This window comes from Catenulispora subtropica (genome assembly GCF_039531675.1).
Classification (GTDB): Bacteria; Actinomycetota; Actinomycetes; order Streptomycetales; family Catenulisporaceae; genus Catenulispora; species Catenulispora subtropica.
On sequence record NZ_BAAAQM010000027.1, the window covers coordinates 56,886 to 114,556 of the forward strand.

The following is a 57,671-nucleotide window of genomic DNA, read 5'->3' on the forward strand; positions in this document are numbered from 1 at the left end:
ACCCTGCTCGGCGACACCTCCGACGCCGAGCCGGCCGACCGGTTCGTGGCCGCGGTCCGCGAGCGCGAGACGCTGCTGATCCTGGACAACTGCGAGCACGTGATCGAGGCCGCGGCGGTGTTCGCGCACCGGGTGCTCGGCGAGTGCCGGCGGCTGCGGATCCTGGCCACCAGCCGGGAGCCGCTGGGCATCACCGGCGAGGCGCTGTGGCCGGTCGAGCCGCTGGCGCTGCCCGGCGAGACCCCCGGCCCGGAGGAGATCGCGTCCTCGCCGGCGGTCCGCCTGTTCCGGGATCGGGCCCAGGCGGTGCGGCACGACCTGGCGGACGATCCCGCCACGCTGGCCACGATGGCCCGGATCTGCCGGGCCCTGGACGGTATGCCGCTGGCCATCGAACTGGCCGCGGCCCGGCTGCGCACCATGTCGGTGGACCAGCTCGCGGACCGCCTCGACGACCGGTTCCGCCTGCTCACCGGCGGCAGCCGGACCGCGCTGCCGCGGCACCGGACCCTGCGCGCGGTCGTCGACTGGAGCTGGGAGCTGCTCAGCGCCGCCGAACGCAGAGTACTGCGACGGCTCTCGGTGTTCTCCGGCGGCGCCGGCCTGGAGGCCGCCGAACAGGTCTGCGCCGGCGACGGAGTCGCCCCGGAGCAGGTCCTGGAACTGCTCACGGCGCTGACCGAGAAGTCGCTGCTGGTCGCCCGGGGCGAGGGCGCGCCGCGCTACCGGATGAGCGGCACCGTCAAGGAGTACGCCGCGCTGCGGCTCGCCGAGGCCGGCGAGACGGAGTCGGCGCGCCTGGCGCACCTGGCGTCGTTCACCGAGCTCACGGAGACCGCCGAGCCGCACCTGCGCCGCGCCGAGCAGCTGCGCTGGCTGGCGGTGCTCGAAGCCGAGCACGACAACATCGCCGCGGCCATGCGCGGCGCCCTGGCCTCCGGCGACGCGCAGGCGGCGATGCGGCTGGCGGCGGGCTCGGGCTGGTACTGGTGGCTCGGCGGGCACCGGGCCGAGGGCATCGAGCTGCTGACCGCCGCGGCGCGGATGCCCGGCGAGGTCTCCGACGTCGTCCGGGCCACGGTCTTCGCGATCATCGTGACGTTCGTGAGCGCCGGCCACGACCAGAACATCGCCACCGAGTGGATCCGCAAGGCCGAGCGGGCCGCCCGGGGCTGCCGCGCCGAACACCCCGGGATCGCGCTGGTGGGCCCGCTGGTCCGGCTGCTGGACGCGCCCGAGGAGGCGCTGTCCGCGTTCGAGCCGGCGCTGGAGGACCCGGATCCCTGGGTCCGGGCCGTGGCGCGGCTGCAGATGGGCAAGATGCGGATCATGTCCGGCTCCGGCAGCCACGATGGAGACGCCTATCTGGAGGCGGCGCTCGCCGAGTTCCGGGCGCTGGGAGAGCGGTTCGGGATCTCCTTCGCCCTGTCCGAGCTCGCCGAGCGGCTCGCCGTGCGCGGCGAGTTCGGGCGGGCGTGCGAGCTCTACGAGCAGGCCGTCGTGGTCGTCACCGAGGCCGGCGACGTGGAGGACGTCATCCGCATCCGGGCCCGGCAGGCGCTGCTGTTCTGGATGGCGGGCGACCGGGACGCCGCCCGGGCCGGCATCGCCGCCGCGGAACAAGGCGCGCGCCGGGTCACCTGGCCGAGCTCACTGGTCGAGCTGGCCCTGGCGAAGGCCGAGATCGCGCGGTGGAGCGGCGAGGTGGAGGAGTCCCGCCGCCAGGTCGGCATCGCGACGGACCTGCTGGGACCGCTGGCGCAGGAGCCGGGTTACCGCGCGCTGCTGCACAATCTGCTCGGCTACCTCGCCGAGGATCTCGGCCAGGCGCGCGCGCACCGGGCGGCGGCCTGGGAAGCGGTGCCCGAAGCCGGCCCCCTGTTGCTGAGCGCCAGTGTGCTCGTCGGGGTCGCGGACCTGGCGCTGCGCCTGGACCATCCCGAGCAGGCGGCCCGGCTGCTCGCGGCGGCGGCCGCCGTGCGCGGCCTGCCCGACCACCGCCACCCGGACGTGGCCCGCATCGAGGCGGAAGCTCGGAACCGCCTCGGCGACGCGGAGTACGCCGAGGCGGTTCGGGAGGGGGCGGCGGCCGACCGGCCGGGGCTGGTCGAGGTCACGCTCGCTTGGTGAACGTCGAGATCGCCCACACGTAGCCGAGGATCGCGAACCCGCCGCACCAGGCCAGCGCGGCGAACAGGTGGCCGTTCGAGGGGTGGTGCCCGGCCAGCAGGTCGCGCAGGGTCTCGATGATCGGCGTGAACGGCTGGTACTCGACGAACTGCCTCACCCCGGTCTTCATGGTGTCGGCCGGCACGAACGCGCTGCTCAGGAAGGGCAGCATGATCAGCGGCACGGTCCCCAGCGCCGCCGACTCCGGGGTCTTGGCGGCCAGCCCCATCGCGACGGTGAGCCAGCTGGTGGAGAACGCCATCAAGGCGATGACGCCGATCACCGCGAGCCACTGGCCGGCGTCCGCGCCGGAGCGGAAGCCGATGGCGAAGCCGACGCCGATGATCGCGCCGACGGCGATCAGGGCGCGCACCGTGGTGTTGACCACGTGGCCGGTCAGGACCGCGCCCCGGGAGACGTCCATGGTCTTGAACCGGTTGATGATGCCCTTGGTCATGTCGTCGTTGACGGCCGTCGCGGTGGGTCCGAGCCCGTAGGTGATGGCCATCACGATCAGGCCGGGCACCGCATAGTCGACATACTCGCCGGGGACCTTGAAGGCGCCGCCGAAGATGTAGACGAACATCAGCATCATGACGATGGGGAACAGGACGGCGTTGAAGACCGTGACCGGGTTCCGCAGCGTGTGCTTGAAGTTGCGGCGCAGCATGATCGCCGAGTCGCGCAGCGAAGTGGACGAGGTGCTCATTCTGCGTTCGCCTCCGTGGTGGCGTGTCCGGTCAGGGCGAGGAAGACGTCGTCGAGGTCGGGGGTGTGGACCGAGAACTCCTCGGCGTCCAGCGAGTGCTCGGCGAGGCGGTCCAGCAGGTCGCGCAGGGAGCGCGAGCCGCCGTCGCTGGGCACCCGCAGGCTCAGGTCCTGGTCGTCGCGCTTGGCGCCGGGCAGGATCCGCGCCGCGGCCTCCAGCCGCGGCTGGTCGGCGAAGCGCAGCCGCACGTGGGTGCCGGGGACCTGGCGCTTGAGCTGCTCCGGGGTGCCCTCGGCGACCAGGTGGCCCTGGTCCAGCACCACGATCCGGTCGGCGAGCTGGTCGGCCTCGTCGAGGTACTGGGTGGTGAGGAAGATGGTGGTGCCGTCGGCGACCAGTTCGCGGACGATCTGCCACATGGTGCGCCGGCTGCGCGGGTCCAGGCCGGTCGTGGGCTCGTCCAGGAAGATGATCTTCGGCGCGCCGACCAGCGTCATCGCCAGGTCCAGCTTGCGCCGCATGCCGCCGGAGTAGGTCGAGGCCATCTTCGGCGCGGCCTCGGTCAGTTCGAACCGCTCCAGCAGTCCGGACACGACCCGGTCCGCGTCCCCCACCCGCTTGAGGTCGGCCATCAGCTGCAGGTTCTCGCGCCCGGTCAGCAGCTCGTCGACGGCGGCGAACTGGCCGGTGACCCCGATGGCGGCGCGCACCTGCCTGGTCTGGGTGACCACGTCGTGGCCCGCGACCCGCACGGTGCCGGCGTCGGCGCCGAGCAGCGTCGTCAGGACGTTCACCGTGGTCGTCTTGCCGGCGCCGTTCGGACCGAGCATGGAGAAGACCGATCCCGAGGCGACCTCGAAGTCGATGCCGTCGAGCACGACCTTGTCGCCGTATGCCTTCCGCAGTCCCGCGACTGCGATCGCTGTGCTTTCCATGCTTCAACGGTGCCGAACTGCGCTGACGCGGCCCTGACACGGCGCTGACGCGGTGTCCGGGTGGTGTCGTCGCCCAGGCCCGGTCCGCGGGTCAGAACAGGCCGGCGACCGCCAGTATCAGCGCCGATACGCCGCCGCCGAAGATCATGGCCAACCCCGCCCGGCACACCGCTGTGGAGATGCGGAGCAGGCGGCCCTCCGGCCGCGCGAGCACCGCGCCGCCCAGGAACACCCCGATGCCGCCGACCGCTACGCCGACGAACAGGAACTCGGCCCAGGCGTCCAGGGCGTAGCCGGCACCGACCGGAGACACGGTGCCGTGGCCGTCGGAGGTGGCTTTCAGGACCTTGCCGATCCGGTAGGGCGAGGAAGAGGTGTCGTCCAGCCGCGACAGTCCCGGCACCGCGACACCGTTGTCGGCCGTGAACTCGCCGTAGCACTGATAGGTGGTGCCGCCACGCGAACCGCGGTGCGGATCGCACTCCGCCACGACGAGCCGCCCCGCCTGGCCCATCCATCCCGCGCGGCGTATGCCCTCCGTGGCGTGGGTGGCCGCGTAGACGAGGCCGATCGCCAGCATGACCGCCGCGGTGACGCCCAGCAGCACCCGGCGGCCGGGCGCCAGCGGCTTGCTTTCCACGCGCCGACGATACCCCGGCGGCGCGAAGTGCCCAGGCCGGTGAGAGCGCTGAGGGCGGCCGTGGCCCCGGTCCGCGTCGGATTGCGGACGGAGACGGGGCACCAGGTACAGCTGGATGACCTGGGCGTTCGCCGCAATCCCGACTGGGTTCGACCCGCCCCTGGTCCAGCCGTCGCCGAGTAAGCCCTCGGATATCAACGCGGGATGGTTAATAATGGAGCCTTTGTGTGCCGTCCAGCCGGGGTGGCGCCCGAACCGGCGGGAGGTGGCCGGCCCTGAAGGCTCTGGAGAAAGCAACGAGGAAGGCTGCCCGCCGCGCGTGGCGGATGCCCGGGGACGACGTGGACCGGATGTTCACCCTGGTTCGCGAGGTCGGGCACGTGGAACTGAAGTTCACGGTCGCCGAGCCGTCCCATGAAGCCCTGCGCGCGGCGCTCGGAGCCGGCTCCGAGCGGATCCGGAACGTGTACTACCTCGACACGCCCGACCTGACGCTGCGCCACCACGGGGTTCTGGTGCGCGTTCGGGGCGGCCAGCGGCCCAACGACTCGGTGGTCAAGCTGCGGCCGATCGACCCGGCTGGGGTTCCCGCCGCCATGCGCCGGTGCGCGGACTTCACTGTCGAGGTGGATGTGACGCCGGACAGCTTCATATGCTCCGGTGCCCTTAAGCGCCGGTTGGGGCGGAATGCCGTGGAGCGGGCGGTCAGCGGCAAGGAGAGTCTGCGGTCGTTGTTCTCTGAGCAGCAGCTGGCGCTGCTTCATGGGCGGGTCGACGGACGGGCTGCCAAAACGGTCGCGGTCGACGGATTGGAGGCGCTGGGTCCGGTCGAGGTGCATCGCACGCGGCCTCGGCCCGACGGTCCGGGCCGAGGACTCGAACTGCAGGAGTGGACGTATCCCGACGGCTCCCGGCTGCTGGAGGTGTCGACGCGGTGCACGGCCGAGCATCTGCTGCAGACGGCGGCGCATGCGCGGTCCTTCTTGGACCGGCATGACATCGCCTTGTCGGGGCCTTGTCCGACGAAGGCGGATGCGACGCTGGCTTACTTCACACGGCGGTGAAGGCTTGATACGGCCTTCGGCCACAGTGCCGAAGGTCCGCGGGGATTTGCCAGGTCAGCGCAGAACCGCGGCAAGCAGATCGGCGCCCAGCGTCGTCGTGGCGGACAAGTCCAGCCGGTAGTGCACGTAGCGGCCCCGCCGCTCCGTCGTCAGCAACCCGGCTCGCCGCAGCGCCGCCAGATGGCGCGATACCTCCGGTGGCGTCAGGTCCCAGGCGTGGGCCAGCTCGCCGGTGGTGTGCGGGCCCCGTGCCAGTGTCCGCACCAGGCGCAGCCGCACCGGATGGGCAAGCGCCTCCAGCCGCAGCTGCATCGTCTCCAGGGACACCGCTTGCGGCGCGGCGGTCCGCGCCACCGGGTACTGCACCACCGGACGCCATCCCACGGCGTGTACCGCGACCAGGTGCGGATGGCCGTACACGCTGGGCAGGAACGTGACCCCGGCCTCGCGTCCGGAGGTCGTGTTGTCCTGCAGCTTGTCCAGCACGATGGCGCTCCCGTCCGGATCCAGCCGGACCATCGCCGACACCGCCGCCAGGGCCGCCCCCAGGCCCTGCCGCTCGCGCAGGTCCACCTTGTGCCGGATGTCGGCGGTGAGCTGGGGCACGACGCCCGGCCACGCCGCGTCGAAGAAGGCCTGCGCGCACCACTCCAACGTCTGCCGCACCCGGGACCGTACCGCGGCGGGGTCGGCGAGGAGCCGCTCGGCGAACGCCTCCTGGGCCGCGCCTCGGGCCTGTGCCAGGTCGAGCGCGCGTTCGCGGGCGGCGGGATCGGCCAACGGGGAGCGTCCCGGGAACGTCAGCCGGCTGCTGCCGCAGGTGGTGATGAGCGCCGACGCCACGTAGGCCTCGTCGTCGAGGCGGTCCACGTCATCGAGCTCCTCGCCGAGGGTCCGCCGGGGGCGTGCGGGGACCAGGAAGTCGGCCCTCGACGAGCGCCACAGGAACTCCGCCTCTTGGAGCCGCTCGGTCAACTCGGCCGACAGCGTGGCGCGCACCCCGGCAGCCCACGCGGCGAGGTCCGGGTGGTGGTCCGTGGCGGCCAGCGCATGCAGCATCGAGGCCAGCTCCGCCAGGGGTGAGGCGGTGAACTGGACGCGGTCCGGCGCCAGGCCGGTGATGTCGATGCGCAGGCTCACAGCACCCATGATCGCCGCTTCACCGCCGGTCCGCGGCGTCGATTGACGCGAACCGTCAACCCGCGTGCCTGAACGGGGCGCGCGGGCGCACCGTTGCCGCCATGAGCGCACCCCCGATCGCCCGCATCCCGGCCGATTCGCCGAGCCCCGCCGAGCCGAGCCGGACCGGTTCGAAGACGAGTGTCACGAAGCCGGCCGCAGCCGTCCGCTCCCCTGAACCCGCCGCGCCCAACCTCAAGGTCGCGGACCTGGTGCGGGCCGGAGGCGGTCGCCGCTACGCCGTCGCTCTGGCGGTCGACGCGCTCGGCACCGGCCTGCTGCGTCCGTTCCTGCTGCTCTACGGCATCAAGGTCCTGGGGCTGTCGGGCCCCGCGACCGGGGCCGCCATGACCGGGGGCATCGTCGTCGGCCTGGCGGCGATGCCGGCTGTCGGCCGTTGGCTGGACCGGGGGGCGCGCTCGACCGTGGTGGCGGCGTCGATGCTGGTGCGGGTGGTCGGGACCGTCCTGCTGCTGGCCGTGCCGGCGGGGAGCCTGGGTCTGTTCGCCGCCGCCTGCCTGTTCCTCGGCATCGGCAACCAGGCTTGGCCCGCCGCGCACGCCGCGCTCGTGGCCACCGTCGCCGAGGGCCGTGCCCGGGACGCCGCGCTGGCCGCCGCCCGCTCGCTCCGGAACGCCGGCTTGGGAGTCGGCGCGCTCATCGCCATGGCCGCCCTGGCCGGCGGAGCCTCCACGCTCCGAGCCGTCGCCGCCGTGACCGGTGTCAGCTATCTGACCGCGGCGGCGCTGGCCTGGTCGGTCCACGTCCGTACCGAGCCCGCGGCGGCCACCGCTCACGGCGATGCCGGTGAGCCCGCGCCGCGCATGAGCGCCCTCTTGGCCGCCAACGTCGTCTATGTCTTCTGCCTCAACGTCCCCGAAATCGCGCTGCCGCTGGTGCTGGTCACGCGGCTTCACGCCTCGCCGGCCTGGTCGGCGGGCATCTTCGTGACCAACACCGTCCTGGTGGTCACCCTCCAGGTCGCCGTGACCGTCTGGATGGCCCGCTTCTCCCGCCGCACGGCCCTGTCCATCGCCGGAGTCATCCTCGCGGCGTCGTATCTCGGGTTCCTCGCCGCGACCCCGTTGGGTGGCGGCTGGGGCGCGCCGGCGATCGCCGCCGTGTCGGTGGTCTGCACGCTCGGCGAGATCGTGTACGCCGGCGCGGCCACCCCGCTCGTCGCCGCTGTCGCTCCGCCCCGGGTTCTCGGCCGCGCGCTGGCCCGGTTCCAGCTTTCCACCGGCTTCGGCCTGGCCGTGTCGCCGGCGGTCATCACGGGCCTGGCGGCTGCCGGACCGGTCGCCTTGTGGGGCGGCCTCGCCGCCGCGACGCTGGTCTCCGCCGCCGTGGTGGCGAGGTGAGCCCGGCCGGGCTAGGTCGCGGCGGGCGGGGTGGCCGCTGGAGGGCGTCCCCGCCGCCGAAAGGCGACGATCAGGGCCACGAACACCGCGATCGCCACCAGCGCGCCGATCAGTGTCGCGCCCCGGAACATCGGGGCTTGCACATCCATCGTGCGCTGCCCGGCGTGCGACCCGCTCCCGCTGCCGAGCGTCACGCCGAGCGTCATCAGGTTCGGGGCGGCCAGCAGCACCGCGACCGCGATCCAGAGCGCCATGATCTTCCAGCTCAGGTTCCGTCCCAGGGTGATCCACAGCAGGCCCAACGGCAGGATCGTGAACACCACCCCGAAGCAGAACCCCAACAGCGCCCCGGTCGCGAGCCGGCCGTTGACCGAGTGCCCGACATGGTTCGCCCACCAGCGCGGGATGAACGCCGCCGCGACGAAGTAGATGCCGACCAGCGCGACCAGAAGGACGGCCCCCGTGACCACCCGACGCTTCCAGTCCCGGCGGGATGGGGCCGGTGGCGGGGCGGCCGGAGCCGGGGCTGGAGCAGGGGCTGGAACCGGGGCCGGAGCAGATATCGGCTCGGCGGCGGCAGTACCCGGGACATCGCCGGTGTCGGACTCACCCATGGCACCGATGCTCGCAGCAGGCGGCCGCCACCGCCCTGCGCTGCTGAGCCGTCCCGCCGTCGGGCCGGTCAACCGGTTGCACTCCGGACCCGCTGGTCACACGCGTAACGCGTCGTCCCCGGGCCGTCCGGAGGGCCGGCTGAGCTCGTGGACGTCAGCCGGCAGGCGATGGACGACGCCGACCGTGCGGGTCCGGTCGGCGTCGTCGGCGACGGCACACGCGGCGCGGTGCCGCGGTGCCGGGGTGCCGCGCAGAGGCTCCTCAGCTCGCGGAGCCGGGCGGCGGGCCGGGCTTCGGCGTGGGCGGCCCGGGCTTCGGCGGAGGCGGTCCGGGCTTGGGGGCCGGCTTCGGCGGGGCGTCCGGAGCCGGCCCGCCCGCCGCCGCGCCCTTCGTCTCCTTCAGCCTGTCAGACGCCTTGTTCCACGCCTTCTCCGCGGCGTCGCCGAGGTCGTCCCACGCCGCCTTGGCGACGTCGCCGAGTTTGTCCGCGGCCTCCCCCAGCTTGGCCTTGAACTCCTCGTAGCTGGTGCTCATCCGGGTCCTTCCGTCGCAGGCTGCCCCCACCTGCGAGTCGATCACGCCCCCGGCCGGGTGTCGACTCGGACTCAGGCGAGCGTGTCGACCCAGTCCGCGAGGCGGCGTCCCTGCACGCTCATCACCTCGGGATCGCGCAGGACGTTGGTGAGCACGGCCATGCCCTGATAGGCGGCGACGAACGCGATGGCCAGGTCGTGGGCGTCGGCGCCCCGGCCCATCTGCTCGAACTGGCCCTCGACCCACGTGATCAGGGCCCGCATGACCTCGGCGGCGGCCCGGTCCAGGCCGTCCTCGCGCTTGTCGAGCTCGGTGGCCAGGGTGCCGAACGGGCAGCCGAAGCGCGCGGCGGTCTCCCGCTGGTCGATCCAGCCGCCGATCAGGGCCTTGAGCCGGTCGGCGGGCGCGGGCAGCCGGTCCAGTTCGCCGGTGGCGGCGCGCAGCCCGTCGAGATGGCTCCCGATCGCGGCCCCGACGAGCTGGTCCTTGGTCTTGAAGTAGTAGTAGACGTTGCCCAGCGGCACGTCGGCGGCCGTGGCGATGTCGCTCAGGGTCGTGCGTTCGACGCCCTGCTGGTGGAACACCCGCGCCGCCGCCGAGGCCAGGCGTTCGCGCTTGCCGCCGCGGGAGGGCCGGGCCGAGGCGCCCGCCGCCGGTTTTGAGTCAGTCACCTAACTGAGAATAGACAGGGCCGGCCGCGGTCCGCTACCGTTCAACTCAGTTAGCCAACTAACTCACTCGCTGTCGAGGCGGGATGAGCCGCATCTTCGCTGTCTTCATGAATGGGGAGAATCATGATCGTCGTCACGGGCGCCACGGGGAACGTCGGCCGGGCCCTGGTCCGCACACTGGTCGAGGCCGGGCAGGAGGTCACCGCCGTGGCCCGCCGGATCGAGCCGGGTGACGTGCCCGCCGGGGTGCGCGCGGTCGCCGCGGACCTCGGCGACCCGGCGAGTCTGGAGCCGGCGCTGGCGGGCGCCGACGCGCTGTTCCTGCTGGTCGCCGGGGAGGACCCGGCCGGCGTGCTGGACCGGGCCGAGGCCGCCGGGGTGTCCAAGGTGGTGCTGCTGTCCTCGCAGGGCGTGGGCACGCGCCCCGGCGTCTACGCGCACGCCGCGGGGTTCGAGCAGGCCGTGGCCGGGTCCGGGCTGCGTCACACGATCCTGCGCTCGGGCGGGATGGCCTCCAACACCATGGCGTGGATCGAGCCGATCCGCGCGCACCGCACCGCGGCCGCGCCGTTCGCCGACACCGGCCTGCCGTTCGTCGACCCCGACGACGTCGCCGCCGTGGCCGCCGCGGTGCTCACCGAAGAAGGCCACGACGGCGCCACCTATGTCCTCACCGGTCCGGAGGCGACCACCCCGCGCCAGCGCGCCGAGGCGATCGCGCGGGCGATCGGGGCGCCGGTGACGTTCGTGGAGCAGACCCGGGAGGAGGCCCGCGAGCAGATGTCCGCCTTCATGCCGGCACCGGTGGTCGAAGGCACGCTGGCGATCCTCGGCGAGCCCACCGCCGCCGAGCGGACGCCGAGCCCGGACGTCGAGAAGGTGCTCGGCCGGCCCGCCGCGCCGTTCGCCGCCTGGGCCGCCCGCCACGCCGCCCTGTTCGCCTGACGGCCGCGGCCGTCCGACGCGCTGGGCGGGCCCTCCGGCTACCGGCTCAGCGCGTCGGACACGTGGCGGCTGCCGATGGTCTCGTGCCCGATGACGGAGATCACCGGCGCGGCCGTCAGGACCACGAGACACCAGGCGATGCCGACCCCGGCCGCGGCGAGCAGGACGGCCAGCACCAGGACCGCGGCGGTCGCCGTCAGGAGCAGGGCGTGGACGGGGTCGGTCTTGCGGAGGAAGACCCAGCCGAAAGTGTAGACCGCGCCGACGAAGACGGCGATCGGGATCGCGACGGCCGTGACCGTGCCGGTCCGGCCGAGCGTGCTCCGGCCCTGCGACAGGGACGCGGCGGCGTGCAGCCCGGCACCGGTCGCGGAGGTCGAGGACAGCAGCAGGATGTGGTTCACGCTCCAGATCGCGGACCGCTCGCGGTGTCGCTCCAGCACCTCGCCCCACGGCGCCGCGAAGTACATCCACCACATGCCGAAGGTCAGCCCGATGCCGGCCACCGCCAGCAGCACCGCGTCGGCCGTCCAGCCGTGGTCGGCGTGCACGAGGGCGTTGAGGGCGGCGACGGTTCCGAAGACCCCCTCCCCCAATGTGACCAGGATGAGCAGCCCGTACCGTTCGGCGATGTGGCGGGCGTGCCACGGCGTCGGCTTCTTGTGCTCGGCGACCCAGGGCCCGACGACGTCCAGGAGCAGGAAGCCGGAGCCGGTGAGCACGAACGTCAGCAGCGGAAGCCCGGCGAAGGCCAGCACCGTCCACCCGATCTGCGCGATCCCGATGCTCAGTATGTGCGCGCGGGCCGCCGCCGCCTGCGGCGAGTCGCCGCGCGCCACCCGCCACCACAACGACACCATGGACAGCCGCATCACGATGTAGCCGAGTGCCATGACCCTGACGTCCACCGCCCCGCCGGCGGCGACCGAGACGAACATGTCCTGGATCCCCAGCGACACGACGACGACTCCGACCATCTGCACCATCGTGGCGACACGGAACACCCAGTCGTCGTTGTCGTAGGCCGAGGTGAACCACGAGTAGTCGCCCCACGCCACCACGATCGCCGTCACCGCCGTGGCGAACCCCGCGACCTCCGTCCCGACGCGCCCCTGCGCCAGATAGTGCGCCGCCTGTTCGGCCGCCGTGCCGAACGCGACGACGAAGACCAGGTCGTAGAGCAGTTCCAGCGGTGTGGAGGAACGGAACCGCTCCTGCGGATCGCGGCCGGACAGCGGGCGGAGGTGGTGGTCGGTCGGGCGACGCAGCTCCTGGGTGGTCATCACTGCTCCTCGGGATCGCGGTGTATCTCCAAGGTGGCGTGGCGGGGCGCCGGTCGAACCGGTGGCGGTCCCTGGCCCGGGCCCTGGGATCCGCGTGGGAAAATCCCGTGCCCCGGGTCCGGAGGCACTCCTATCCTTCGCGGGTGATCGAGACCCCGCAGCGCTTGGTCGACACCCGCTTCGCTCCAGGCGCCTTCCGTCCGTCCGTGCTGCGCGAGGTCGCGGCCGAGCGCGTCAGCCTGCTGCGTTTGCTGCGCCACGCCGGGACCGGCACGGTCGCTGCGCTGGTCGCGGTGGAGACGGCCGGCGTGGCGGCGGTCGCGTTCGGGGCGGTCGCGACCGGGTGGCTGGTCGGCGCGGTCGCCACGGCCCACGGGTTCCGGCCGGTGCCGGGGCCGCTGCTGGTGGTCGTGGGGATGGTGCTGGCCGACCGGTGCGCGCAGGTGGTCCGGTCCGTGCCCGGGGCGGTGGCGGCCCGGCGCGTGGACGGGGCGGTGCGGTCGCGGGTGCGGCGGATCGCCCTGGCGCCGGCCGAGATCGGCCATCTCGACGACGCGGAGTTCCGCGAAGACGTGGAACGGGCCGTCGACCTGGGGATCGGGTGGCGGACCCGGTCGCCGGGCAACGCCGCGGTCGGACAGCTGACCCTGACGTTCCGGGTGATCACCGCGATGGCGGCGGCCGCCGTGGTCGCGGTGCACTTCCCCCTGCTCGCGGTCGGGCTGTTCGCGCTGTCGCTGGGAATGCGGACGCTGACGCGCCGGCAGTGGATGTGGATGACCGCGATGGACGACTCCCGGATGGACGAGTACCGCAAAGGGCAGTATTTCGCGGAGCTGCTGAGCGGGGCCGGGGCGGCGAAGGACGTGCGGCTGTTCGGGCTGGCGGACTGGCTGCTGGCCCGGTTCCGCACCGCGCAGCTGGCGGCGCGGCAGCCGTCGTGGGAGGTCCGGTCGTTCGTGCTGCGGAGGCAGGGACCGGCGTTCGCGCTCGCGGCGGTCAGCGCCGCCGTGACGGTGGTCGTGCTCGGCGCCTCCGGACAGAGCCCGGCCACGGTGGCCCGCTGCCTGGTCGCCTCGTGGGCCGTCATGGAGTTGTGCTCGATCGGGCCGGAGGTGTTCGAGATCGACTACGGCGTGGCGACCGTGCGGGCCCTCGATCGGGTGGTCGCCCGCCACGCCACCGCCGCGCCCACCGCGACCGGATCCCCGCCCCCGCCCTCGACCGGCCGTCCGCCGCACATCCGCTTCGAGAACGTCACCTTCGCCTACCGCGGCGCCGACCGCCCGGTCCTCGACGGCCTCACACTGGACGTCCCGCCCGGCCGGACGCTGGCGGTCGTCGGCGTGAACGGCGCCGGCAAGACGACGCTGATGAAGCTGCTGGCCGGGCTCCACCACCCGGACTCCGGCCGCGTCACGGTCGACGGCGTCGATCTGCGCGAGCTCGACCCGACCGCCTGGCGCACCCGGATCAGCGCGCTGTTCCAGGACTTCGTCCACTACGGCACCACCGTCGGCGACAACGTCGCCTTGTCGGCGCCCGAGTTCCTGGACGACGCCGCGGGCGTCCGCGCCGCGCTCGAAGCCGCCGGGGCCGCCGACGTCGTCGCCGGGCTGCCCCACGGGATCGCCACCACGCTGTGGCGCGGCGGCGAACACGGCGTCGACTTGTCCGGCGGCCAGTGGCAGAAGCTGGCGATCGCCCGCGTCCTGTTCGCCGCCGCGCACGGCCGCGACCTGCTCGTCCTCGACGAGCCGACCGCGCACCTGGACGTGGAGGCCGAGCAGGAGTTCAACGACCGGGTGACCGCCGGCGCCCGCGGCGCCTCGGTGGTGCTGATCTCGCACCGGCTGTCGAACGTGCGCGGCGCCGACCGGATCGTCGTGCTGGACGGCGGCCGGATCGCCGAGTCCGGCACCCACGAGGAGCTGATGGCCGCGGACGGCGGGTACGCCGCGCTGTTCCGCTTGCAGGCGGCGCGATTCGCGAAGGCGGAGACATGACGCACCGTCTGCGACAGAACCTCGCGTTGCTCCGCCACCTGAGCACGCTGGCCTGGCGGGCGAGCCGCGGCGAGACGGCGGCCTCGGCGGCGATGCACATCGTCGTGATCTTCGGCAGCGCGGGCGTGGCGCAGAGCCAGCGCTGGGTGATCGACGGCCTGCGCACGCACGCCCGCGACCGAAGCCTGACCTGGCTCCTCCTGCCGGCCGCCGTCGCCGCGTTCGCGCAGGCGGCGTCGACCATCTCGACCCGCGTCGCCGCCAACGTCGCCGTGGGCCTCGTGCAGAAGGTCGACGTCGAGCTGTCCGAGGAGATCCTCGGCCACGCGGCCCGCGTCCCCACGATCGAGCACCTGGAGCGGGCCGACTACCTGGACCGTGTCTACTCGGCCGCCAAGGGCAGCGGGGCGCTGGCCGCGCTGGTCCGGTCGGTCACCGCGACCACGGTGTGCGCGCTCATGCTGGCCCTGAGCGTCTGGCTGCTCGCCCTCGTGCACCCGGCGCTGATCCTGCTCGGCGTGACCACGATGCCGGTCATCGTGCTGGCCCGCCGCGGCCAGGCCGCGCTGCGTCGCGTGCACGACGAGACCGCCGAGGCCACCCGGCTCGAATCGGACCTGAACGGCCTGCTCCTGGACCCCGCCGCCGCCAAGGAGATCCGGATCAGCGGTTCCGGGCCGGAGCTGTCTGCGCGCGCCGACCGCTTGTGGGCCGACGTGACCGGCGCCCAGCACAGAGTCCTGGTACGGAACGCCGTGTCGGAGGCTGTGGGCTGGTCGTGCTACGTCCTCGGCCTGGCCGGCGCGCTGGCCCTGGTCGCGCACGAGGTGATCGCGGGACGGATCGGGATGGGCGCCCTGGTGCTGGTGGTCTCGCTGTCCGCGCAGCTGCGCTGGCAACTCGGGGCGTTGCAGGAGAACTACCGGCAGGCCGCGGAGGCCGGCCGCGTCGCGGGGCACTACCGCTGGCTGCGGGACCACGCGCGCGGCACCGCGGACCCGGCTCCGGCGCCCGCGCCCGAGCGGCTCGCCGACGGCATCACCCTGGAGGGCGTCACCTTCGGCTACCCGGGGAGCGACGAGCCGGTGCTGCGGTCGGTCAGCGCGCACCTGCCCGCCGGATCGGTCGTCGGCCTGGTCGGGATCAACGGTGCGGGCAAGTCGACGCTGGTCAAGCTTCTGACCGGTCTGTATCGGCCGACGTCGGGGCGGATCCTGGTCGACGGGCGGCCGCTGGCCGCCGTCGATCCGAAGGCGTGGGCGGCGGCCTCGTGCGGGGTGTTCCAGGGTTTCGCGCGGCTTCAGCTCCTCGTGCGCGAGGCCGTCGGCGTCGGCGACTTGTCAGCCCTCGACGACACCGTCGCGGTCACCGGTGCGCTGGCCGCCGCGGGCGCCACACAGCTCGTCGCGGACCTGCCCGACGGCCCGGAGACGCAGCTCGGCACGCTGTTCGGCGGCGTCGACCTGTCCGGCGGCCAGTGGCAGCGGCTGGCCCTGGCCCGCGGCATGATGCGCACCGCGCCGCTGCTGCTGATCCTCGACGAGCCGACCGCGGCGCTGGATCCGCAGGCGGAGCACGACCTGTTCGAGAACTTCGCGCGGCACGCGCGCGCGGCGGCGGCGCGCACCGGCGCCGTCACGGTCCTGGTCTCGCACCGGTTCTCGACGGTGAGCATGGCCGACCACGTCATCGTCATCGCCGACGGCCGCGTCGCGGAGTCCGGCAGCCACCGCGATCTGCTGGCGTCCGGCGGCCGGTACGCGGAGCTGTACGCGACGCAGGCGAGGGCCTACGAAGCCTGATTTCAAAGCCCTTCACAGTTTTACCGCCCCACCTCTGTCCCGGTTGTGAATCCCCCTGTCGGGAAAGGCCTCCGAACCTCGACTCTCTGCTGCGGGCCATCAGCCCCCACCGCCCCCACGCGGTGTCCCCCCACGACAGGAGTGGCAGTGAGACGAGTAACAGGATCAGGTCTGGCGGTCGCCATGGCCCTCATGGGCTACGCGGTCTCGCCGGGGCCGGCGTCGGCGGCCGGCATGCCGACGCTGGTCGCGGCCGGCTGCGCCACCGCACCCGCGGGGCACGCGCACTGCGATGCCATCCAGTACGCGAACCCCGCCGCGAGCCCGGCGGCGCCCAGCGGCTACGGGCCGGCCGACATCCAGTCGGCTTACAAGCTCGGGTCGAACCCCGGCAGCGGACAGACCGTGGCGATCGTCGACGCCTACGACGACCCGAATGCCGAGGCGGATCTGAAAACCTACCGTTCGCAGTACGGGCTGAGCGCGTGCACCACCGCGAACGGATGCTTCACGAAGGTGGACCAGAACGGCGGGTCGAACTACCCGTCCGGGGACACCGGGTGGGCCACGGAGATCACGCTCGACCTGGACGCGGTCAGTGCGACCTGCCCGGGCTGCAAGATCCTGCTGGTCGAGGCGAACTCCAACGACGACAACGACCTGGCGGCGGCGGTCGACCGGGCGGTGCAGCTCGGCGCGAAGTTCGTGTCCAACAGCTACTCGGACTCCGAGAGCGACTTCACCACCGGGCTGGACACCCACTACAACCACGCCGGCGTGGTCATCACCGCGGCGACCGGCGACAAGGGCACCATGTCCGGGAGCAGCGCGCAGTTCCCGGCGACGTTCCCGACGGTGGTCGCCGTCGGCGGCACCTCGCTGAACAAGGCCTCGAACGCGCGGGGCTGGTCGGAGTCGGCATGGAGCAGCGGCGGCTCCGGCTGCTCCTCGCGCTTCGCCAAGCCTTCCTTCCAGCAGGGTCTGAGCACGTCCTGCTCGAACCGGGCGACCTCGGACGTGTCAGCGGTCGGCGATCCGAACACCGGCATCGCCGTCTACGGCACCTACGGCCTGTCCGGGTGGGCGCAGTACGGCGGCACGTCGCTGTCGACGCCGATCATCACCTCGATCTGGGCGCTGGCCGGCGCCGCCGGGGCGAGCGACGACCCGGTCACCTACCCCTACGGCAACACCGGTTCCTTCAACGACGTGACCTCCGGCAGCAACGGCTCCTGCGGCACGGTGGTCTGCAACGCGGGCACCGGCTGGGACGGCCCGACCGGGCTGGGCACGCCCAACGGCACCGCGGGCTTCGTCAAGGGCGACAACCCGCCGCCCACCGACGACTTCTCGGTCACGCTGAGCCCGACGTCGGGCAGCGTGAACCCGGGACAGTCGGCGACGGCGAGCGTTGCCACCTCCGTGACCGCGGGGTCGGCCGTCACCGTCCAGCTGTCGGCCAGCGGCCTGCCCTCGGGTGCGACCGCGACCTTCGACCCCACCTCGGTCACCGCCGGGAACTCCTCGACAGTGACCCTGGCGACGTCCGCCTCGACCCCGCCGGGTACCTACTCGGTGACCGTCACGGGCACCGCCGGAAGCACCACACACTCGGCGACGTACTCGCTGACCGTGAACGGGTCCGGCGGCGGGGGGACGGTCACCGTGACCAACCCGGGCAACCAGTTCGGCTACGTCGACATATTCGGCTCCACCGTGCAGATGCAGGCCTCGGACAGCAAGGGCCTGCCGCTGACGTTCAGCGCGACCGGCCTGCCGCCGGGCGTGACGATCAGCTCCTCCGGCCAGATCAGCGGCGTGCCGACCGCCGGCGGTTCCTACACGGTCGAGGTCACCGCCGAGGACTCCAGCGGCGGCTCCGGCTCCACCTCGTTCGGCTACCAGGTCTACGGGTTCTGATCCTCGAACCCTGACGATCAGGCCGCGAGCCCCCGGGATCGAGGTCCCGGGGACTCGCCCATGCTCACGCCCACTCCCAGCGCAGGCCGACCACCCCCGGCTGGACGTCGAGCGTGACGACGTGCGCCAGGCCCGTCGTGCCGACCCACACCTCCTGGCTGGTCCGGTCCGGGGCGGTCTCGGTGCGCCGGGTGTAGCTGGAGCAGCGCGCCGGGAACGCCTCGGGCGAGAACTGCACCTGCAGGACGTACTCGCCGACGTGCGCCGGGAAGACGCGGTGGTAGAAGTCGGTGTCGACGCCGGGCCGGGACACCCCGGTGGCCTCCCACTCCACGACCGCGGTCTCGCCGACCCCGAGGACCCGGTCGAGGACCACCTCGCCGACCAGGAACCCGCTGTCCGGATCGGACCGCAGGCGGCCGACCCGGCAGCCGCGCACCGCGCGCACCACCGGCGGCGGACGGCCGTCGGGCTCGTACTGCCGGTACATCACCGGCAGCCGGCTGACCCGGTCCACGTGCGACCGCACGACCAGGCGCGTGGACACGGACAGCTCCTCGCGCGCCGCACCGACCAGGTAGAGGTCGTGGACCGCGAGCCGCACCATCCCGTTGTGGACCGGTGTGCCCACCTCGTCGAGCAGCTCGCCGAGGCCGGGGCTGCCGCCGTAGGCGGCGGTCGGGTCCATCGACCCGACCGGGCGCGCCAGCCACCGCCCGCGCGGCCGTTTCGGGCCGAGCTGCGAGATCAGCCCGTCGGCGGGCAGGTCCAGGATCTTCTCCAGCGCGTGCACCACGCGCAGCGACTCCGGGCGCTCCGGCCGGCTGCGGCCGCGGCGCCAGTAGCTCAGGGTGGCCATCGAGACGTTCGCCCCCTGCCCGACGAGGCGGGTGCGCACCTCGTCCAGCGTCAGGCCGCTGGCTTCGATGGCCAAGTGCAGGACCGCCGAGAAGGGGCCGGTCCGTAGCGCCCGCGCCAGCTCCTGTTCCAGGGTGCGCGATCGGCTCTGTTCCACGGCATTCCAGTATGGGCGCACGTCACGCGGCCGGAAAGACACCGGGCGTGCGACGGTCGCGGCGGCGGCCTGGGCCCACGGGAACCGCAACGTTTTGACGCCGGCGACGACTCCGGCGGCGGAGTGACGGCGACCACGGAGTGGTCCTGATTCAGTCGTCGCGGTAGGGCGGGTAGGCGCCGAGGCGACGACGCCCCGCGCCAGTCGCTCAGATGATCGGCTCGTCCGCGCTCTCCCTCTTCCCGCAGGCAGGGTGTCGCATTTGCGGATTCCGCAGGTCGGAAGCATCGTGGTGGGCATGGGAGCCGCCGCCACGAAGGCCGACGCGAAGGCCGCCACCGAGCACGACCGCCGGGCCCGGACGCTGGCGCAGGCGGCCGTTTTCAGCGCCGTGGCGGCGGTCGTCTTCCTGCTGACCGTGGTCCTGCTCTACCAGGGCGTGTGGTTGCTGCTCACCGGTCTGGCCGCGCTGGTCGTCGCCGGGGTCGGCGCCTGGTGGTTCGTCTCGCGGCGCGGCGTTCCGCGCTGGATCGGCGCGGCGGTCGCGGTCGCCGCGCCGATCACCGTGATCGTCCTCTACACCGGGGACGGGTTCTGGTTCGACTCCGTCATCGTGGTGGCGCTGTGGGCCCTGGCCCTGGCCTGCGGCCGCAGCGCGCTGCGCATCGACGCGGCGCGGCGGGCCGCGGCGCTGGAGTCCGTGCCCGCGCCGCCGCTCCGCCACCCGGTGCTGATCATGAACCCGAAGTCGGGCGGCGGGAAGGTCGGGCGGTTCGGCCTGGTCGAGAAGGCCGGGGCGCTCGGCGCGGAGGTCGTCGTCCTGGACACCTCCCAGCCGCAGGACGTCGAGGGCATCGCCCGCCGCGCGGTCGCCGAGGGCGCGGACCTGCTCGGCGTGGCCGGCGGCGACGGGACGCAGGCGCTGGTGGCCTCGGTCGCGGCCGAGCACGACCTGCCGTTCCTGGTGATCTCGGCGGGCACCCGCAACCACTTCGCGATGGACCTGGGCCTGGACCGCGACGACCCCTCGACGTGTCTGGACGCGCTGCGCGACGGCGAGGAGCTGCGGATCGACCTGGGCGACCTGGCCGGCCGGCCGTTCGTGAACACGGCGTCGTTCGGGGCCTACGCCCAGATCGTGCAGAACCCGGAGTACCGGGACTCGAAGTCCGGGACGATGCTGAACGAGCTGCCGGACCTGCTCACCGGCGACGAGGGCGCCGAGGCCCTGCGGGCCGAGGCGGACGGCGACCGGCTGCCGCGGCCGCAGGTGCTGCTGGTGACCAACAACCCCTACGGCGAGACCGAGACGCTCGGCGGCGGCCGGCGGCCCCGGCTGGACCGGGGCGTGCTCGGGGTCGTGGCCGTGCACGTGGAGGGCTCGATCGACGCCGCGCAGCTGGCCGTGCTGGGCACGTCCTCCCGGTCGGTGACCGTCCGGACGGCGCACGAGGTGCGGGTCGACGCCGAGGCCGGAACGATCCCGGTGGCCGTGGACGGGGAGGCTCTGAACCTGGAGCCGCCGGTGGTGTGCACGATCCGGCCCGGGGTACTGCGGGTGCGGGTGCCGAGGGACCGGCCCGGGGCCGTCCCGGAGCCGGTGAAGGTGGACTGGCGCACCGTCGGAGCGCTGGCCGTCGGCCGGACCGGAACGGATCCGCGACGGTAGCGGGACCACCGCGTCCGGGCGACCCGACCGCGCGCCTCCGCCGGGACTGTGGGTGGGCGTCGGCATGATGGGGCGGCCGGCCCTTATCAGAGTCCTTGGTCGTGTGGTGAACAGGAGCGGTTGTGCGGTTCCAGGTGGAGCGAGACGTCTTTTCCGAAGCGGTGGCCTGGACGGCGCGCTCGCTGCCGAGCCGGCCGGCCGCCCCCGTGCTGGCCGGGCTGCTCTTCGACGCCGCGCAGGGGGCGGTGACCCTGTCCGGCTTCGACTACGAGGTCTCGGCACGCGCCGAGATCGCCGCCGACGTCGCCGCACCCGGCCGCGTCCTGGTCCACGGCCGTCTGCTCGCCGACATCGCCAAGTCGCTGCCGAACAAGCCGGTGGAGCTGGTCACCGAGCGTTCGAAACTGCTGCTGACCTGCGGTTCGTCGCACTTCACCCTGCAGACGCTGCCGGTCGGCGACTACCCGGCGCTGCCGGAGGTGCCCGCCGCCGCGGGCCCCGTCGCGCGCGGATCCGTCGCGGGCTCGGCACTGGCCGCGGCGGTCGCGCAGGTCGCGGTCGCGGCCGGGCGCGACGACACGATCCCGATGCTCACCGGCGTCCGGGTCGAGATCGAGGGCGACCGGCTCACGCTGGTGTCGACCGACCGGTTCCGGCTCGCGTACCGGGAGCTGGAGTGGAAGCCGGAACAGGAGGGCGTGTCGGCGACGGCGCTGATCCCCGCGAAGGTCTTCGCGGACACCGCCCGGGCCCTGACGGGCCGCGACCAGGTCACGATCGCGCTCGCCTCCGGGGACGGGGAGGGCCTGGCCGGCTTCGAGTCCGGCGAGGGCGTGAGCGCGGGCGGCGGGGGGACGCGGCGGATGACGTCGCGGCTGTTGTCCGGCGAGTTCGTGAAGTACCGCGCGTTGTTCCCGGACGAGTACACGATCACCGCGACCGTCGAGGCCGCGCCGTTCCTGGAGGCCGCGAAGCGGGTCTCCCTGGTGGCCGAGCGCACGTCGCCGATCAAGCTCACGTTCACCCGGGGCGAGGTGGCCTTGGAGGCCGGGGCGGGGGACGAGGCCAACTCGTCGGAGTCGCTGGAGGCGGTGCTGGAGGGCGAGGCCGTCAGCGCGTCCTTCAACCCCGCGTTCCTCCTGGACGGCCTGCGTGCGGTGGGCACCACGTACGCGCAGCTCTCGTTCACGGTGCCGGGGAAGCCCACGGTGCTCATGGCCCGCGAGTCGCTGGACGTGCCGGCTTCGGACGACTTCCGTTACTTGATGCTGCCGTTGAAGGGGCGGGGTTGAAGCTGGTCGAGCTCCACCACGGTCCCGCTTTTCCGAGCCTGTTCGGCGGCCCACACCACGCGGTGCGACGCCAGGGACGACGCGGCGTCGGTGAAGACGTGCGAGCGGTCGCCGGTGCGGACCGCTTCCAGGAACGCGGCCACCAGCGCCGAGTCGCCGCCGCCGTGGTCGCCGGCCGACGCCGACCCCCGGCCGGTGTCGATCACCTCGTCGGTGTCGGTGAGGAAATCGGTGACCCGGATCCGGACCCCGTCCCCGTCGATCATGCCCCGCGTGCCGAAGATCCTGGTCTTGCGGTGCTCGAGGCGGGTGAACGCGCTCATGGTGAAGGAGACCGTCGCGCCGCCGGCGAACTCCAGGTCGACGACCTGGTGGTCGACGACGTCGTTGTCGCCGTTGTAGACGCAGCGTCCGTAGGGGCCGTCGCGCAGTGCCGTGATGACACCGGTCTCGGTGTGGTCGTCGGTCAGGACGGTGACCGGCCAGGCGTGGGGCTGTGTGGCCAGGAAGTTCAGGTAGATCCGGCGGGCGGAGTAAGGACACGTGGACTCCACCGCGCAATCCAGGCAGCGCTCGGCGGCCAGCGCGGGCTTGTTCTCCGGGCGGAAGTGCAGAAGGGAGCCGAAGGAGGAGACCCGGGTCGGCCGGCGGCCCATGATGTGCATGAGCCAGTCGATGTCGTGGCACGACTTGGCCAGCAGCATGGGCGAGGACTCCGCTTCGGTGGCCCAGTTGCCGCGGACGTAGGAGTGGGCCTGATGCCACCAGCCCACTGATTCCAGGTGCTGGATCGAGGCGATGTCGCCGATCCGGCCGGAGTCGAGCACGTCCTTGAGGGCACGGGTGTAGGCGGTGTAGCGCAGCACGTGGCAGACGGTGAGCAGGATGCCGGCCCGCTCGGCCGCCTCGGCGATGCGGCGGCTGGCCGCCTCGGTCGGCGCCATCGGCTTCTCCAGCAGGATGTGGTAGCCGAGGCCGGCGAAGGCGACGGCGGGGTCCGCGTGCATCGCGTCCTGGGTGGCGATCACGACCGCGTCGGCGAGGCGGCCGGCGCGGGCCAGGTCCTCCCAGCCCGCGAAGGCGTTCTCGGCGGGGACGCCGAACTCGGCGGCGAACGCGGCGCGGGCCTCGGCCCGCGGCTCGGCGACGGCGGTGATCCGGGCTCCGGAGGCGGTGGCGTGGCGGGCGTAGTCCCGGCCGCGGCCGCCGGCTCCGGCGATGGCAAGGGTGACTGTCATGCCTTGGAGGATGCCCGGCGGTTCGGCCGGTACAAAGTGGTTTCCCTTTCAGTGCCTGTGATGGGCCGGTCAAGGTCCGGTGACGACCTGTGCCGCTCCGGATCGTGGGGCCGAGTCGGCCGGAGCAGCCGCCTGTCAGGGCTGGAGGTCGGCCACCCCCTTGCCGCTCACCACGTCGAACGGGACCGATGCCTGGTCGTGGACGATCGTCCAGGCGCCGTCCCTCTTCTGCAGGCAGATCGTGGCGCGCACCCACATGCCCTCGGTCTTCGTCCCGTTCGCCAGGGTGCCGTGGAGGCGGCCGAAGCAACGGCCGAAGGCCACCTCGTCGCCCACGGTCAGGATCAGGTCGCGGACTTCGTAGTCCACCTCCTGGAAGACCGTGAAGACCCGCGTCCAGTTCGCCAGCTTCGCGTCCACTCCCACGTGCTGGAGCGGCGGCTCGACGTCGAAGGACACGACGTCCTCGGCATACAGGGGGCGCAGGGCTTCGATGTCCCTGGCCCGGATCCCTTCCGCGATCCTGCCGATGTGCTCCTCGATCGCGATCTCGTCCCGCTCATGCTGCGTCGTCATGGTCCGTCCTCTCCGTTCGGGCCGGGTGACCGGCTCTCGTGACTAGGACGAGACAGGCCGCACGTTCGTCACTCGCTCGCCAGACCTCAGATGAATGATCGCCGCCGAGGCCCCGTTACAGGGATTTTCATCGATTTTGCCATGAGTAAAGGTTCTTAACATTGCTGATCGATCGGATGTCAGCTTGACTCAGAGCCATGAAGCAGTCGCCGGACACGATCCCCGTGCTCGACCATCTCGACCTCGGCTGACAGGAGCGTACGCATGCGGAATGGAATGCAGCGCATCAGAGCCTTGATCATCACGGTGTGCGCCGTGGCGCTGGCGGTGGCCGGCGTGGCGACCATCGGTGCGGGGACGGCTTCGGCGGCGGACCCCCTGCTCTCCCTTCACAAGGCGGCGACCGCGTCCTCATCGGGAGGCTGCTGCGGCGCGTCCTTCGTCGACGACGGCGACTCGGCGACCCGCTGGGCCAGCGCCCCGAACGCCGACCCGCAGTGGATCTACGTCGACCTCGGCGCGACGGCGCACGTCAGCCGGGTCCGGCTGCAGTGGGACCTGTCCTGCGCGACCGCCTACGAGATCGACGTCTCGGCCGACCACAAGACCTGGAGCAAGATCTACGCCACCAGCGCCGGGAAGGGCGGCGTCGAGGACCTGACCGCCCTCGACGGCACCGGCCGCTTCGTGCGGATGTACGGCACCGAACGGTGCCGCGCCGACGCCACGCACGGCTACTCGCTCCAGGAGTTCGGCGTCTACGGCACGACCGGGACGGACACCACGCCGCCCAGCGCGCCCGGCACCCCGACGCTGGTCTCCGACACCTCGAACAGCGTCACCGTCGCCTGGACCGCGTCCACCGACGACGTCGGCGTCAGCGGCTACGACGTCTACCACGACGGCCAGCTCTGCGCCCAGGTGAGCGGCAGCACCCTGACTGCCACTTGCGGTTCGCTCAGCCCGAACGTCGCGTACGGCTTCTACGTCAACGCGCGCGACGCGGCCGGCAACGTGAGCCAGCCGTCCGGCACGCTGTCCGTCACCACGCCGCCGTCGAACGACACGACGCCGCCCACCGTGCCCGGCAGCGTGCACGCCACCGGGGTCACCAGCAGCGGCGTCACGCTGGCGTGGACCGCGTCCACCGACGACGTCGGCGTGGCCGGGTACCGCGTCTACAACGTGGTGAACGGGACCCGCACCAAGGTCGGCTCGGCGGACGGCACCGCCACCGGCACGCAGGTCGACGGCCTGAGCCCGAACACGGCGTACCACTTCCAGGTCACCGCCTACGACGGCAACGCCAACGAGAGCGCGGGGAGCACGCCGGTCCTGGACGTCACCACCTCGCCGGCGAGCGACTGCGCACCCTCCCAGGGCGTCTGCACCGCCACCCGGGTCGGCACCGACGACGACGTGGTCTGGGGCCTGGTGACGCTGCCGGACGGGACGATCCTGTTCAACGAGCGGGACGCGCACGACATCGTGCACCTGAACCCGAAGACCGGGACGAAGAAAAGCATCGGCACGGTGCCGAACGTGCAGAGCACCGACGGCGAGGGCGGACTGACCGGGCTGGAGATCAACCCGGCGAGCTTCGGCTCGGACCACTGGCTCTACATCATGCACACCTCGCCGAGCGACAACCGGATCGTCCGGATCAAGTACGACCCGACCGCCGACACGCTGCAGACCGGCACCGAGCAGGTGCTGCTGACCGGCATCCAGCGGAACAAGTACCACAACGGCGGCCGGCTGCGGTTCAGCCCGGACGGCGAGTACCTGTTCGCGGGCACCGGCGACGCGCAGAACGGCGCGAACGCGCAGAACACCAGCAGCCTCAACGGGAAGGTGCTGCGGATCGACCCCGACGGCACGATCCCGGCGGACAACCCGTTCCACAACGCGGTCTGGAGCTACGGGCACCGGAACGTGCAGGGGCTGGCATTCGACTCCCAGGGCCGCCTGTGGGAGCAGGAGTTCGGCAACAGCGTCATGGACGAGACCAACCTGATCACCAAGGGCGGCGACTACGGCTGGCCTTCGTGCGAGGGGACCTCGGGGACCTGCGGCACCGGCGGGTTCATCGCGCCGAAGCACACCTACCCGGTGGCCGAGGGGTCGTGCAGCGGGATCACCGTCATCCGCGGCTTCCTGTACGTGGCCTGCCAGCGCGGGACGCGGCTGTACCGGGAGCGGATCAGCGGGAGCAGCCTGACCGACGTGCAGGAGTTCTTCAACGGCACGTACGGACGCCTGCGGACCGTGGAGCCGGCGCCGGACGGCGGCATGTGGATGGCGACGTCCAACGGCGGCGACAAGGACGGCACGCCGCACAACAGCGACAACCAGATCCTCCATGTGACAGTGTCCTGATTCTCAGCCCAAGAAGGAGGCAGCACCATGCGGAGGAGAGCCATCCCGATCGGCGGCCTGGCCGCCGCGCTCATCGTCGGAGGGCTCTCCTCCGCCGCCCTCGCCGGTCCGCCGGCGGCTCCGAAGTTCGGCGTCGTGACAGCCGCGTCCGGTGTCACCGGGACCGACGACCGGCGGCCGGTCGGCGGCGGGGTGTACGACGCGACGGCGAACACCACGTTCGTCTCGTGGTCCGGCGCGAACGTCGACAACTACGTCCAGGCGTACAACGGAACGTGGTCCAAACCGGTGAAGGTCGGGGACGGCGACGGCGACCCGCACAACTATCCGACGATGGTCCAGGCCGACGACGGCCACCTGCTGGTGTTCCGCGGCCTGCACAACACCCAGTTGATGGAGTCCAGCTCCCCGAACGCGCACAGCGTCAGCGGGACGTGGAACGACCGGCAGATCCCCGAGGGCGCGGCGGCGACGTACCCGATGCCGGTGAAGGCCGACAACGGCGACGTCTACGTGTTCTACCGCCAAACCGACGAAGCCGTGATCTCCGGCGCCCCGGTCGACGAACGGCCGATGGAGTACGTCCTCTCCACCGACGACGGCAAGACCTGGACCAGTTCCAAGACCCTCACCGGCCAGCCCTACATCCTCGGCTCCACCACCCGCTCCGACGACATGAACGAGGTCTACATCGGCCAGATCCGCCACGAGGAGAACCCCGAGCGCTTCAGCTTCGTGTGGACCCTCGCCGGCGGCGGCCCCGGCACCCACGAACACGACCGCTACCACAAGGACGTGTACTACGCGTACTTCACCCCCTCGGACCGCCACTTCCACAACGCCGCCGGCACCGACCTCGGCCCGGCCCTGACCAACCGCGACTACCCCTCCTGCCTGGTCCTCGACACCGGCGCCCCGACCAGCAAGAACCCCGGCTACTTCAGCCTGACCGGCACCTACGCCGACGGCACCCCGGTCGTCGTCTACACCCTCGCCGACGGCAACCACGCCGCCCACTGGACCGGCACCGCCTGGCACAACGTCAAACTCGGCGGCGACCACTTCCTCGACATGGAACCGGCCGACGCGACGCACTTCCGCGTGTTCGCGAACTCGGGCTCGACGATGGTGACGTATCTGCTGTCGGAGACGCCGGCGTGGTCGCAGGAGACGTCGTTCAGTGCGCCGGGGAGCGTGGCGCACGGGGTGATGATCGGGGGGTACCGGGATCCGATGCGGGTTCTGTTGACGGGTGGGGACAAGGGTGGGGTGTATGTAGCGGGGGTGCATTAGGGGCGGCGAGCTCAGCCCACTGTGACGACCAGCTTCCCCGTCGTGTGCTCCCGCGCGAAGTCCACGCACGCCTGCGCGCCTTCCTCCAACCGGTACCGCCGCCCGATCACCGCCCGCAGTTCCCCCCGCGCGGCCACCTCGCCCACTTCCCGCATGCCGCCGAGTTCGGCGTCCATGTCGAACACGAGGTGCAGGGTGACGTCGTCGCGGCCCACGGTTTCCGGGGTCGGCGCCGGGAACGTGATTCCGAGCAGGCGGCCGCCGGGGCGGAGGGTGGCGGCGACGGCGGCGAGGCGGTCGCCCGGCAGGACCGCGTTGATCGCCACGTCGACGTCTGCGGGGTACTCGGACTCCTGGTAGCCGATGACCTCCGTCGCGCCCAGCTCCCGCATCAGAGCGGCGTCGGCGGGGGTCGCCGTGGCGATGACGTGCGCGCCGGCTGCCGCCAGCAACGGGAGCAGGACCGTGCCCACTCCGCCGGTCGCGCCGACCAGCAGCACCCTCTCCCCCGGTTTCACCGCGGCCGTCGCCATGATCGCCCGCGCGGTCACCCCCGTGGTCGCCAAGGCGGCCGCGTCTTCGGCCGACAGTCCCCCGGGCCGGTGCGCGATCATCGGGGTGTCCGCCTCGACCACCGCGTACTCCGCCAACGACCCCGTCCCCACCGAAGGTCGCTTCCCCGCCAGTCCGCGCAGCACTCTCGGCACGGCCACTCCGAACACCTCGTCGCCGACCCGGTAGGCCGTCACCCCCGAGCCGACTTGCGTGACCGTCCCCGCGAAGTCGTTGCCCGGGACGTGCGGGAACGTCAGAGGCACCGCGTCCCCGAACTCGCCGCTCGGCAGGCGCACGTCCGCCGGGTTCACCGCCGCGGCGGCGATCCGCACTTGTATCTGCCCCGGGCCCGGCTTCGGCACAGGCACGCCGTCGGCCACCGTGTACTCCTCCGGAGGCCCATAGCCATCGGCGACCACGGCACGCATCGAATCCACGTTGTCGTCCACTACCCCTCCAGAAACGGACCGGGCGGTCATATTCCACCCCGGGTCGGAGGCTAGCGATAAGCGGACCGGGCGGTCAACTTGTTAGGCTGCGGCTGTGACCCCGCCCCGACCGTTGCGCGCCGACGCCGCCCGGAACCGCGCGCTGCTGCTCGCGGCGGCCGCCGACGAGTTCGCCGAGCACGGGGTGGAGGCGTCGGTGGCGGACATAGCGCGCCGTGCCGGGGTCGGGAAGGGCACCGTGTTCCGCCACTTCCCGACCAAGGACGACCTGATCGCGGCCATCGTGCTGGACCGGGTGGAGGCTCTCGGAAGGCTCGGTGAGCGGCTGCTTTCGGCGAAGGACCCGGGTGCCGCGCTGCTGGAGTTCCTCACGGAGGCCGCGCATCAGCGGCAGCAGCGGGACCTGTCGTTCCTGCAGGAGTCCGGCGACGCGCTGCCCGCGGTGGTCGAGGCGCGGACCCGGATGTTCGCGACCATCCACGCGCTGGTCGACCGGGCCCGCGAGCACGGCGCGCTGCGGGACGACGTCACCGGGACCGACGTCATCCTGCTGATGTGCGCGCCGAACCACGTGACCGGCTACGTCCCGGACGCCTCGCCGGACCTGTGGCAGCGCTATCTGGCGATCATCTTCGACGGCCTGCGCCCGGAGGGCGCCCACGCGCTGCCCCAGCCCCCGCCCGCGCTCTGATCCCGGCCGGCCGGCGGCCGGCGGACCGGTCCACCGACCGATCCACCGACCGGTCCACCGACCGATCCGCCGACCCGCCGGCGGAAGCTCAGCGCGGGCTCACCGTCATCGGAGATCTCAGAATCCGCGCGCCAGCCGGTAGTACGCCTGGTTCCACCGCTGCTCGCGGGCGAACTGCCGCACCCGCGTCTCCGCGTCGATCACGAGCAGCTCCACCCCGACGATCTCGGCCAGGTCGCGCAGCACCTCGGTGTCCAGGGCCGACGAGTACACCGTGTGGTGCGGCGCGCCCGCGGTCAGCCACGCCTCGGCCGACGTCCGCAGGTCCGGGCGCGGCGCCCACACGGCGCGCGCCACCGGCAGCTGCGGCAGCGGCTGGGGCGGGACGACGGTGTCGATCTCGTTGGCCACCAGGCGGAACCGGTCGCCGAGGTCGGCCAGGCCGACGACGACCGCCGGCCCGGGGGCCGCGTCGAAGACCAGTCGCACCGGGTCCTCGCGCCCGCCGATCGACAGCGGGTGGATTTCCAGCTTCGGCCGCTCCCCGGCTATGGAGGGGCAGACCTCGAGCATGTGCGCGCCGAGCACCAGTTCGCGGCCCGGCTCCAGGTGGTAGGTGTAGTCCTCCATGAACGACGTCCCGCCGGGCAGCCCGGCCGACGCCGCCTTCAGCGCCCGCAGCAGCACCGCGGTCTTCCAGTCGCCCTCGCCGCCGAAGCCGTAGCCGTCGGCCATCAGCCGCTGCACGGCCAGGCCCGGCAGCTGCCGCAGGGCGCCTAGGTCCTCGAAGTTGGTGGTGAACGCGCCGAATCCGCCGGCCGTGAGGAACCGCCGCAGCCCGGCCTCGATCCGTGCGCCGTAGCGCAGCGCGTCGTGCCGTGCGCCGCCGGTGCGCAGGTCGGCGGCGACGTCGTAGGTGTCCTGATACTCGTCGACCAGCTCGTCCACGGCCTTGTCGTCGGCCGCCTCGACCGCAGCGGCCAGTTCGTCGACCCCGTAGCCGTTGACCGAGGTCCCGAACACGAGCTCGGCCTCGACCTTGTCCCCTTCGGTGACCGCGACGTCCCGCATGTTGTCGCCGAACCGCGCGACCCGCAGGGAACGCAGCGTGGCGGCCGCGAGGGCGGCGCGGCTCCAGTCGCCGACGCGGGCGGCCACCGAGGGGTCGGCCACGTGCCCGAACACTGTTTTGCGCGGCACGCCGAGCCGGGTCTGGATGTGCCCGAACTCGCGGTCGCCGTGCGCGGCCTGGTTCAGGTTCATGAAGTCCATGTCGATGGTCGCCCACGGCAGGTCTCGGTTGGCCTGCGTGTGCAGGTGCAGCAGCGGCTTGCGCAGGGCGTCCAGGCCGGAGATCCACATCTTGGCCGGGGAGAACGTGTGCATCCACGCGATCACGCCGACGCACCGGTCGTCGGCGTCGGCCTCCAGCATCGCCCGCCGGATCGCCGCGCTGTCGGTGAGCACCGGGCGCCACACCACCGGCACCGGGAGCGTCCCGGACCCGCCGAGCGTCGCGGCCACCTCGCGGGACTGCTCGGCGACCTGGCGCAGGGTCTGCTCGCCGTACATGCCCTGGGAGCCGGTGAGGAACCAGATCTCGCCGGCGGGGTTGTGCAGTGCGGTCATGCGGTCGTTTCTCCCTTGGCGCTCTGGCCGTAGACGTTCTGGTAGCGGTCGTACAGCGAGGCGATGTCCCGCTCCTCGATCGGCAGCGGGCGGCCGTGCTCGCGGGCCAGGTGCACGGTCCTGGCGACGTCCTCGGCCATCACGGCGGCCTTCACCGCGGCCTTGGCGTCCTTGCCGATGGTGAAGACGCCGTGGTTGCGCATCAGCACCGCCGGGGAGTTGCTGCCGGCCAGGGTCTCGACGATGCCGCGGCCGATCGAGTCGTCGCCGATCAGCGCGAACGGCCCGACCGGGATCTCGCCGCCGAACTCGTCGGCCATCGCGGTCAGCACGCACGGCACCGGCTCGCCGCGGGCGGCCCAGGCCGAGGCGTAGGTGGAGTGGGTGTGCACGACGCCGCCGACCTCCGGCATGTGCCGGTAGACGTAGGCGTGGGCGGCGGTGTCGGAGGAGGGGGACAGGTCGCCTTCGACCACGTTCCCGTCCAGATCGCAGACGATCATGTTCTCCGGGGTCAGCTCGTCGTAGCCGACGCCGGAGGGCTTGATGACCAACAGGTTCTCGCCGGGGACGCGGGCGGAGACGTTGCCGGCGGTCCACACGACCAGGTTGTACCGGACGAGTTCGGCGTGCAGGTCGCAGACCTCGCCGCGGATCCTCGCTATATCAGTGCTCACTGGCCGGGCCCTTCTCGGAAGCTATGGCGGCGTTGCGGATCTTGCGCAGCCGGTGCAGCACGCCGCCGCCGGCCCCGAAGGCGTCGTGCAGCGCGCGGTACTCGGCGTAGAGGACGTCGTAGGCGTCGGCCCGCTCGGGGTCGGGGACGTAGGCGGCGGTCTCGCACGCGCCCATCGCCTCGGCGGCGGCCGGCACGTCCGGATAGGCGCCGGCCGCGACCGCGGCGTGGATCGCCGCGCCCAGCGCGGGCGCCTGGTCGGAGACCGCGACGGAGACCGGGCGGCGCAGCACGTCGGCGTAGACCTGCATCAGGAAACTGTTCCGCTTCAGGCCGCCGGCGACCACGAACTCCTCGACCGGCACGCCCCCGGCTTCGAAGGCCTCGACGATGACCCGGGTGCCGAAGGCGGTGGCCTCCAGCAGCGCCCGGTACACCTCCTCGGGGCGGGTGGCCAGGGTCAGCCCGACGATCATCCCGGACAGGTCGTGGTCGACCAGGATCGAGCGGTTGCCGCCCATCCAGTCCAGCGCGATGAGGCCGTGGCCGCCCACCGGCTGATCGGCGCAGGCCGCCGTCAGCTCCTCGTGGTCCCGCCGCGACAGCCCGGACCACCAGGCGAAGATGTCGCCGACGGCGCTCTGCCCGGCCTCGTAGCCGAAGAACCCGGCGGTGATCCCGCCCTCGACCACGCCGCAGATGCCGGGCACGTCGGCCAGCGCGGTGCCGTTGAGCACGTGGCAGGTGGAGGTGCCCATGATCGCCAGCAGCTTGCCGGGGTCGACGGCGCGCGCCGCGGGGGCGGTCACGTGGGCGTCGACGTTGCCGGCGGCCACGGCGATCCCGGCGGGCAGCCCGGTCCACGCGGCGGCGCGCTCGCTCAGGCCGCCGACGCGGGAGCCGAGCGCGGCCAGGCCGTCGGGGTGGGCCAGCCGGGTCGCGGGGAAGTCGGCGAAGCGGGGGTCGAGTCCGGCCAGGAATTCGGAGGACGGATACGCGCCGTCCTGATGGATCCCCTTGTAGCCCGCGGTGCAGGCGTTGCGGGACTCGGCGCCGGTGAGCTCCCAGACGATCCAGTCGGCGGCCTCGATCCAGCGCTCGCAGCGTTCGTAGACGTGCGGCGCCTCCTCCAGGACCTGCAGGGCCTTGGCGAACTCCCATTCGGAGGACTGCTTGCCGCCGTAGCGCGGGGCCCACTTCTCGCCGCGCTCGGCGGCCAGGGCGTTGATGCGGTCGGCCTGCGCCTGGGCGGCGTGGTGCTTCCAGAGTTTGGGCCAGGCGTGCGGCTCCGCGGCCAGGCCGTCGACCTCGCACAGCGGGGTCCCGTCGGCCAGGGCCGGGAGCACGGTGCAGGCGGTGAAGTCGGTGGCGATGCCGATGACGTCGGCAGCGTCCACCTCGCTCGCCGCCAGCGCCGCGGGCACGCCCCGGCGCAGGACGTCGCGCCAGTCCTCGGGGTGCTGCAGGGCCCAGTCCGGCGGGAGCGGGCCGCCGCCGTCGGGCAGCCGCCGGTCGATGACGCCGTGCCGGTAGTCCACGACGGCGCTGCCCAGTTCGCGGCCGTCGGCGACCCGGACCACGACGGCGCGCCCGGACAGGGTGCCGAAGTCGACGCCGACGACGTACCGGGGCCGCGCCGAGGGCGGCGTGTTAGCGGTAACACTCATGGTAGGAAGCAGTCCCTCCATAGAACACTCGAACGCTGATGAAGCGGCTGGTCAAGCCCGCCGCGCGGTGCTGCGCCGCACGACGAGCTCGGTGGGGACGACCACCCCGGCCGGCCCCGCCGGCGCCGTCCCGCTGATCTGCTCCAGCAGCAGCGCCATACTGCGCCGCCCCAGCGCGGCGAAGTCCTGCCGGACCGTGGTCAGCGGCGGGGTGAAGAACGCGGCCTCCGGGATGTCGTCGAACCCGATGACGCTGACGTCCTCCGGCACCCGCCGCCCGGCCTCGTGCAGCGCCAGCAGCAGGCCCAGGGCGATGTGGTCGTTCGCGGCGAAGACGGCGGTCACCGAGGGGTCGGCGGCCAGCCGTTTGCCGCGCTCGTATCCGGAGGCCGCGCTCCAGTCCCCGGGCAGCGGTTCGGCCACCGGCGCCCCGGCTCCGGCCAGCGCGTCGCGCCAGGCGCGCTCGCGCTCCCGGGCGTCGCGCCAGTCGGCCGGGCCGGCCGCGTGGTGCACGGTCGTGTGGCCCAGGTCCAGCAGGTGCCGGACGGCGGCCAGCGGACCGCCGTACTGGTCGACCGAGGCCGAGGTGACGGTGTCGGCGGCGGACAGCGACACCACCGGCAGGTGCCCGGGCAGATGCCGCACCACCTGGTCGGCCGAGACGTGGCCCGGGATCAGGATGATGCCGTCCACGCCCTGGCCGCGCAGCCGGTCCGCGGCCTCGGCCACCGAGCGGCGGCTGGGCGAGGACAGACCGACCACGGAGACGAAGTAGTCCGCCTCGCGGGCGCTGCGCTCGATGGCGCTGACCATCGAGGCCGGGCCGAACAGCGTGGTGTCGAAGCTGACCACGCCGATGGTCCGGGAGGAGCCGGTGGCCAGGGCGCGCGCTATGGCGTTGGGCCGGAAGTCCAGCTGCGCCGCGGCGGCCAGCACCTTGGCCCGGGTCTCGGCGCTGACCCGCGGGTGGTCCTTGAACACCCGGGACACCGTCTGGTGCGAGACCCCGGCCACCTCCGCCACCTCGCGCAGACCGGGGCGGCCCCCGGCGCGCGCCGGCTCGCCCTCGCGCGGCCGCTCGGTCGTCACCTTCGCATGCTCCCTCGTGGTCATCGTCGCTGCGCAGCCTATCGAGCGGTGCCCGCGCGGCGCTTCGCCCACACGTCGAACGCCACGGCGGCCAGCAGGATCAGGCCCTTGACCAGCATGACGCGCTCGCTGGGCGCGCCCAGCAGCGACATGCCGTTGTTGATGACGCCCATGATCAGGCCGCCGGTGATGGCGCCCACCACCTTGCCGACCCCGCCGGTCACCGCCGCGCCGCCGATGAAGGCCGCGGCGATGGCGTCGAGCTCGAAGTTGGTCCCGGCGGTCGGCCCGGCCTGGTTCAGCCGTCCGGCGAACACCACGCCGGCGACCGCGGCCAGCACGCCCATGTTCACGAAGATCCAGAAGGTGACCTTCTTGACCTTCACCCCGGACAGCACCGCCGCCTGCGGGTTGCCGCCGATGGCGTAGACGTGGCGGCCGAACACGGTGCGCGCGGCGACCAGGCTGTAGCCGAGCACCAGGACCGTGAGCAGCACCAGCACCCAGGGCAGGTTCTTGTACCGGGCCAGCTGCACCACGACGCCGAGCACCACGAAGGCCATCAGCGCCATCTTCCCGGCGAACAGCGGCACCGACTCGGCGTGCTGGCCGTACCGGAGCTTGGCGGCGCGCGCCCGCCACTGCGCGGCCACCGCGGCCAGCACCGCCAGCACGCCGATGACCAGGGTGAACAGGTCGGCGCCGCCCAGCGGCCCGAGGCCGACGTTCCCGAACGTGCTGCCCAGGAAGCCGGTGGACAGGGTGCGGACCTGGTCCGGGAACGGGCCGATGCCCTGGTTCCCGAGCACGGTCATGGTCAGCGCCCGGAACACGAGCATGCCGGCCAGCGTCACGATGAAGGCGGGCAGCCCGAAGTACGCGACCCAGTAGCCCTGCCAGGCCCCGATCGCCGCGCCGGCGATCAGGGTGATGGCGAGCGCCAACGGCCACGCCATGTGATGGTTGACCATCAGCACCGCTGATATCGCGCCGGTGACCGCGACCACCGACCCGGCCGACAGGTCGATGTGCCCGGCGATGATCACCAGGATCATGCCGATCGCCAGCACCAGGATGTAGGAGTTCTGGACGATCAGGTTGGAGACGTTCTCCGGGGTCAGCAGCAGGCCGTGCGTGAGGATGTCGAAGAGCACGACGATCGCCGCGAAGGCCAGGTAGATGCCGCTGGCACGGAGGTTGAACTCGAAGCGCCGGCCCGAGCCGAGAGACACGGCGACCGCCGTCTCCGGTTCGCTGGGCGGGGCGATGCTGCTCATCAGAGGTCCTTTTCTTGCGGGGTGGTGGCTTCCGGCTCCGGCGCGGTGAGGACTTCCTCCGCGGTGACGTCCGTGTCCATGAGGGAAGCGGTGGTCATCAGGGTCATGAGGGCCTCGGGGGTGGCCTTGTCCCGGTCCAGCGCCCCGGTGATCCGCCCGGCCGACATCGCGTAGACCCGGTCGCAGATGCCGAGCAGCTCGGGCAGTTCGGAGGAGATCACGAGCACCGCCTTGCCGGAGTCGGCGAGCCGGTTGATGATCGTGTAGATCTCGAACTTGGCGCCGACGTCGATGCCCCGCGTGGGCTCGTCCAGGATCAGCACGTCCGGGTCGGCGAACATCCACTTGGACAGCACGACCTTCTGCTGGTTGCCGCCGGACAGCTTGCCGGTCACGGCGGTCACCGCCGGGGCCTTGATGTTCATCTCGGCCCGGTAGCGGTCGGCGACCTGGTACTCCTTGCGGGGATCGACCAGCCCGGCCCGGTCGGCCAGCTTGGCCAGCGCGGCGGCCGAGACGTTGCGCTTGATGTCGTCGATGAGGTTCAGGCCGTAGCGCTTGCGGTCCTCGGTGGCGTAGCCGATGCCGTGCTTGATGGCCTCGTCCACGCTCCGGGCCCGGATCTCCTCACCGTCCTTGACGAGCCGGCCGGAGATGTCGACACCGTAGCTGCGCCCGAACACGCTCATCGCCAGCTCGGTGCGTCCGGCGCCCATCAGTCCGGCGAGACCGACGATCTCGCCGCGCCGCAGCGTCAGGTTCGCGCCGTCGACGACCTTGCGCCCGCGCTGCGTCGGCGAGAAGACGGTCCAGTCCTCGATCCGCAGGACCTCTTCGCCGATGGTCGGCGTGTGCTCCGGATAGCGGTGCTCCAGATCGCGGCCCACCATGCCGGTGATGATCCGGTCCTGGGTGACGGTCTGCGTGTGGAAGTCGAGGGTCTCGATGGTCCGGCCGTCGCGCAGGATGGTCACGGAGTCCGAGACCGCTTCGATCTCGTTCAGCTTGTGGGAGATGATGACGCTGGTGACGCCCTCGCTCTGCAACCCGCGCAGCAGGTCGAGCAGGTGCTCCGAGTCGTCGTCGTTCAACGCGGCGGTCGGCTCGTCGAGGATCAGCAGGCGCACCTTCTTCGACAGCGCCTTGGCGATCTCGACCAGCTGCTGCTTCCCGACTCCGAGGTCGGAGACCCGTGCGGTGGGGTTCTCCTTCAACCCGACCCGCGCGAGCAGCTCGGCGGCCTCGGCGTTGGTCCGGTGCCAGTCGATCAGCCCGCGCCGCACCCGCTCGTTGCCGAGGAAGATGTTCTCGGCGATCGACAGGTGCGGGGACAGCGCCAGCTCCTGGTGGATGATGACGATGCCGCGTGCCTCGCTGTCGCGGATGCCGCCGAACTCGCACACCTCGCCGTCGAAGGTGATCTCACCCTCGTAGCTTCCGTGGGCGTAGACGCCGGACAGGACCTTCATCAGGGTCGACTTGCCGGCACCGTTCTCCCCGCAGATGGCGTGGATCTCGCCCCGCTTCACTTCCAGGTTCACGTCCTGGAGCGCTTTGACGCCGGGGAAGGTCTTCGTGATCCCGGCCATTTTCAGGATGACGTCCATCCCGGCTCCTTACTCATGCGTCCCGACTGAGGGCGTCCTCGGCGGCCCGGCCCCTCAACCGGGCCGCCGAGGACTGATCTATTCGGGATGGGCTACTGGAGCTGCGCCGCGGTGTAGTAACCGCTGTCGACCAGCACCTTCTGGTAGTTGTCCTTGTAGACGGTCTCGAAGTCGAGGACCTCGGTCGGGACGACCTTGGAGCCGTTGTTGTAGTCGGTGCTGTTGGTCTGGACGGTCTGGCCCTTCAGGACCTCGTCCGCCATCGAGACGGCCAGCGTCGCGAGCTTGCGCGTGTCCTTCCAGACCGTCGCGTACTGCTCGCCGGCGATGATCGACTTCACCGAGGCGACCTCGGCGTCCTGTCCGGTGACGATCGGGTAGGGCTGGCCGGCGGTGCCGTAGCCGGCGGACTTCAGCGCCGACAGGATGCCGATGGACAGACCGTCATAGGGCGAGAGCACGCCCTGCACCTTGGTGCTCGCCGAGTAGGTCTTGGTGATCAGGTCTTCCATCCGTTTCTGGGCGGTGGCCGGGTCCCACCGGAGGATGGCGACCGTCTTGAAGTCGGTCTCCCCGCTCTTGACCACGAGCTTGCCGGAGTCCAGGAAGGGCTTGAGGGTGTCCATCGCGCCCTTGAAGAAGAAGGGGGCGTTGTTGTCGTCCGGCGAGCCGGCGAACACCTCGATGTTGAACGGGCCGGCCGGCGCCGGGCTGACGTCGCTGCCGTCCTCCTTCTTGAAGCCCAGTCCCACCAGCAACGACGTCGCCTGCTGCACGCCGACCTTGTAGTTGTCGAAGCTGGCGTAGTAGTCGACGTTCGGCGACTTCATCAGCAGCCGGTCGTAGGAGATGACCTTGATGCCCTTGTCGTGGGCCTCCTGCAGCTGGTTGGACAGCGCGGTCCCGTCGATGGAGGCGATGATCAGCACCTTCGCGCCCATCGATATCTGGTTCTCGATCTGGTTCGCCTGGGTCGGGATGTCGTTGTTCGCGTACTCCAGGTCCACCTTGTAGCCGAGCTTCTCCAGCCCGGCCTTCACGTTGTCGCCGTCGTGGATCCACCGCTCCGAGGACCGCGTGGGCATCGTGACCCCGACCAACGCCCCCGCGGCCGATCCACTCCCCCCGCCGGCCGCCGCCTTGTCCGCGGTCTTCGTCGACGACCCGCAGGCCGCCAAACCCGTTACGAGCACCACACCGCCCACAGCGGCGGCGATCTTGCTGAGGTTCACGTCGCTCCTTACGTCCGGTCGAGTTCGGGTTCGTGGGACGAGAGTGTTACCGGTAACTCAAACCCTGTCAAGGGTTCATCTGCGAGAAGGAGGTCAGCCTGGGGTGCTGGTCACGGGCTGGTGTTATCGCTAACATGCCGGAGCGGCGAATTCCGGCGACGCCGGCGGGCGGGTCCGGGATAATCGGCGGCGTGCCGGAGATCGAAGTCGTCGTCGCGCACCGGGAGCGCGCGACGTTGCGCGTCGGTGACGTGTTCCTGAAGGTCGACACCGATCAGGCGCGCGCCGACGCCGAAGTCGAGGCGATGGCCCTGGCACCGGTCCCGACCCCGGAGGTGCTCTGGCACAGGCCGCCCGTGCTCGCCCTCGCCGCCGTCCGCGGAACGGCGCTCGGCCGCCTCGGCGAGCCGTCGACCGCCTCGCCCGCGGCGTGGGCCGCGGCCGGCGCCACCCTGCGGACGCTGCACGACGCGCCGCTGCCGCCCCGGCCCGGCCGGAGCCCGGACGAGCTCGCGTCAAGGCTCGACGACGAGTGCGCGTGGCTCGTCGCGAACGACGTGCTGCCCGCCGATCTGGTGACCGTCAACCGCCGGATCGCCGAGGCGGCGCTGCGCCCGTGGCCACCGGCGTTCGTCCACGGCGACCTGCAGATCGCCCACGTCTTCGTCGAAGGCGACGAGGTCACCGGCGTCATCGACTGGTCCGAAGCGGCCCGGGGCGACGCCCTGTGGGACCTCGCCGTCCTGACCCTCGGCCATGAGGACCGCCTGGACGACGTCCTGGCCGGCTACGGCACCGACGTCGACCGCGACGTGATCCGCGCGTGGTGGTCGCTGCGCAGCCTGGTGGCCGTCCGCTGGCTGGTCGAGCACGGCTACGACCCCGCGGCGCCGGGCTGCGAGGTCGACGTCCTGCGATCGCGGATGTGACGGAACCGTTACTGTTTGTGGCCGCTGATCTGCGCCTGGTACCTGGCGCTGCCGCCGAACGCGCCGCCGTACCCGACGATGTCGACGGTACCCGTCAGCGTTCCGTCGGCGTTCGCGGTGACCGTCATGGAGCCCGAGACCGGGAAGTACGGGAAGGCCCCGAGGCCGGGCTCGGTGGTGAAGACGTTGGCGCCGGTGGCGGCGATCCGCTCGTCCGGCTGGAGGGTGACCGTCGAGCCGTCGACCGTGACGAAGCCCATGTCGATGGCCGCAGACGTGGCGCCGGGGTCGCACGCGGAGTTGCTGCCGTTCCAGATGGCGCCCGCCTCGGGGACCCCGCCGGGGTTGCCCGAGAGCAGGCACACGTCGACCGGGTTCACGCCGTTGGTCGTGCCGGTGGTCGTGACGGTGGGGTGCAGGATCACGATGGCGGACCGCTGGAACGCGTTGCCGCCGGCGACCCCGGACAACGTCACCGCGTACTGTCCCATCATCCCCGCGGGGGTCCCGCCGCCCCCGGCCGGAGTCCCCAGCCGCGCGAGCAGCCCGTCGCTGACGGCGCCGGGCCCGCCCGCGACATCGCCGGCGGTCAGCCGGCCGCCGGCCGCCGCCAGCCACGCCAGCGTCGCGTCGCCGGCCAGGGTCGGCGAGTCGGTCAGCAGCAGCGGTTCGCGGTGCACCCCGGCCAGGACGCCCAGAGCCAGCGCGTCGACGCCGCCGCCGGCGTCGTCGCCGCGGGCGAAGGCCACACGCGACGGGTCGAAGCCGGCCGTGCCGACGGCGTACGACGCGATCGCCGCCGCCGTGGAACCGCGGTCGGACCCGGCCAGGCGCTGCGTGGAGACGCCGAGCGCGCGCAAGGCGTTCTCGACCGCGGGCGACACCGCTGCCGGGCCGCCGAGGACGAGCACCTGCGTGATCCCCAGCCGCCGGATCGCGGACGCCGCCTGCGCGGACAAGGTCTTCGGGTCGCTCAGCAGGATCGGGAGCCCGGCGCCGGAGGCCACGGCGGAGCCGGCGAGCGCGTCGGGGAAGGTCGCGCCCGAGGCCAGCAGTGCGGTCGGCTTCCCGTCGATCCGGCCGACCGCCGAGGCCGGCGGTGCGGTGGCGATCGCCAGCGAGGTGTCGTAGCGCGACGGCCCGGCTTCGCGCGTCACCTGCGTCACCCCGGGCAGGGCGCGCAGCTGGGCCTCGACCGCCCCGTCCGCGGCCGCGGTCCCGCCGACGAGGTAGACGTGGGTCGCGCCGAGCTTCCGCAGGGCCGCCGCGGTCGCATCCGGCAGCGCGTGGCCCTCGGTGAGCAGGATCGGCGCTCGCAGGTAGCCGGCGAGGTAGCTGGCCGACAGCGCATCGGGGAACGACTGGCCGCTGGCGACCACGACGTTCGCCGCACCGCCGGGATAGGCGCCCAGCGCCAGCGCGGCGGCCGTGCCGTAGCGGTCCGGCCCCTGCCACCGGGTCAGCGCGATCCCGGAGGCGGCGTGCGCGGCGGGGACGTCGGCCATCACCGCGACGCCCGTCGCGGCGAGCGCCAGGGAGAGCAGACGGGTCAGGCGCCTACGCGGGGGTTCCGAGCTGAACACGTTCACGAGGACTCCAAGAAGCTGTTGTCGGCTGGGATGGAAGAGGAGGGAGCAGTTCTGATCCTGGGGCTTCGGCGCGGCCGTCTCGCTCGGGGATAAACCTGAGATGATCCTTCTCAGAACGGCGGGCCGGAGTGGCGCGCGAGTGTCTCGAAGTGCGCCTGCAACAGGCGGGCATCAGCGTCCTGCGGATCGAGCAGGGCCATCTCTCGCCAGATCGCGGCGGCCTGGACCGGAGCGGCGTCGGCGGCGCTGGAGCGCAGCCGGTGGACGTCGGCCGCGTCGAGCAGGTGCGGGAAGAGCAGCATCGCTGCGGCCGTCGGCGGTACGCGGGTCTGCGCGACGTCGGCGAGGCGTGCGGCCAGCTGCCCGGCGGTCAGGGGCAGGTCGGCGCGGTCGAGGTGCTCGGTGAGGGCCGCGGCGAGGACGCCGTGGCGGTCGAGGAGCAGCACCCGGCGCGGGCAGTCGGCCCGGAACACGGCGCGGGCGGTGCGGCCGGTGCGGTCAGCGCGGTCGGTGCGGTCGGTGCGGTCGGTGCGGTCGTCTCCCGAGCGGTAGCACCACAGGCGGTCGCCGTGCCCCAGGTCGGGCGCCGCGCACAGGGCCTCGAGGATCCCGTCGGCGGCGTCCGGGCCGTTCACCAGGAAGATCCGGTCGGCCGCGAAACCCAGGCCGCGGAACAGATCGCACACCGCGGCGGCGTCCGCAAGCAGTATGTCGGCGGTCCGCGGGCCACTATCATCAGAGGTCTCATCAAGGCTCGGCACATCACGATCGTCGGCCCCGCACGGTCCCGATCCCACACGGGACGACCCACGGATCACCCACGGATCCGCCGGGGCCGCCTGCACCGCGCACCTCGTCACCACTGGTTCCTTGGGGGGATTCGTGGACCACACCTTCGCCGCGCTGCTGCGCGAGGAGCGCCGGGCGGCGGGCCTGACACAGGAGGAACTGGCCCACCGCTCAGGCGTCGCCCAGCGGACGATCAGCGATCTGGAGCGCGGCAAGTTCCCGTCGCCGCGCGTGCAGACCGTCCGCCTGCTGGCCGGCGGCCTCGGCCTCAGCGGTCCGCGCCGGGAACGCCTCGAACACGCGGCACGCGGCCTGCCGACCGGCCCGGACCCGGCCGCGGTGTTCAGCAGGGTCCGCATCCCCCCGACCCCGTTGATCGGCCGCGAGGCCGACACCGCCCGCGTCGCGGACCTGCTGACCGCGGGCACCAGCCGCATCGTCACCCTGACCGGACCCGGCGGTGTGGGCAAGACCCGCCTCGCGGCCGCGGCGGCCGCCGCGGCCGCGACCGCGTTCCCGGACGGCGTCCGCGACGTGGACCTGGTCCCCCTCCGCGACGCGGACGATCTGCTGCGGGCGATCGCGCACCGGCTGACCGCCCCGGGCGGCGGCGAGGTCGCGGACGCCGCGGACCTGGCCGCCCGCCTCGGCGGCGACCGCCTGTTGCTGGTCCTGGACAACATGGAGCACCTGGTCGACCACGCCGACCCGCTCACGGCCCTGGTGTCCGGGTGCCCGAACCTGTCGGTGCTGGTGACCAGTCGCGTACCGCTCCGAGTGCGCGGCGAGCAGGAGTACGCGGTGGCTCCGCTGCCGGTGCCGGGGCCCGAGGAGGTCGCCGGGCCGGGCGCGGCGGTGGGGGTCGGCGGTGCCGGCGGAGCCGCGGGAGCCGGCACGCCGCTCCCCGCCTCCGTCGAGCTCTTCACCCTCCACGCGGCCCGCCGCCGCTACGGCTGGCGCCCCACCGCGGCGGACCTGCGTCACGTCGGCGCGATCTGCCGGGCGCTGGACGGGCTGCCGTTGGCGATCGAGCTGGCCGCGGAGCGCATCGGTTCGCTGGATCCGGCTTCCATCGTCGACGCCCTGGCCTCGGCGTCCGGAGCGCTCGGGTTGCTCGCCGACGGGCCGCGCGACCTGCCGGACCGGCAGCGGAGCATGGCCGCGTCGGTGCGGTGGAGCTACGAGCAGCTGCCCGAGGCGGGGCGGACGCTGCTGCGCTCGCTGGCGATCTTCCCGGCGCGGTGGCGGTGGGAGGCGCTCGCGGCGGTCGGCGGTCCCCAGGCGCCGGTGGCCGTCGCAGAGCTCGTCGACTCCCATCTGGTGCAGATCCAGGAGGGACCGAACGGTCTGACCTACCGCCTCTCGCAGCCGGTGCGGGAGTTCGCGGCGGAGCAGCTGGAGCAGCACGCCGAAACGGCCACGGTCTCGCGGCTCCTGACGGACTACGCGGTCGAACTGGCCGATCGGGCCGAGCCGCATCTGACCGGTCCCGACCAGGCGGCCTGGCTGGACCGGCTCGACGACGAGCACGACACCCTGCGCGCCGTGCTCGCGCGCCTCGTCGAGGACGGCGGGGCCGAGCAGGCCATCCGCCTGTCCGGTGCGCTCTGGCGGTTCTGGTACGCCCGCGGCCACATCCGCGGCGGCCGGGCCTGGCTCCGCCGGGCGCTGACCGCCTTGGACGCCGACCCGTCGCGCGCCGATCCCCCGGCGGCCGCCGACGCCGTCCGCCTGGCCCGCGCTCTCAACGGCCTGGCCTCGCTGGAGTCCTGCCTCGAAGAGACCGCGGGCGTCCCCGGCCTCTACAAGCGCGCGATCGCGCTGTGGGAGCGTGCCGGCGACACGGCCGGCTCGTCGGCCTCCCGCACGAATCTCGGGATGTACGAACACTTCTACGGCTCGCCGGAGGCGGCCCGCGACCTGTACCGGCAGGCCGCCGACGACGCCCGGACCGGCGGCCACGACCGCCCGCTGGGCGCCGCGCTGGTGAACCTGGGCCAGCTCCTCACCGGCATCGGGGAGACCGAGGCCGCCGAAGCGTCCCTGGACGAAGCCCTTGAAGCGTTCCGCCGCCACGGCGACCTGCGAGCCCAGGCCGACACCCTGGGCTGCCTCGCGGAGCTGGCGCTGACCCGCTCCCGCCCCCGGCAGGCCCGCAGACACGCGGCGTCGGCGCGGCGTCTGTTCACCGCGCTGAACGACGAACTGGGAGTCACCCAGACCTGGGAGGTCACGGCTCGCTGCGAGGCGGCCGAAGGGGACTACGCGGCGGCCGACGAGCGGCTGGGCAAGGTCCTGGCCCGGTATGAGGAACTCGAGTACCCCTGGGGCGCCGCCGAGGCCGTCACGGCGCGCGCCCGGTTCGCCGCCGCCGGCGGCGACCCGGATCTCGCCTACGTCCTGGCCACCGACGCCGTCCGCCGGTGGGAGGGCATCGAGGACGCCGGGGACGCGGGTCAGGAGGCCCGGGACCTGCTCACAGCGCTCGACGACGGGCCCTGATCCGCCTCGTCAAGGTCCTGATGAACAGCGCCTGCGTGACGACCGGCACGACGAGCATGATCGTGCCGTCGACGATCTGCGGCACGGCGCCGGCCGGTACGTTCACGGCGACCTCCCGCGCGCTGCGGTAGATCGTCACGGCGAGGATCGGCAGCTGGAAGAACCCGAACTCGGCGAGGGTGACCGTGGAGCCCAGTGCTACGACGACGGCGTAGATCCGCACCGGCCGCCGCTCCCGCTGCGGGAGGCCGTCGGTCGGGTCCGGACCCCGCGAGCGCGCACCGCGGGACCGGAGGCCGGCGGCCCACCACCGCAAGCGCGCCGTCGCGTCGCCGTGAAGGTTCTTGCAGCCGGTCAGCTCCTGGACGATCAGGTAGACGTCGGTGCGCACATAGACCGCGAACTGCAACAGGAACGACAGCAGGATCGTGAGGCTGATCAGCTCCGTGATGCGGTGCGCGACCGACCCCGTGGGCGTCGAGGCGGCGATGAGCAGGCACGTGGAGACGACGACGAGGTCGGAGATCATGCCGGCGACGTAGAAGCGCAGCCGGGCACGGCGATCCGCGGCCCACAGCCCCGGCACGCTGGTCTGCGCGACCAGGAACGTCAACCGGGTGCCGAACCCGATCCGCCCGCCGATGCCCGCCGCCCGCGCCGCGGCCAGGTGCCAGAACTCGTGGAGAGCGGCGTTGCTCCAGCTCAGGACCATGGCGGTCAGGGCATTGACACCGGGATGGGAGAACGCGAAGAAGGACCGGAAGGTCGGCATCACCTGATCGTGGAGCGCGACGCCGAACCCGACGGCCACATACGCCGCCAGCACGATCGCGACCGGCGGCGTGAACACCCAGCGCACGTGCCCCGGCCGCAGCCGCGGCAGGCTCGGCGGCTGCGGCGCGGCCGCGCCGGCGTCGGCGGGCCGGCCGTCGACCGTCGCGACGAAGCCGAGCTCGACCAGGTCGCCGACGAAGTCGGCCACGTCGAGGTCGGCGTCGTGGCGGCGGTCCGCCTCCCGCTTCGCCTCACCGACGCGCCGCCCGGCGGTCAGCAGGTCGATCACCGTCTTGGCCTCGGCGGGCAGCTCGACGAACTCGCCGGTGGCCGCGCGGCCGACGACCCACGCGCCGTCCTCCTCGGGACGGAAGGTGAGGTCGTGCAGGACGACCACCGAATCCGCGGCGACCGCGACCGGCTGTCCGGCGGGTGTCTCGACGGCGGTCACGGCGCACCCATCCGCTTGCCGCACCCGACCGCGCAGTCCGGCCGCGGCGCGCCCTCGATGTAGTGCTGCTGGTCGTAGTCGATCAGGTAGCGCTGCAACGACCGGCCGGCGGTCTGCACCCGCATCCCCAGCAACAGGTGGATCGTCTCCAGGGCGACGTAGTGCCCTGCGATGGCCGCCGACGCGGCGATGACCGGGTGGTGGTCGTCGGTCTCGTCCGGGACGTGGCGCAGCAGCCCCATCTCCTCGGACCGCTCGGCGAAGCCGGCGTTCAGACAGTCCATGCACACAGTCCGCCCGGGGATGAACGTCGACAGCGACATCTCCGGGCCGATGTAGGCGGCGTTGAGGAACGGGATCCCGAGGCGGTACGCGGCCTCGTTCGCCCAGCGCCGGATGAGACCGCGCGGCCGGTCCGCGCACAGCACGAAGGCGTCGTGGCCGATCACGACGCGCGCGACGGCGTCGGCTCCGTCCAGGAGCACCTCCTCCGCGGTGACCTCGGCGTCGCTGTTCAGCTCCGTCAGCCGGCGCACCGCGGCGCCCACCTTGCGGCGGCCGACGTCCGCCTCGGTGAACAGCAGCTGCCTGCTGAGGTTCGACAGCTCGACCCGGTCGTGGTCGACGCAGTGCACGCCGCCGACGCCGGAGGCGACCAGGCCGGCCGCCACCGCCGAGCCGACGCCGCCGACGCCCAGCACCGCGACCCGGGCGGCTTTGAGCGTCGCGAGCATCTCGTAGGCGTTCGTGGCGGGGTCCAGGTTGACCGTGTCGAAGTACTCGAGCGTGCGCTTGTGCCGGGCCAGGTCCCGGTAACCGAGCTGCGGCGGCAGGACCGCGGCCGCGTCGTGGACCCAGCCCGACTGGATGAGGAAGTCCAGCACCTCGCCGACGTCCTCCGGACCGGCCACCCCGGGCGGTAGGGCCGCCGTCGCCTGGAGCACCAGCTCGCCGCGGGTGAGCGAGCCGTCCATCCGGGATATCAGGGCCCGCAGGACACCGTCCTCGTCCTCGATCTCGGTGGCCAGCCCGTGGACCCAGGGTCCGAACCACACCTTGCCGTCGGCGTGGATCTGGGGCCGGTGGCCCGGCTTGAGGCGTGGTCGCAGCATGCTGGTTCTCTTTCCTCGGGCGGGGAGCGCGGAAGCGGCGGGACCCGGCGCATGCCGGATCCCGCCTGGGGAAAGGCGTATCAGCCGGCGCCGTCCTCCCACGGGTGGTACGTCGCCTCGAGCTTGTCGAGCTTGCGGATCTTGATCTTCTTCATGGTGGTCACCTCCTCTCCGCAGCACGTTCGCGGTGTCTTCACTGTGCGGTGCCGTGGAGGGATGAGGCACGTATCCCGCCCAAGTCCGTCCGCCGACCTAAACTGGTCCCCCGCCCCTTCCGGGAGCGGTCAGCGTACGAAGAGGTGGCCCCGGTGACAGCTCCAGACGACGTCCCGGATCCCGACCAGGTCACCGACCTGCCGGGGTTCATCACCGCACTGGGCCGGCTCCGGCTGTGGGCCGGCGCGCCGTCGTACCGGACCCTGGCCCGGCAGGTCGGGCCGCTGCTGCGGCAGCCGCAGCAGGTGTCGGCCTCGACGCTGCGTGACGCGTTCCGGCCGGACCGCCGCCGTCTGGACTTCGACTTGGTGGTGGCCATGGTGCGCGCCCTGGGGCTGGACGCCGCCGAGGTGGAGCGCTGGCGGCAGGCCTGTGTCCGGGTGCACGCCGAGGCCAAGACCGGAGGGCCGGTCGGGGTGTTCCGCCAGCTGCCCGCGGATCTGCCGACGTTCACGGGCCGCGAGCCGGAGCTGCGGCGGCTGTTGGCGGCGGTGCCGGCGCCCGGGCCCGCACCCCGCGAGGCGGGCGGCGCCGCGGAGGCCGGAGCGCCGACCATGGTCATCTCGGCCATCGAGGGCATGGCGGGCATCGGCAAGACCCAGCTGGCGCTGCGGGCCGCGCACACGCTGGTGCGCGCCGGCCGGTACGCGGACGTGCAGCTCTACGTCAACCTGCGGGGCTTCGACCCGGACTGGCCGCCCGCCGACCCGTCCGCGGTGCTGGAGGCGTTCCTGCGGCAGCTGGAGGTCGCGCCGCAGCACATCCCGGAGGGCGTCGACGAGCGCGCGGCGATGTTCCGGGACCGGATCCACGGCCGCGCCGCGCTGCTGGTGCTCGACAACGCGGCCAGCGAGGAGCAGGTCAGACCCCTGATTCCGGGGAGCGCGCGCTGCCTGGTGATCGTCACGAGCCGCCGCACCCTGGCCGGGCTGGACGGCACCGAGCTCTACCGGCTGGACGTCTTCGGCACCGACGAGGGCGTGGCGCTGCTGACCCGGCTGGGCGGGGCCGAGCGGGTGGCGGCCGAGCCCGAGGCCGCGCGGGAGATCGTGGCGCTGTGCGGGCACCTGCCGCTGGCGATCACGCTGGCCGCGACCCGGTTGCGGTCCCGGCCGAGCTGGACGCTGGAGGGGCTGGCCGGACGGCTGCGGAGCGGGATCGCGACGCTCGCGGTCGCGGGGCGGTCGATGCCGGCCGCGTTCGACCTGTCGTATCAGGAGCTCGCTCCGGCCTCCCGCCGTATGTTCCGGCTGCTGGGCCTGCATCCCGGGCTGGACGCGACGGCCGGCTCGGCGGCCGCGCTGGCCGACCTGGATCCGGCCGAGGCCGAGCGGATCCTGGAGGAGCTCTGCGACGAGCACCTGGTGCTGCAGCGGACTCAGGACCGTTACGAACTGCACGACTTGTTGCGGGCCTACGCCGCCGAGCGCGCCGCGGCCGAGATGACGCCGGCGTCCCGGTCGGCCGCGGTGGCACGGGTCGTCATGTGGTACGCCGCGGCCATGACGGCGGCGGCCGCCGCGGAGTCGCCCGGCCGGACGCTGCCGCCGCCGGTCGCCGAGACACCGGACCACGTCCCCGGTTTCGGCGGCGCCGGGGAGGCGCTGGCGTTCTACGAGCGGGAGCGGTCCAATCTGGCGCGCGTCGTGGCGACGGCGGTCGACCAGGGGCTGAACGAGCTCGCGTGGTATCTGCCGGTGGTGACGCAGCGGCTGGCGGCGATCGCCGCGGACTGGCAGGGGCAGGAGCACCTGAACGCGATCGCCCTGGACGCGGCGGGCCGGAGCCACGACGACGTGGCGCGGGCCTGGGTGCTGCGGATCGTCGGCTCGTCCCGGCTCCAGGGCCCGGCTCCGGACCCGAACGGCGCCGTCGTGCCGCTGCTGCAGGCGCTGGAGATCTTCCACGACCACAAGGACCGCCTTCTGGAAGCGCACGTCCAAAGCGAACTGGCGCTGGCGCGGGCCAAGAGCGGACTGCCGGAGTCGGCGGTCGCGAACGCCGAGGAGGCGCTGGCGCTCTACCGGCAGGTCGGCGACGACCACGGCGAGATCGGCGCCCTGACGACGCTGGCGGTGTGCCTGCACGAGCTGGGCCGGCCGCGCGACGCTCTCACCATGGTGCAGCTGGTGGTCGCCAAGGCGAGGGAAGGCGGGTACCGCACGCGCGTGGCCTACGGCCTGCGGAACCTCGGCTACACGCATCTCGTGCTGGAGGAGTTCGAGGAAGCGCGGGCGGCACTGGAAGAGGCCGTCAAGGTCAGCGGGGACATCGGCGAGCGCTACATCCATCTCGACGCGATGAACGGGATCGCCCGCGCGCTGCACGACGCGGGACGCGGCGACGAAGCGCTCGAGCAGCACCGCCGGTTCCTCGAAGCCCTCGACGACCTGCCGCCGACCCTCGCCGAGCGGTTCCGGCAGCAGTTGGAGAAGTCGACTCTGCGCTATACGCCGGACGCCTCGGGAACGCTCAGCGAATGACCGCGGCCGCCGACCTGCCGTGGCTGCTGGTGGCGTTCGTGTTCCTGACGATCCGGCAGCCGGAGGCGGGGGCGTATGCCTCGGCCGATCGAGTGATCGGTCCGTGGTGGCTCACGATCATCGGGCGGCGATGCGGGCAGGCTCGACCGGTATGAGAACCCGCACCTTCCTGCGCGTCGCGCCCGCCGTAGCCCTCGCGGCCGTGACGACGCTGGCCACCGTCGAGCCGGCCCACGCCGGGCTCATCGACGGCAGCCTCAACAACCTCCACGCCGTCAAGAATTCCAACGCCCTCGGGGCCGTGTTCTCGAGCAACATCGCCATCGAGGAACGGAACGAAAGCAACCATCACGGGCACCTCGCCAAACATTCCCTGAGCGTCGCCGACGCCGATTCCAACAGCGTGCCGCGCCGTTGCGAGGCGACCGTGACGGTCACCGACTCCGACGGCGCCTCCGGGACCATGACCGTGGTGATCCCCGTGGACGTCCCCGCGTCGACCCAGGTGTCCATCCCCGACCAGGCCCCCGGCACAGCGTGGCACGCCGGCGACATGGACCACGTCACCGGGCACCTCGCCTGCTACGACACCCGGACCGGGGCGATGGTCGCGATGATCCTGCTGAACGAGGACCGCAAGGCGGACTGACCCGCGCCGCCGGTGGCTACCGCTCGGTACTACTGATCGGTAAGAAGTCTGCGAGCAGGCATGGACTCCTCAGCGAATCGATTCTATGTTCTCAAGGCCCCGATACACTCCTTTCGGACCGATCTTGGGAGCGCTCATGCCACGAAGACTCCGCCGGATCATCAGCGTCACCCGCGTCACCCGCGCCGCCCGCGTCCTCGCCGCGGGCGGCCTCACCGCCGCCGCCGTGGCGGCCGCGCCGATCGCCGCCACACCCGCCTCCGCCGACTCCGGCCTGCGCGACGTGCTCGTGGTGGGCAACGCGCAGGCGGGCACGGTCAGCGTGATCGACGGCCACACCTTCGCGAACCTCGGCTCGATCAACGTCATCCCGGACCTGAACCAGCGGATGTTCGAGATCGACATCAACCCGGTGTGGCTGGCCGGGTACCAGACGGTGAAGGCCGTCGAGGGCGGCGACCGGTTCGTCGACGACGCCACCATCTCGCCGGACGGCCGCACGCTCTACGTCTCCCGCGGCAACCTCGACGACGTCGCGGCCTTCGACCTGGCCACCCACGCCGAGCTGTGGCACACCCGGCTGGCCGGCTTCCACGCCGACCATGCGGCCCTGTCCCCGGACGGCACCCGCTACGTGGTCTCGGCGACCACCGCGCAGGTGGCGCAGGTCGTCGACACCGCCGACGGCGCCATCATCGGGTCCTTCCCGACCGGGACCTACCCGCACCAGAACGACTTCTCGGCCGACGGCGCCTACATCTACAACTCCAGCATCGGCATCACCTCGCTGCCGAAGTCCATGGAGTGGGCCAAGGGATCCTTCCAGCTGACGAAGGTCGACGCGCACACCCTGCAGGTAGTGCAGACCTGGACGCTCCCGCACGGCATCCGTCCCAACGAGATCGCCCCGGACGGCCACACCTTCTACGCCGATCTGTCGTACCTGAACGGCTTCGTGAAGTACGACCTCAGCACCTCCAAGATCCTCAACACCGTCCAGATGCCGTACGCCAGCGGCGGCGCGACCATGAAGCCCGACGACTACCCGAAGAACTCGGCGCACCACGGTCTGGCCCTGTCCGGCGACGGATCGAAGATCTGCGACGTGGGCACCATCGATGACTACACCGCCATCGTGGCGACCTCGAACCTCACCACGGCGGGCACCGTCACGTATCCCTCCGGCGCGCTCCCCTACTGGGGCCAGACCAGCGCGGATGGTCAGTACTGCTTCGTCTCGCTGAGCAACCGCGGCGAGGTGTCAGTGGTCAGCTTCGCCACCGCCACCGAGGTGGCGCGGGTGCCGGTCGGCGCGTTCCCCCAGCGGGAGCGGGTCTCGCAGATCGCCTCGTCGGTGGTCGGGAGTCTGGATCCGGCGGCGGGCTGAGCAGCCGGTTCGCGGCCCCGGAGAAGATCCGGGGCCGCTTCGTCCATCGGATTCGACGCGGACAGCGCCCTGCGCGCGGCGCTGATCGGAGAGCCGACGTGGAGATCGGCGCGCCCGGTTCCCGATCCGCCATCGCAAGGGCCTGACCCGGTCGGCCCGGGGCCGGATCAGCCCACCAGTCCGCCGCCGAGCCACGCCGCCGGCTGCGAGCCGGCGTAGATGAACACGGTCATCGTCGGGTACTCGTCGTCAGCGTCCTCGGTCGGCACATAAGTGTGGATCTGACCGCCGCCCTCGCGCTCGATCCCGTTGTGCAACGACCTGACGACAAGGATCGCCCCGTCGAGCGGGCCGCCGCGCAAGACGACGTTGGGCTGGTCGGGAGCCGCGGGTTCGGTAGCCATGGATCAACTGTCGCCCACTTCGGCCGAAGCCGCATGGGCGAGCCGGTCGCGGACAAGTCGGCCAGCCGGTTCGGGCCCACCTCCTCGGCCGGCTGTCCCCGGGACGTTCAGCCGGAGGCCGCGGGCCCGACGACCGTGCTGACGCGTCCGGTCTCGGTGTCGTACACGTGCCCGGAGACGCTGACCGCGGCCGGGATCAGGGGCGAGGCGAGCAGGCGCTCGACATCGGTGCGGACCGTCGCGTAGGGATCGGCGACCACCGAGGCGGCGAGCGCGTCCTCGGTCAGGCCGGTGGCCGCGGCGGCTTCGCCGCGGAACCCGCGATCGGCGAGGAAGCCGGTGCCGCACTGGGTGTGGTGGATGACGGCGACCTCGAACAGCGGGCCGGACAACTGGAACACGCGCCGGGCCAGGAAGGCCAGGTAGGCGAGCTCCTCGATGACCGCCGGCGTGACGCGGCCGCCGGCGTTGCGGATGACCGGGGCTTCGCCCAGGCGCAGGCCCAGGACGACGGCCGGATCGACGCGATGGTCGAGGCAGCCGACGACGATCAGCGACGCCGTCGGCGGGGCCAGCGGCTGGGGGCCGTGGTCGCGGACGAAGGCCTCGTTCCTGACGAGAAGGGGTTCCAGGCGGGTGGTGGAAGTCATGGCGGTCCGCCTCCAGACGCGATTATGTGGATGCTGTCCACCATAGCTCCCTTGGTGTACGGCGTCCACATTGTTATCCTGAGGGGGTGACCATGGCCCGCCCTGACGCCGAGAACGCGTCCGACCAGCTCGCGTCCGAGCAGCCCGCCTCGGACCAGCCCCCGCCCGGGCGCCGTCGGCCGCGGGGCGCGGTCCGCGCCGGCCTGATCGCCGCCGGCGTCGAGCTGGCGCGCGCCGGCGGACCGGACGCGGTGGTGCTGCGCGAGGCGACGCGGCTGGTCGGCGTCGTCCCCAACGCCGCGTACCGGCACTTCGCCGACCGGGACGAGCTGCTGGCCGCCGTGTGCGCCGCGGCGATGGCGGAGCTCGGGGACCGGATGGCCGCCGGGGTGGCCCAGGTGTCCGGCGAGCGCGACGATCCGGACGCGGCGTTCCTCCGCCTCGGCGCGATCGGGACCGCGTACCTGCGCTTCGCCCGCGAGGAGCCGGGGCTGTTCGCGACCGCGTTCGCCGTCCCGCAGCAGCACCCGTACATCGCGCCGACCGCACCGGCACAGGACGCCGCACCGGCGGTGGATCGCAGCCCCCTGGGTCAGCTGCGGGCGGCGCTCGACGACCTGGTGACCGCCGGCGTCCTGGACGCCGCGGACCGCCCGGGTGTCGAGTACCCGATCTGGTCCGGGGTCCACGGCCTCGCGGTCCTGACCGGGCAGGGCCCGCTGCGGGACCTCGACGACACCGAGCGTGCGCGCCTGGAGGAGCTGCTGCTCGTCTTCATCGCGAAGGGCCTGGAATAAGCGATTGGCCCGCACGGCCCCGGCTGATAGCGTGCGGGCAGCCGTGATCCCGACCAAGGAGGTGAGACCCGTGACCAAGACGACGATGCGGGTGCTCCCCTTTCGCATCACGGTGAGCGACTGACCCTGGCCGCCGGAGCGCCCCGCGAGGCACTCCGAAAGGCGACCAGAAATGAACATTCTGCATCCCCCCTCCCCGGCCGACCCCACGGTCGTGATCACCCGGGTCGCGGAACACCAGTGGCATGCTCTCGAAGACGACCAGGTCGTCGGACGCGGCGACGCCACGCACCGGCCGGACGGCCGTCTGTTCATCAGCATCGACTCGTGGCACGAAGCGGTCTTCCGCCTCCTCGCCGCCTCGATGCTGACCGAACTGCCGCGGCCGGTGTACACGGTGGTCGACGAGGCGGACACCGACCAGACAGCCTCCTGGCTCCTGGCCGGCTTCTCCATCGCCCGCCGAGAACGCGGGTACCTCCTTCCCACCGACCCGCGCACCACCGGACTCGCCACCGTCAGCCCGCCGGCCGGCGTGACGATCATCCCCGCGGGCCGCGCCGAGGAGGCACCCCTCCGCGCCCTCGACCGCACCCTGCGCGCCGAGATCGGCGCCACCGTCGGCTGGCAGACGATGCCCGCCGAAGTGATCCGCCTGCCGAAGGGCGACACGGTGGTGGACCCGTCGAAGTACGCGGTAGCCGCTCAGGGCTCTGACTACGTCGGCCTCCTCCGCCTGGCCGCCGTCACCCGCCAACCCCGCATCGGCCTGCTGGCCGTCCGCGCCGACCACCGCCGCCGCGGCATCGCCCGCGCCCTCCTGGCCCACACCCTCACCACCCTCCACCACGGCGGCACCCCCGCCGCCTGGGCCGAGGTCAATGAAGCCAACAGCGCCGCCACCGCTCTCCTCGAGACGGCCGGCGCCACCCTCACTAGCCACAACCTGGAACTGGTATACGCATGAGCAGAGTCAACAGAGGCATAGAAGTCGAGGGCACCGTCATCGACTGCCTGCGCAGCGCCAACTTCACCGTGGAACTGCAGAACGGCCACAAGGTGCTCGCCCACATCAGCGGCAAGATCCGCAAGAACCACATCAAGATCGTCCCCTACGACCGGGTCCTCGTGGAGCTCAGCCCCTACGACCTGACGCGCGGGCGGATCGTGTTCCGCTACCGGAACTAGTGTCCGCACTCGCTTGATTGTGCGATCACTGTGCGCGGGTTGTGAACTCTCGTCGTGACAATCAATCATCTCCACGACATAAGGACGGAACCTTGAGAGCACTCCTGCGCAACGTTTCCGCACGTGTCAGCACCCTGCTCCTGGCGGCGGGCGCGACCTCCATCGGGGTCGCGGCCGCTCCGGCGGCGCATGCCGACAGCGGGGCCGTCGAGCTCCCCCGGCTCGTCGCTCCGGGACCTGGCTTCAACCAGTCGCTTCGTGCCGAGATCGGCTACTGGACCCTCGCCAAGATGGCGGCCGCCGGTCTGAACGACGACGGTCAGGACGCCATCCCTCCGCAAAGTGGCGGGGACGACCTCAGCAAGCCGTGGAACGACGGCGCCACCGATGGCGGGGGCCTGATAGCGCACACGGCCGGCAAGCTCTTCATGACCCTCAAGGACGTCGACAACGGGTCGGTCCACGACGAGGCCTGCTCGGCCGACGTCGTCACGGGCGCCAACCAGAGCGTCGTCGTCACCGCCGCCCACTGCCTCGCCGTCCACACGCCGTTCGACCTCGGTGCGCAGTACGGCATGGGCAACACCCTGGTCACCAACGTCGTCTTCATCCCCGGGTACAACGGCGCCGCCCTGCCTCGCGGCACCACGAGCACGGCGCTCCCCGGTGCCGACATCGCGCCCTACGGCGTGTGGGGCGCGACCCGCGAGTGGATCACCGCGACCTGGGCCGGCAGCGCCGACTGGGCTCTCGGCCACGACATGGCCGCCCTCCTCGTCGCGAACCCCGACGACCCGCGGCCCGTCGCGCAGGTCACCGGGGCTCAGCAGATCGGCTTCAACCTGCCGCAGAACCAGTACGCGTACATGTTCGGCTATCCGCAGGCCAACGAGCGCAACTGGTACTGGTCGTTCAACAACAACGGCCAGCTCGCCAGCCACGGCGTCCCGCCCGCGCTCTGGCGTTCCTTCGACGGCCGCACGCTGACCGTCACCCGCGGCCGGTCGCAGGCCGACGCGGTCTACCCGAACGACGTCATGGACAGCGCCCAAGCCCCCGGGTGCAGCGGCGGGCCCTGGCTCCAGAACTTCGACCCGGCCACGGGCACCGGTGTCCAGACCGGGGTGAACTCGCGCTATCAGGACCCTGCTCAGGGCCCCAGCCCGTTGGGCTGGCTGGTCTGGCTTCAGGGCCCGCAGATGGAGGCGACACACTTCGGCGACCAGGAGCAGGCCGTCTGGCAGGCCGCTCAGAACGCGACACTGTAAGCGAAGAAAGCGAATCAGGAAGACAACAGGCGGGCGGACCTCACCAGGTCCGCCCGCCTCACGCCGAGGAAGCAGACCTCAGCCGGCCTTCCCCTTCACGGCCTTCGTCACCTGGTCGACGACCGACGGCGAGATCACGTTCGGCCCGCCGAACACCGACACCGACACCAGCGCGGGCTGCAATTGCTGCAACAGCGCCAACGTCTGCGCGTCCAGCGTCGAAGCGATCGTCACCAACTGCGCTCCGGCGTTCGCCGCGTAGGCGCCACCGGTGAGCGCGTCCGGGAATCCCGTCCCGGTCGCGATCCCGACCCGCGTGACCGCACCGCCCCCCGCGCCCATGGCCGCCGCGGCCCGTACCAGCTTCGCGTCCGTCTCGTAGCGATCGGTCCCGGCGTACACCTGCACGAACCCCCCGAGGTTCGCACTGGCGGTACCCGCCTGCCCGCCGACCGCCCACACCTTGGGTGCGGCCGCCGTCGACCCGACCGCCTTCGACCGCGCATACGCGGCCACCCGCGGGTCCAGCGTCTTCCCGTCGGTCGGCAGGATCGCCGCCGGCGTTCCGTTCACCGCTGCGGGCCCGGCCGCGAACGGACCCGCGGCCAGAGCGTCCGCGAAGTCCTGTCCGGTCGCCAGCACCACGTTCGCCGGGTCGCCCAGACCGCGCCGAGCGATGTCCAGCGCGGTGGCGTCGCGGTCCGCGCCGGAGTACCGGTTCACCGTGTACCCCATCGTCCGCAGCCGGCTCTCCACCGCCGGCGAGACCGCCGACTCGCCGCCCAGGATGTCCACCGTGCCGCTGGTGCCCAGCACCCGGTGGATCTCGTCCTCCGTCGCCTTCGTCAGCGCCTTCGGGTCCGTCAGCAGCAGCGGTCCGTGCAGCTTCGCCGCCAGCGGCACGCCGGCCAGCGCGTCCGGGAACATGTCGCCCCGCGCCAGCACGACGCCGTGCGCGGCGGCCCGTCCGGTGTTGTCGCCGCCCGCGTTCGCCCACTGCGCCTGCGAGACCGCGACACCGGTGAGGTACCGGTTGTCGCCCCACAGCCGCGACACCGTCGGGTTGCCCCCGGCCGGCGCGGGCGTCGGCGCCGGGGGTGGGGGCGCGGTCGTCCCGCCCCCGCCGCTTCCCCCGTCCGGCGGCGGGGGCGCGGCGACGCCGTTCCCGATGAACTGCGCCGTCATCGCGCCCTGACCGGTGTTCGCGGTGACCTCGTAGAAGGCCGACGCCGGCCCGGCCGTGTCCGGCTGGAAGTCGATCATCAGGGTGACGGTCTGCTCCGGCCCGATGACCATCGTCTCGTTCAGCGGCTTCGCCGTGCTGAACACCCCGGCCGGGGCCTTCGCCTTGGTGATGGTCAGCGGGATGTTGCCGTCGTTGCTGACCGTCAGCCGCTGCGTGCTCTTCTTCCCGACCGTGACGTCGCCGAAGTCCACGACCGGCGGCGTGAACGTCAGGTGCCCCTGCCCGTCGACCGCCGTCCCGGACAGCGGGATGGTCAGGGTGTCGTTCGTCGCGTTGCCGCTGGTCGAGTGGATGACGATGCTGTCGGTCGACGCCCCGGCCGCCGTCGGGTGATACGTCACCGACACGTCCACGCCCTGTCCCGGCGCCAGCACGGTGCCCGGATCCGGCAGCCCGGTCACGGTGTAGGGCCCGCCGTCCGCCGGGACGGTGATCGCGCCGACGGTCTCGTCGGTGGTCCCGGTGTTGACGATCCGCGCCGGCAACGTCGCCGGGAACCCGACCGGCTGGTCGGTGTCGAAGGCCAGGGCCGGCGGGTTGGAGCCCAGTCCGTCCTGCGTCCCGGTGCCCGTCAGCGAGACGCCGACCGTCCCGTCGGACTCGGTCTGGACCGACAGGATCGCGCCGATCGTGCCGGGCGCGGCCGGGGTGAAGGTCACCGGCAGGGTCAGCGTGTCGCCGGCGGCCATCGAGACCGGCTGGGCCAGGCCGCTGGTGTCGACGCCGAACGCCGCCGACGACGTCTTCGCCCCGGTGACCTTCAGCGCCTGGGTGGCCGTCAGCGTCACCGTGCCCGACGCCGTGGTGTGGACCGCCTGCCGCCCGAAGGAGGTCTGCGGCGCGGTCAGCGGCGCGGTGGTCGGGCTGCCGAAGCCCAGCACGTGGCCGTCGCGGGTGCCGACGTAGACGCGCCCTCGGTCGGTCGCCGGGACGGCGAACTTCGACGCGGTGCCGATCGGCGCCGAGAACAGCTCCCGCATGCTCCCGTCGGGGTTGGGCATCGCGTCGTAGGCGCGCAGTTCGGCGTTCACGCCGGTGGAACCGGTGGGCGAGTCGATGATCCAGACCAC

At 72.4% G+C, this 57,671-nt stretch carries 48 protein-coding genes (2 of these 48 cut by a window edge); 22 read left to right on the forward strand and 26 right to left on the reverse strand.

The genetic code is table 11. From position 1 onward, the window contains the following. Nucleotides 1-2,130, forward strand: partial view of an ATP-binding protein gene (locus tag ABD466_RS23225; RefSeq protein WP_344659252.1) — the 3' portion only. 1,011 nt of this gene lie to the left of the window's left edge; 2,130 of the gene's 3,141 nt are visible here — the last part of the coding sequence; its start codon lies off the left edge, out of view; its stop codon occupies nt 2,128-2,130. Here the strand turns inward: ABD466_RS23225 and ABD466_RS23230 are convergent. From ABD466_RS23230 to ABD466_RS23240, 3 genes are all read right to left on the reverse strand, one after another. Beyond that, nucleotides 2,114-2,878: an ABC transporter permease gene (locus tag ABD466_RS23230; RefSeq protein ID WP_344659253.1), complete on the reverse strand. Its 765-nt coding sequence runs from the start codon at nt 2,876-2,878 to the stop codon at nt 2,114-2,116. The two genes, ABD466_RS23225 and ABD466_RS23230, sit on opposite strands and share 17 nt — an antisense overlap. Next, a complete protein-coding gene (locus ABD466_RS23235; protein ID WP_344659254.1) occupies nt 2,875-3,813 on the reverse strand; it encodes an ATP-binding cassette domain-containing protein in 939 nt (312 codons plus the stop codon). The genes ABD466_RS23230 and ABD466_RS23235 overlap by 4 nt, the downstream gene beginning before the upstream one ends. 91 nt (nt 3,814-3,904) lie before the next feature. Further along, the gene (locus tag ABD466_RS23240) at nt 3,905-4,453 is read right to left on the reverse strand and encodes a hypothetical protein (protein ID WP_344659255.1); all 549 of its coding nucleotides are present in this window, start codon (nt 4,451-4,453) and stop codon (nt 3,905-3,907) included. A gap of 350 nt (nt 4,454-4,803) precedes the next feature. On the opposite strand from ABD466_RS23240, the gene ABD466_RS23245 reads away from it, so the two are divergent. Further along, nucleotides 4,804-5,517 carry a CYTH domain-containing protein gene (locus ABD466_RS23245; protein ID WP_344659256.1) on the forward strand — a complete coding sequence of 238 codons (714 nt, stop codon included), beginning with the start codon at nt 4,804-4,806 and terminating at the stop codon, nt 5,515-5,517. Between the two features lie 54 nt (nt 5,518-5,571). On the opposite strand, the gene ABD466_RS23250 is transcribed toward ABD466_RS23245, so the two are convergent. Then, the gene (locus ABD466_RS23250; protein ID WP_344659257.1) at nt 5,572-6,657 is read right to left on the reverse strand and encodes a DUF5937 family protein; all 1,086 of its coding nucleotides are present in this window, start codon (nt 6,655-6,657) and stop codon (nt 5,572-5,574) included. A 101-nt stretch (nt 6,658-6,758) separates the two neighbouring features. Between ABD466_RS23250 and ABD466_RS23255 the strand changes: the two genes are divergently transcribed. After that, nucleotides 6,759-8,057 carry an MFS transporter gene (locus ABD466_RS23255; RefSeq protein ID WP_344659258.1) on the forward strand — a complete coding sequence of 433 codons (1,299 nt, stop codon included), beginning with the start codon at nt 6,759-6,761 and terminating at the stop codon, nt 8,055-8,057. An 11-nt stretch (nt 8,058-8,068) separates the two neighbouring features. On the opposite strand, the gene ABD466_RS23260 is transcribed toward ABD466_RS23255, so the two are convergent. The 3 genes from ABD466_RS23260 to ABD466_RS23270 form a co-directional block, all read right to left on the reverse strand. Next, on the reverse strand, nt 8,069-8,527 hold the full coding sequence (locus tag ABD466_RS23260) for a permease (protein ID WP_344659259.1): 459 nt from the start codon (nt 8,525-8,527) through the stop codon (nt 8,069-8,071). Between the two features lie 406 nt (nt 8,528-8,933). Further along, nucleotides 8,934-9,206 carry a hypothetical protein gene (locus ABD466_RS23265; protein WP_344659260.1) on the reverse strand — a complete coding sequence of 91 codons (273 nt, stop codon included), beginning with the start codon at nt 9,204-9,206 and terminating at the stop codon, nt 8,934-8,936. Nucleotides 9,207-9,277: 71 nt separating this feature from the next. Next, complete coding sequence (locus ABD466_RS23270) at nt 9,278-9,877, reverse strand: TetR/AcrR family transcriptional regulator (RefSeq protein WP_344659261.1); 600 nt, start codon at nt 9,875-9,877, stop codon at nt 9,278-9,280. Nucleotides 9,878-10,000: 123 nt separating this feature from the next. On the opposite strand from ABD466_RS23270, the gene ABD466_RS23275 reads away from it, so the two are divergent. After that, the gene (locus ABD466_RS23275; RefSeq protein WP_344659262.1) at nt 10,001-10,822 is read left to right on the forward strand and encodes an NAD(P)H-binding protein; all 822 of its coding nucleotides are present in this window, start codon (nt 10,001-10,003) and stop codon (nt 10,820-10,822) included. A gap of 38 nt (nt 10,823-10,860) precedes the next feature. On the opposite strand, the gene ABD466_RS23280 is transcribed toward ABD466_RS23275, so the two are convergent. Then, on the reverse strand, nt 10,861-12,105 hold the full coding sequence (locus ABD466_RS23280; protein WP_344659263.1) for a low temperature requirement protein A: 1,245 nt from the start codon (nt 12,103-12,105) through the stop codon (nt 10,861-10,863). 143 nt (nt 12,106-12,248) lie between these two features. Between ABD466_RS23280 and ABD466_RS23285 the strand changes: the two genes are divergently transcribed. The 3 genes from ABD466_RS23285 to ABD466_RS23295 all read left to right on the forward strand — a co-directional run bounded on the left by ABD466_RS23285 (nt 12,249) and on the right by ABD466_RS23295 (nt 17,833). Beyond that, the gene (locus ABD466_RS23285; RefSeq protein WP_344659264.1) at nt 12,249-14,111 is read left to right on the forward strand and encodes an ATP-binding cassette domain-containing protein; all 1,863 of its coding nucleotides are present in this window, start codon (nt 12,249-12,251) and stop codon (nt 14,109-14,111) included. Next, nucleotides 14,108-15,913: an ABC transporter ATP-binding protein gene (locus tag ABD466_RS23290; protein ID WP_344659265.1), complete on the forward strand. Its 1,806-nt coding sequence runs from the start codon at nt 14,108-14,110 to the stop codon at nt 15,911-15,913. Before ABD466_RS23285 ends, ABD466_RS23290 begins: the two co-directional genes overlap by 4 nt. Nucleotides 15,914-16,060: 147 nt before the next feature. Then, the gene (locus tag ABD466_RS23295; RefSeq protein ID WP_344659266.1) at nt 16,061-17,833 is read left to right on the forward strand and encodes a putative Ig domain-containing protein; all 1,773 of its coding nucleotides are present in this window, start codon (nt 16,061-16,063) and stop codon (nt 17,831-17,833) included. A 64-nt stretch (nt 17,834-17,897) separates the two neighbouring features. Here ABD466_RS23295 and ABD466_RS23300 read toward each other — a convergent pair whose 3' ends face one another. Continuing rightward, nucleotides 17,898-18,848: a helix-turn-helix transcriptional regulator gene (locus tag ABD466_RS23300; protein ID WP_344659267.1), complete on the reverse strand. Its 951-nt coding sequence runs from the start codon at nt 18,846-18,848 to the stop codon at nt 17,898-17,900. 298 nt (nt 18,849-19,146) lie between these two features. Here ABD466_RS23300 and ABD466_RS23305 point away from each other — a divergent pair, with 298 nt between their 5' ends. After that, the gene (locus tag ABD466_RS23305) at nt 19,147-20,517 is read left to right on the forward strand and encodes a diacylglycerol/lipid kinase family protein (protein ID WP_344659268.1); all 1,371 of its coding nucleotides are present in this window, start codon (nt 19,147-19,149) and stop codon (nt 20,515-20,517) included. 122 nt (nt 20,518-20,639) lie between these two features. Further along, complete coding sequence (dnaN, locus tag ABD466_RS23310; RefSeq protein ID WP_344659269.1) at nt 20,640-21,809, forward strand: DNA polymerase III subunit beta; 1,170 nt, start codon at nt 20,640-20,642, stop codon at nt 21,807-21,809. On the opposite strand, the gene ABD466_RS23315 is transcribed toward dnaN, so the two are convergent. Next, nucleotides 21,776-23,047: a Gfo/Idh/MocA family protein gene (locus tag ABD466_RS23315; RefSeq protein ID WP_344659270.1), complete on the reverse strand. Its 1,272-nt coding sequence runs from the start codon at nt 23,045-23,047 to the stop codon at nt 21,776-21,778. The two genes, dnaN and ABD466_RS23315, sit on opposite strands and share 34 nt — an antisense overlap. A 135-nt stretch (nt 23,048-23,182) precedes the next feature. Beyond that, complete coding sequence (locus tag ABD466_RS23320) at nt 23,183-23,623, reverse strand: YybH family protein (RefSeq protein ID WP_344659271.1); 441 nt, start codon at nt 23,621-23,623, stop codon at nt 23,183-23,185. Between the two features lie 264 nt (nt 23,624-23,887). Here ABD466_RS23320 and ABD466_RS23325 point away from each other — a divergent pair, with 264 nt between their 5' ends. Then, complete coding sequence (locus ABD466_RS23325) at nt 23,888-26,002, forward strand: PQQ-dependent sugar dehydrogenase (protein ID WP_344659272.1); 2,115 nt, start codon at nt 23,888-23,890, stop codon at nt 26,000-26,002. A gap of 27 nt (nt 26,003-26,029) precedes the next feature. Beyond that, entirely contained in the window at nt 26,030-27,295 is a 1,266-nt protein-coding gene (locus ABD466_RS23330; RefSeq protein ID WP_344659273.1) for a BNR-4 repeat-containing protein, read from the forward strand. Between the two features lie 11 nt (nt 27,296-27,306). On the opposite strand, the gene ABD466_RS23335 is transcribed toward ABD466_RS23330, so the two are convergent. Beyond that, a complete protein-coding gene (locus ABD466_RS23335) occupies nt 27,307-28,299 on the reverse strand; it encodes an NADP-dependent oxidoreductase (RefSeq protein ID WP_344659274.1) in 993 nt (330 codons plus the stop codon). Between the two features lie 94 nt (nt 28,300-28,393). Between ABD466_RS23335 and ABD466_RS23340 the strand changes: the two genes are divergently transcribed. Beyond that, nucleotides 28,394-28,990: a TetR/AcrR family transcriptional regulator gene (locus ABD466_RS23340; protein ID WP_344659275.1), complete on the forward strand. Its 597-nt coding sequence runs from the start codon at nt 28,394-28,396 to the stop codon at nt 28,988-28,990. Nucleotides 28,991-29,107: 117 nt separating this feature from the next. Here the strand turns inward: ABD466_RS23340 and araA are convergent, their stop codons facing one another. From araA to chvE, 7 genes are all read right to left on the reverse strand, one after another. Next, a complete protein-coding gene (araA, locus tag ABD466_RS23345) occupies nt 29,108-30,619 on the reverse strand; it encodes an L-arabinose isomerase (protein WP_344659276.1) in 1,512 nt (503 codons plus the stop codon). Then, nucleotides 30,616-31,296: an L-ribulose-5-phosphate 4-epimerase gene (locus ABD466_RS23350; RefSeq protein ID WP_344659277.1), complete on the reverse strand. Its 681-nt coding sequence runs from the start codon at nt 31,294-31,296 to the stop codon at nt 30,616-30,618. Before ABD466_RS23350 ends, araA begins: the two co-directional genes overlap by 4 nt. Continuing rightward, nucleotides 31,286-32,962 carry a ribulokinase gene (locus ABD466_RS23355; RefSeq protein WP_344659278.1) on the reverse strand — a complete coding sequence of 559 codons (1,677 nt, stop codon included), beginning with the start codon at nt 32,960-32,962 and terminating at the stop codon, nt 31,286-31,288. The genes ABD466_RS23350 and ABD466_RS23355 overlap by 11 nt, the downstream gene beginning before the upstream one ends. A gap of 51 nt (nt 32,963-33,013) precedes the next feature. Further along, complete coding sequence (locus ABD466_RS23360) at nt 33,014-34,051, reverse strand: LacI family DNA-binding transcriptional regulator (protein WP_344659279.1); 1,038 nt, start codon at nt 34,049-34,051, stop codon at nt 33,014-33,016. A 38-nt stretch (nt 34,052-34,089) separates the two neighbouring features. Further along, nucleotides 34,090-35,328: a multiple monosaccharide ABC transporter permease gene (gene mmsB / locus ABD466_RS23365; protein ID WP_344659280.1), complete on the reverse strand. Its 1,239-nt coding sequence runs from the start codon at nt 35,326-35,328 to the stop codon at nt 34,090-34,092. Next, on the reverse strand, nt 35,328-36,935 hold the full coding sequence (gene mmsA / locus ABD466_RS23370) for a multiple monosaccharide ABC transporter ATP-binding protein (protein ID WP_344659281.1): 1,608 nt from the start codon (nt 36,933-36,935) through the stop codon (nt 35,328-35,330). The genes mmsB and mmsA overlap by 1 nt, the downstream gene beginning before the upstream one ends. Before the next feature lie 92 nt (nt 36,936-37,027). Further along, nucleotides 37,028-38,167, reverse strand: coding sequence for a multiple monosaccharide ABC transporter substrate-binding protein (gene chvE, locus ABD466_RS23375; RefSeq protein ID WP_344659282.1), 1,140 nt, complete (start codon nt 38,165-38,167; stop codon nt 37,028-37,030). A 191-nt stretch (nt 38,168-38,358) separates the two neighbouring features. Between chvE and ABD466_RS23380 the strand changes: the two genes are divergently transcribed. Then, nucleotides 38,359-39,096, forward strand: a complete 738-nt coding sequence (locus tag ABD466_RS23380; RefSeq protein ID WP_344659283.1) for a phosphotransferase family protein — start codon at nt 38,359-38,361, stop codon at nt 39,094-39,096. Nucleotides 39,097-39,104: 8 nt separating this feature from the next. On the opposite strand, the gene ABD466_RS23385 is transcribed toward ABD466_RS23380, so the two are convergent. Next, complete coding sequence (locus ABD466_RS23385) at nt 39,105-40,685, reverse strand: cell wall-binding repeat-containing protein (RefSeq protein ID WP_344659284.1); 1,581 nt, start codon at nt 40,683-40,685, stop codon at nt 39,105-39,107. Between the two features lie 110 nt (nt 40,686-40,795). Further along, nucleotides 40,796-41,446, reverse strand: a complete 651-nt coding sequence (locus ABD466_RS23390) for a hypothetical protein (protein ID WP_344659285.1) — start codon at nt 41,444-41,446, stop codon at nt 40,796-40,798. Nucleotides 41,447-41,567: 121 nt separating this feature from the next. Between ABD466_RS23390 and ABD466_RS23395 the strand changes: the two genes are divergently transcribed. After that, nucleotides 41,568-43,976, forward strand: a complete 2,409-nt coding sequence (locus ABD466_RS23395) for an ATP-binding protein (protein ID WP_344659286.1) — start codon at nt 41,568-41,570, stop codon at nt 43,974-43,976. Here the strand turns inward: ABD466_RS23395 and ABD466_RS23400 are convergent. Together ABD466_RS23400 and ABD466_RS23405 are read right to left on the reverse strand one after the other, a co-directional pair. Beyond that, the gene (locus ABD466_RS23400) at nt 43,951-45,201 is read right to left on the reverse strand and encodes a hypothetical protein (RefSeq protein ID WP_344659287.1); all 1,251 of its coding nucleotides are present in this window, start codon (nt 45,199-45,201) and stop codon (nt 43,951-43,953) included. The genes ABD466_RS23395 and ABD466_RS23400 overlap by 26 nt on opposite strands. Next, a complete protein-coding gene (locus tag ABD466_RS23405) occupies nt 45,198-46,313 on the reverse strand; it encodes a HesA/MoeB/ThiF family protein (protein ID WP_344659288.1) in 1,116 nt (371 codons plus the stop codon). Before ABD466_RS23405 ends, ABD466_RS23400 begins: the two co-directional genes overlap by 4 nt. 308 nt (nt 46,314-46,621) lie before the next feature. Between ABD466_RS23405 and ABD466_RS23410 the strand changes: the two genes are divergently transcribed. The 4 genes from ABD466_RS23410 to ABD466_RS23425 all read left to right on the forward strand — a co-directional run bounded on the left by ABD466_RS23410 (nt 46,622) and on the right by ABD466_RS23425 (nt 51,048). Continuing rightward, a complete protein-coding gene (locus ABD466_RS23410; RefSeq protein WP_344659289.1) occupies nt 46,622-49,012 on the forward strand; it encodes a tetratricopeptide repeat protein in 2,391 nt (796 codons plus the stop codon). Then, nucleotides 49,009-49,167: a hypothetical protein gene (locus ABD466_RS23415; RefSeq protein WP_344659290.1), complete on the forward strand. Its 159-nt coding sequence runs from the start codon at nt 49,009-49,011 to the stop codon at nt 49,165-49,167. Before ABD466_RS23410 ends, ABD466_RS23415 begins: the two co-directional genes overlap by 4 nt. Further along, the gene (locus ABD466_RS23420; protein WP_344659291.1) at nt 49,164-49,661 is read left to right on the forward strand and encodes a hypothetical protein; all 498 of its coding nucleotides are present in this window, start codon (nt 49,164-49,166) and stop codon (nt 49,659-49,661) included. The genes ABD466_RS23415 and ABD466_RS23420 overlap by 4 nt, the downstream gene beginning before the upstream one ends. A 136-nt stretch (nt 49,662-49,797) precedes the next feature. Continuing rightward, the gene (locus tag ABD466_RS23425) at nt 49,798-51,048 is read left to right on the forward strand and encodes a YncE family protein (RefSeq protein ID WP_344659292.1); all 1,251 of its coding nucleotides are present in this window, start codon (nt 49,798-49,800) and stop codon (nt 51,046-51,048) included. Between the two features lie 167 nt (nt 51,049-51,215). Here ABD466_RS23425 and ABD466_RS23430 read toward each other — a convergent pair whose 3' ends face one another. Further along, nucleotides 51,216-51,452 carry a hypothetical protein gene (locus ABD466_RS23430; RefSeq protein WP_344659293.1) on the reverse strand — a complete coding sequence of 79 codons (237 nt, stop codon included), beginning with the start codon at nt 51,450-51,452 and terminating at the stop codon, nt 51,216-51,218. 107 nt (nt 51,453-51,559) lie between these two features. Next, on the reverse strand, nt 51,560-52,102 hold the full coding sequence (locus tag ABD466_RS23435; RefSeq protein ID WP_344659294.1) for a carbonic anhydrase: 543 nt from the start codon (nt 52,100-52,102) through the stop codon (nt 51,560-51,562). A gap of 92 nt (nt 52,103-52,194) precedes the next feature. Here ABD466_RS23435 and ABD466_RS23440 point away from each other — a divergent pair, with 92 nt between their 5' ends. From ABD466_RS23440 to ABD466_RS23455, 4 genes are all read left to right on the forward strand, one after another. Continuing rightward, nucleotides 52,195-52,899 (forward strand): TetR/AcrR family transcriptional regulator, encoded by a 705-nt coding sequence (locus ABD466_RS23440; RefSeq protein WP_344659309.1) that lies wholly within the window; start codon nt 52,195-52,197, stop codon nt 52,897-52,899. A gap of 172 nt (nt 52,900-53,071) precedes the next feature. Further along, complete coding sequence (locus ABD466_RS23445) at nt 53,072-53,866, forward strand: GNAT family N-acetyltransferase (protein ID WP_344659295.1); 795 nt, start codon at nt 53,072-53,074, stop codon at nt 53,864-53,866. Beyond that, nucleotides 53,863-54,087 (forward strand): translation initiation factor IF-1, encoded by a 225-nt coding sequence (infA, locus tag ABD466_RS23450; RefSeq protein WP_344659296.1) that lies wholly within the window; start codon nt 53,863-53,865, stop codon nt 54,085-54,087. Before ABD466_RS23445 ends, infA begins: the two co-directional genes overlap by 4 nt. 92 nt (nt 54,088-54,179) lie before the next feature. Next, the gene (locus ABD466_RS23455) at nt 54,180-55,355 is read left to right on the forward strand and encodes a trypsin-like serine peptidase (protein ID WP_344659297.1); all 1,176 of its coding nucleotides are present in this window, start codon (nt 54,180-54,182) and stop codon (nt 55,353-55,355) included. 78 nt (nt 55,356-55,433) lie between these two features. Here the strand turns inward: ABD466_RS23455 and ABD466_RS23460 are convergent, their stop codons facing one another. After that, nucleotides 55,434-57,671, reverse strand: the 3' portion of a protein-coding gene (locus ABD466_RS23460; RefSeq protein WP_344659298.1) for a cell wall-binding repeat-containing protein. The gene runs 1,374 nt beyond the window's last position; 2,238 of the gene's 3,612 nt are visible here — the last part of the coding sequence; the start codon falls outside the window, past its right edge — the gene reads right to left on this strand; it ends in the stop codon at nt 55,434-55,436.

Coding starts and splice junctions, on each gene's coding strand:
- ABD466_RS23445 (WP_344659295.1), top strand. CDS start 53,072: ATGAACATTCTGCATCCCCCCTCCCCGGCCGACCCCACGGTCGTGATC.
- ABD466_RS23325 (WP_344659272.1), top strand. CDS start 23,888: ATGCGGAATGGAATGCAGCGCATCAGAGCCTTGATCATCACGGTGTGC.
- ABD466_RS23255 (WP_344659258.1), top strand. CDS start 6,759: ATGAGCGCACCCCCGATCGCCCGCATCCCGGCCGATTCGCCGAGCCCC.
- ABD466_RS23425 (WP_344659292.1), top strand. CDS start 49,798: ATGCCACGAAGACTCCGCCGGATCATCAGCGTCACCCGCGTCACCCGC.
- ABD466_RS23430 (WP_344659293.1), bottom strand. CDS start 51,452: ATGGCTACCGAACCCGCGGCTCCCGACCAGCCCAACGTCGTCTTGCGC.
- ABD466_RS23230 (WP_344659253.1), bottom strand. CDS start 2,878: ATGAGCACCTCGTCCACTTCGCTGCGCGACTCGGCGATCATGCTGCGC.
- ABD466_RS23320 (WP_344659271.1), bottom strand. CDS start 23,623: ATGACGACGCAGCATGAGCGGGACGAGATCGCGATCGAGGAGCACATC.
- ABD466_RS23405 (WP_344659288.1), bottom strand. CDS start 46,313: ATGCTGCGACCACGCCTCAAGCCGGGCCACCGGCCCCAGATCCACGCC.
- mmsA (WP_344659281.1), bottom strand. CDS start 36,935: ATGGACGTCATCCTGAAAATGGCCGGGATCACGAAGACCTTCCCCGGC.
- ABD466_RS23415 (WP_344659290.1), top strand. CDS start 49,009: ATGACCGCGGCCGCCGACCTGCCGTGGCTGCTGGTGGCGTTCGTGTTC.
- ABD466_RS23315 (WP_344659270.1), bottom strand. CDS start 23,047: ATGACAGTCACCCTTGCCATCGCCGGAGCCGGCGGCCGCGGCCGGGAC.
- ABD466_RS23305 (WP_344659268.1), top strand. CDS start 19,147: ATGGGAGCCGCCGCCACGAAGGCCGACGCGAAGGCCGCCACCGAGCAC.
- ABD466_RS23280 (WP_344659263.1), bottom strand. CDS start 12,105: ATGACCACCCAGGAGCTGCGTCGCCCGACCGACCACCACCTCCGCCCG.
- ABD466_RS23330 (WP_344659273.1), top strand. CDS start 26,030: ATGCGGAGGAGAGCCATCCCGATCGGCGGCCTGGCCGCCGCGCTCATC.
- ABD466_RS23355 (WP_344659278.1), bottom strand. CDS start 32,962: ATGAGTGTTACCGCTAACACGCCGCCCTCGGCGCGGCCCCGGTACGTC.
- ABD466_RS23265 (WP_344659260.1), bottom strand. CDS start 9,206: ATGAGCACCAGCTACGAGGAGTTCAAGGCCAAGCTGGGGGAGGCCGCG.
- ABD466_RS23235 (WP_344659254.1), bottom strand. CDS start 3,813: ATGGAAAGCACAGCGATCGCAGTCGCGGGACTGCGGAAGGCATACGGC.
- ABD466_RS23435 (WP_344659294.1), bottom strand. CDS start 52,102: ATGACTTCCACCACCCGCCTGGAACCCCTTCTCGTCAGGAACGAGGCC.
- ABD466_RS23420 (WP_344659291.1), top strand. CDS start 49,164: ATGAGAACCCGCACCTTCCTGCGCGTCGCGCCCGCCGTAGCCCTCGCG.
- ABD466_RS23245 (WP_344659256.1), top strand. CDS start 4,804: ATGTTCACCCTGGTTCGCGAGGTCGGGCACGTGGAACTGAAGTTCACG.
- ABD466_RS23440 (WP_344659309.1), top strand. CDS start 52,195: ATGGCCCGCCCTGACGCCGAGAACGCGTCCGACCAGCTCGCGTCCGAG.
- mmsB (WP_344659280.1), bottom strand. CDS start 35,328: ATGAGCAGCATCGCCCCGCCCAGCGAACCGGAGACGGCGGTCGCCGTG.
- ABD466_RS23275 (WP_344659262.1), top strand. CDS start 10,001: ATGATCGTCGTCACGGGCGCCACGGGGAACGTCGGCCGGGCCCTGGTC.
- infA (WP_344659296.1), top strand. CDS start 53,863: ATGAGCAGAGTCAACAGAGGCATAGAAGTCGAGGGCACCGTCATCGAC.
- ABD466_RS23290 (WP_344659265.1), top strand. CDS start 14,108: ATGACGCACCGTCTGCGACAGAACCTCGCGTTGCTCCGCCACCTGAGC.
- araA (WP_344659276.1), bottom strand. CDS start 30,619: ATGACCGCACTGCACAACCCCGCCGGCGAGATCTGGTTCCTCACCGGC.